Annotated in this window: 56 protein-coding genes and 1 pseudogene (1 of these 57 only partly in view); 28 read left to right on the top strand and 29 right to left on the bottom strand. The window is 68.7% G+C overall.

From position 1 onward, the window contains the following. The 3 genes in view from pgeF to lgt are tightly spaced (at most 26 nt apart) and all read right to left on the bottom strand, a layout consistent with a single transcriptional unit that may run on beyond the window. Nucleotides 1–612: the 5' portion of a peptidoglycan editing factor PgeF gene (gene pgeF / locus MKK50_RS01400; protein WP_499019857.1), read on the bottom strand. Its footprint begins 156 nt before the window's first position; only the first 612 of its 768 coding nucleotides appear in the window; it begins with the start codon at nt 610–612; its stop codon lies beyond the left edge, outside the window. Nucleotides 613–638: 26 nt separating this feature from the next. Beyond that, entirely contained in the window at nt 639–1724 is a 1086-nt protein-coding gene (locus tag MKK50_RS01395) for a class I SAM-dependent methyltransferase (RefSeq protein WP_499019856.1), read from the bottom strand. A 2-nt stretch (nt 1725–1726) separates the two neighbouring features. Next, nucleotides 1727–2617 carry a prolipoprotein diacylglyceryl transferase gene (lgt, locus tag MKK50_RS01390; RefSeq protein ID WP_499019855.1) on the bottom strand — a complete coding sequence of 297 codons (891 nt, stop codon included), beginning with the start codon at nt 2615–2617 and terminating at the stop codon, nt 1727–1729. A gap of 140 nt (nt 2618–2757) precedes the next feature. Between lgt and MKK50_RS01385 the strand changes: the two genes are divergently transcribed. The 3 genes from MKK50_RS01385 (at nt 2758) to MKK50_RS01375 (ending at nt 6441) form a co-directional block, all read left to right on the top strand. Next, nucleotides 2758–3438, top strand: a complete 681-nt coding sequence (locus tag MKK50_RS01385) for an MgtC/SapB family protein (protein WP_253371578.1) — start codon at nt 2758–2760, stop codon at nt 3436–3438. A 103-nt stretch (nt 3439–3541) separates the two neighbouring features. Next, on the top strand, nt 3542–5173 hold the full coding sequence (locus tag MKK50_RS01380) for an alpha-D-glucose phosphate-specific phosphoglucomutase (protein ID WP_499019853.1): 1632 nt from the start codon (nt 3542–3544) through the stop codon (nt 5171–5173). Next, nucleotides 5170–6441, top strand: a complete 1272-nt coding sequence (locus tag MKK50_RS01375) for a hypothetical protein (RefSeq protein WP_499019851.1) — start codon at nt 5170–5172, stop codon at nt 6439–6441. The genes MKK50_RS01380 and MKK50_RS01375 overlap by 4 nt, the downstream gene beginning before the upstream one ends. A 25-nt stretch (nt 6442–6466) precedes the next feature. Here MKK50_RS01375 and MKK50_RS01370 read toward each other — a convergent pair whose 3' ends face one another. The 6 genes from MKK50_RS01370 to MKK50_RS01345 form a co-directional block, all read right to left on the bottom strand. Then, nucleotides 6467–7372 carry a cell wall hydrolase gene (locus tag MKK50_RS01370; protein WP_499019848.1) on the bottom strand — a complete coding sequence of 302 codons (906 nt, stop codon included), beginning with the start codon at nt 7370–7372 and terminating at the stop codon, nt 6467–6469. A 106-nt stretch (nt 7373–7478) separates the two neighbouring features. Further along, on the bottom strand, nt 7479–7736 hold the full coding sequence (locus tag MKK50_RS01365; protein WP_499019846.1) for a hypothetical protein: 258 nt from the start codon (nt 7734–7736) through the stop codon (nt 7479–7481). A 188-nt stretch (nt 7737–7924) separates the two neighbouring features. Then, the gene (ppdK, locus tag MKK50_RS01360; protein ID WP_499019844.1) at nt 7925–10591 is read right to left on the bottom strand and encodes a pyruvate, phosphate dikinase; all 2667 of its coding nucleotides are present in this window, start codon (nt 10589–10591) and stop codon (nt 7925–7927) included. Between the two features lie 221 nt (nt 10592–10812). Next, nucleotides 10813–10965 carry a DUF3096 domain-containing protein gene (locus MKK50_RS01355; protein WP_003599447.1) on the bottom strand — a complete coding sequence of 51 codons (153 nt, stop codon included), beginning with the start codon at nt 10963–10965 and terminating at the stop codon, nt 10813–10815. A 116-nt stretch (nt 10966–11081) separates the two neighbouring features. Further along, the gene (locus MKK50_RS01350) at nt 11082–11732 is read right to left on the bottom strand and encodes a hypothetical protein (RefSeq protein ID WP_499019842.1); all 651 of its coding nucleotides are present in this window, start codon (nt 11730–11732) and stop codon (nt 11082–11084) included. Between the two features lie 130 nt (nt 11733–11862). Then, the gene (locus tag MKK50_RS01345) at nt 11863–12543 is read right to left on the bottom strand and encodes a L,D-transpeptidase (RefSeq protein WP_499019840.1); all 681 of its coding nucleotides are present in this window, start codon (nt 12541–12543) and stop codon (nt 11863–11865) included. Between the two features lie 189 nt (nt 12544–12732). Between MKK50_RS01345 and MKK50_RS01340 the strand changes: the two genes are divergently transcribed. Both MKK50_RS01340 and MKK50_RS01335 read left to right on the top strand, forming a co-directional pair. Then, the gene (locus MKK50_RS01340; RefSeq protein WP_499019837.1) at nt 12733–13182 is read left to right on the top strand and encodes a VOC family protein; all 450 of its coding nucleotides are present in this window, start codon (nt 12733–12735) and stop codon (nt 13180–13182) included. Between the two features lie 82 nt (nt 13183–13264). Then, the gene (locus tag MKK50_RS01335; protein WP_499019835.1) at nt 13265–13525 is read left to right on the top strand and encodes a hypothetical protein; all 261 of its coding nucleotides are present in this window, start codon (nt 13265–13267) and stop codon (nt 13523–13525) included. Nucleotides 13526–13582: 57 nt separating this feature from the next. Here the strand turns inward: MKK50_RS01335 and MKK50_RS01330 are convergent, their stop codons facing one another. Continuing rightward, a complete protein-coding gene (locus MKK50_RS01330) occupies nt 13583–14032 on the bottom strand; it encodes a Crp/Fnr family transcriptional regulator (RefSeq protein ID WP_253371560.1) in 450 nt (149 codons plus the stop codon). 594 nt (nt 14033–14626) lie between these two features. Here MKK50_RS01330 and MKK50_RS01325 point away from each other — a divergent pair. Beyond that, nucleotides 14627–14815, top strand: coding sequence for a con-10 family general stress protein (locus MKK50_RS01325; RefSeq protein WP_012254235.1), 189 nt, complete (start codon nt 14627–14629; stop codon nt 14813–14815). A gap of 124 nt (nt 14816–14939) precedes the next feature. Here the strand turns inward: MKK50_RS01325 and MKK50_RS01320 are convergent, their stop codons facing one another. Continuing rightward, a complete protein-coding gene (locus tag MKK50_RS01320; protein WP_499019866.1) occupies nt 14940–15413 on the bottom strand; it encodes a MarR family winged helix-turn-helix transcriptional regulator in 474 nt (157 codons plus the stop codon). Nucleotides 15414–15537: 124 nt separating this feature from the next. On the opposite strand from MKK50_RS01320, the gene MKK50_RS01315 reads away from it, so the two are divergent. Then, nucleotides 15538–16317, top strand: a complete 780-nt coding sequence (locus MKK50_RS01315; protein WP_499019833.1) for a DUF1499 domain-containing protein — start codon at nt 15538–15540, stop codon at nt 16315–16317. 120 nt (nt 16318–16437) lie between these two features. On the opposite strand, the gene MKK50_RS01310 is transcribed toward MKK50_RS01315, so the two are convergent. Further along, nucleotides 16438–17370, bottom strand: coding sequence for an MBL fold metallo-hydrolase (locus MKK50_RS01310; protein WP_499019831.1), 933 nt, complete (start codon nt 17368–17370; stop codon nt 16438–16440). 106 nt (nt 17371–17476) lie between these two features. Continuing rightward, nucleotides 17477–18490, bottom strand: a complete 1014-nt coding sequence (locus MKK50_RS01305; protein ID WP_499019829.1) for a DUF2865 domain-containing protein — start codon at nt 18488–18490, stop codon at nt 17477–17479. 749 nt (nt 18491–19239) lie between these two features. Between MKK50_RS01305 and MKK50_RS01300 the strand changes: the two genes are divergently transcribed. After that, the gene (locus tag MKK50_RS01300; protein ID WP_003599466.1) at nt 19240–19416 is read left to right on the top strand and encodes a DUF1328 domain-containing protein; all 177 of its coding nucleotides are present in this window, start codon (nt 19240–19242) and stop codon (nt 19414–19416) included. A gap of 79 nt (nt 19417–19495) precedes the next feature. Here MKK50_RS01300 and MKK50_RS01295 read toward each other — a convergent pair whose 3' ends face one another. Continuing rightward, nucleotides 19496–19717 carry a NepR family anti-sigma factor gene (locus tag MKK50_RS01295; RefSeq protein ID WP_499019828.1) on the bottom strand — a complete coding sequence of 74 codons (222 nt, stop codon included), beginning with the start codon at nt 19715–19717 and terminating at the stop codon, nt 19496–19498. Between the two features lie 179 nt (nt 19718–19896). Here MKK50_RS01295 and MKK50_RS01290 point away from each other — a divergent pair, with 179 nt between their 5' ends. Both MKK50_RS01290 and MKK50_RS01285 read left to right on the top strand, forming a co-directional pair. Next, nucleotides 19897–20700 (top strand): response regulator, encoded by an 804-nt coding sequence (locus MKK50_RS01290; RefSeq protein WP_060770309.1) that lies wholly within the window; start codon nt 19897–19899, stop codon nt 20698–20700. Between the two features lie 463 nt (nt 20701–21163). Continuing rightward, entirely contained in the window at nt 21164–21526 is a 363-nt protein-coding gene (locus MKK50_RS01285; RefSeq protein WP_253371548.1) for a hypothetical protein, read from the top strand. 91 nt (nt 21527–21617) lie between these two features. On the opposite strand, the gene MKK50_RS01280 is transcribed toward MKK50_RS01285, so the two are convergent. Next, nucleotides 21618–22157: a CxxCxxCC domain-containing protein gene (locus MKK50_RS01280; protein WP_499019825.1), complete on the bottom strand. Its 540-nt coding sequence runs from the start codon at nt 22155–22157 to the stop codon at nt 21618–21620. 122 nt (nt 22158–22279) lie between these two features. Here MKK50_RS01280 and MKK50_RS01275 point away from each other — a divergent pair, with 122 nt between their 5' ends. The 3 genes from MKK50_RS01275 to MKK50_RS01265 all read left to right on the top strand — a co-directional run bounded on the left by MKK50_RS01275 (nt 22280) and on the right by MKK50_RS01265 (nt 25160). Beyond that, nucleotides 22280–23671 (top strand): aminotransferase, encoded by a 1392-nt coding sequence (locus MKK50_RS01275; protein WP_253371544.1) that lies wholly within the window; start codon nt 22280–22282, stop codon nt 23669–23671. 321 nt (nt 23672–23992) lie between these two features. Beyond that, the gene (locus MKK50_RS01270; RefSeq protein ID WP_499019822.1) at nt 23993–24208 is read left to right on the top strand and encodes a hypothetical protein; all 216 of its coding nucleotides are present in this window, start codon (nt 23993–23995) and stop codon (nt 24206–24208) included. A 37-nt stretch (nt 24209–24245) separates the two neighbouring features. Further along, nucleotides 24246–25160, top strand: coding sequence for a metallophosphoesterase (locus MKK50_RS01265; RefSeq protein ID WP_499019819.1), 915 nt, complete (start codon nt 24246–24248; stop codon nt 25158–25160). A 16-nt stretch (nt 25161–25176) separates the two neighbouring features. Here the strand turns inward: MKK50_RS01265 and MKK50_RS01260 are convergent, their stop codons facing one another. The 6 genes from MKK50_RS01260 to MKK50_RS01235 form a co-directional block, all read right to left on the bottom strand. Further along, entirely contained in the window at nt 25177–25395 is a 219-nt protein-coding gene (locus MKK50_RS01260; RefSeq protein WP_003599481.1) for a hypothetical protein, read from the bottom strand. Between the two features lie 56 nt (nt 25396–25451). Then, nucleotides 25452–25889 carry a GNAT family N-acetyltransferase gene (locus MKK50_RS01255; RefSeq protein ID WP_499019817.1) on the bottom strand — a complete coding sequence of 146 codons (438 nt, stop codon included), beginning with the start codon at nt 25887–25889 and terminating at the stop codon, nt 25452–25454. Next, nucleotides 25886–26812, bottom strand: a complete 927-nt coding sequence (locus MKK50_RS01250) for a DNA-3-methyladenine glycosylase family protein (protein ID WP_499019815.1) — start codon at nt 26810–26812, stop codon at nt 25886–25888. The genes MKK50_RS01255 and MKK50_RS01250 overlap by 4 nt, the downstream gene beginning before the upstream one ends. Nucleotides 26813–26861: 49 nt before the next feature. Then, a complete protein-coding gene (locus MKK50_RS01245; protein ID WP_499019813.1) occupies nt 26862–27149 on the bottom strand; it encodes a hypothetical protein in 288 nt (95 codons plus the stop codon). 206 nt (nt 27150–27355) lie between these two features. Continuing rightward, nucleotides 27356–28510 (bottom strand): ribonuclease D, encoded by a 1155-nt coding sequence (gene rnd, locus MKK50_RS01240; protein WP_499019810.1) that lies wholly within the window; start codon nt 28508–28510, stop codon nt 27356–27358. Between the two features lie 95 nt (nt 28511–28605). Continuing rightward, nucleotides 28606–28995, bottom strand: coding sequence for a hypothetical protein (locus MKK50_RS01235; protein WP_499019865.1), 390 nt, complete (start codon nt 28993–28995; stop codon nt 28606–28608). A gap of 168 nt (nt 28996–29163) precedes the next feature. Between MKK50_RS01235 and MKK50_RS01230 the strand changes: the two genes are divergently transcribed. Continuing rightward, nucleotides 29164–30420 carry a D-alanyl-D-alanine carboxypeptidase family protein gene (locus tag MKK50_RS01230; protein WP_437178542.1) on the top strand — a complete coding sequence of 419 codons (1257 nt, stop codon included), beginning with the start codon at nt 29164–29166 and terminating at the stop codon, nt 30418–30420. Between the two features lie 36 nt (nt 30421–30456). Here the strand turns inward: MKK50_RS01230 and MKK50_RS01225 are convergent, their stop codons facing one another. Further along, nucleotides 30457–32358 carry an AsmA family protein gene (locus tag MKK50_RS01225; protein ID WP_499019808.1) on the bottom strand — a complete coding sequence of 634 codons (1902 nt, stop codon included), beginning with the start codon at nt 32356–32358 and terminating at the stop codon, nt 30457–30459. A gap of 369 nt (nt 32359–32727) precedes the next feature. Between MKK50_RS01225 and MKK50_RS01220 the strand changes: the two genes are divergently transcribed. The 6 genes and pseudogenes from MKK50_RS01220 to MKK50_RS01195 all read left to right on the top strand — a co-directional run bounded on the left by MKK50_RS01220 (nt 32728) and on the right by MKK50_RS01195 (nt 39160). Then, nucleotides 32728–33468, top strand: a complete 741-nt coding sequence (locus MKK50_RS01220; RefSeq protein WP_499019863.1) for a CoA transferase subunit A — start codon at nt 32728–32730, stop codon at nt 33466–33468. A 107-nt stretch (nt 33469–33575) separates the two neighbouring features. After that, on the top strand, nt 33576–34235 hold the full coding sequence (locus MKK50_RS01215) for a 3-oxoacid CoA-transferase subunit B (protein ID WP_499019806.1): 660 nt from the start codon (nt 33576–33578) through the stop codon (nt 34233–34235). 171 nt (nt 34236–34406) lie between these two features. Beyond that, the gene (locus MKK50_RS01210) at nt 34407–34814 is read left to right on the top strand and encodes a hypothetical protein (RefSeq protein WP_253371525.1); all 408 of its coding nucleotides are present in this window, start codon (nt 34407–34409) and stop codon (nt 34812–34814) included. A gap of 177 nt (nt 34815–34991) precedes the next feature. Continuing rightward, nucleotides 34992–35360, top strand: coding sequence for a hypothetical protein (locus MKK50_RS01205; protein WP_499019805.1), 369 nt, complete (start codon nt 34992–34994; stop codon nt 35358–35360). A gap of 39 nt (nt 35361–35399) precedes the next feature. Next, nucleotides 35400–36769: pseudogene (locus tag MKK50_RS01200) on the top strand (PepSY-associated TM helix domain-containing protein). A 60-nt stretch (nt 36770–36829) separates the two neighbouring features. Then, nucleotides 36830–39160, top strand: coding sequence for a TonB-dependent receptor family protein (locus MKK50_RS01195; RefSeq protein WP_499019804.1), 2331 nt, complete (start codon nt 36830–36832; stop codon nt 39158–39160). A gap of 68 nt (nt 39161–39228) precedes the next feature. On the opposite strand, the gene MKK50_RS01190 is transcribed toward MKK50_RS01195, so the two are convergent. Both MKK50_RS01190 and guaA read right to left on the bottom strand, forming a co-directional pair. Next, entirely contained in the window at nt 39229–40179 is a 951-nt protein-coding gene (locus MKK50_RS01190) for a DUF6925 family protein (RefSeq protein WP_499019803.1), read from the bottom strand. Between the two features lie 30 nt (nt 40180–40209). Continuing rightward, complete coding sequence (gene guaA, locus MKK50_RS01185; RefSeq protein ID WP_253371519.1) at nt 40210–41775, bottom strand: glutamine-hydrolyzing GMP synthase; 1566 nt, start codon at nt 41773–41775, stop codon at nt 40210–40212. 169 nt (nt 41776–41944) lie between these two features. On the opposite strand from guaA, the gene MKK50_RS01180 reads away from it, so the two are divergent. Continuing rightward, nucleotides 41945–42172: a hypothetical protein gene (locus tag MKK50_RS01180; protein WP_056195039.1), complete on the top strand. Its 228-nt coding sequence runs from the start codon at nt 41945–41947 to the stop codon at nt 42170–42172. Nucleotides 42173–42299: 127 nt separating this feature from the next. Here the strand turns inward: MKK50_RS01180 and MKK50_RS01175 are convergent, their stop codons facing one another. The 3 genes from MKK50_RS01175 to MKK50_RS01165 form a co-directional block, all read right to left on the bottom strand. Then, the gene (locus tag MKK50_RS01175) at nt 42300–42911 is read right to left on the bottom strand and encodes a phosphatase PAP2 family protein (protein WP_499019802.1); all 612 of its coding nucleotides are present in this window, start codon (nt 42909–42911) and stop codon (nt 42300–42302) included. 110 nt (nt 42912–43021) lie between these two features. Then, nucleotides 43022–44050 carry an alpha/beta hydrolase gene (locus tag MKK50_RS01170; protein ID WP_499019800.1) on the bottom strand — a complete coding sequence of 343 codons (1029 nt, stop codon included), beginning with the start codon at nt 44048–44050 and terminating at the stop codon, nt 43022–43024. 134 nt (nt 44051–44184) lie between these two features. After that, a complete protein-coding gene (locus tag MKK50_RS01165) occupies nt 44185–45534 on the bottom strand; it encodes an RsmB/NOP family class I SAM-dependent RNA methyltransferase (RefSeq protein WP_499019860.1) in 1350 nt (449 codons plus the stop codon). Nucleotides 45535–45629: 95 nt separating this feature from the next. On the opposite strand from MKK50_RS01165, the gene MKK50_RS01160 reads away from it, so the two are divergent. Then, on the top strand, nt 45630–45818 hold the full coding sequence (locus tag MKK50_RS01160; RefSeq protein WP_253371513.1) for a hypothetical protein: 189 nt from the start codon (nt 45630–45632) through the stop codon (nt 45816–45818). Between the two features lie 22 nt (nt 45819–45840). On the opposite strand, the gene panE is transcribed toward MKK50_RS01160, so the two are convergent. Next, complete coding sequence (panE, locus tag MKK50_RS01155; protein WP_499019799.1) at nt 45841–46779, bottom strand: 2-dehydropantoate 2-reductase; 939 nt, start codon at nt 46777–46779, stop codon at nt 45841–45843. 205 nt (nt 46780–46984) lie between these two features. On the opposite strand from panE, the gene MKK50_RS01150 reads away from it, so the two are divergent. Next, nucleotides 46985–47866, top strand: coding sequence for a hypothetical protein (locus MKK50_RS01150; RefSeq protein ID WP_499019796.1), 882 nt, complete (start codon nt 46985–46987; stop codon nt 47864–47866). A gap of 218 nt (nt 47867–48084) precedes the next feature. Next, nucleotides 48085–48930: a hypothetical protein gene (locus MKK50_RS01145; protein WP_499019794.1), complete on the top strand. Its 846-nt coding sequence runs from the start codon at nt 48085–48087 to the stop codon at nt 48928–48930. Nucleotides 48931–49440: 510 nt separating this feature from the next. On the opposite strand, the gene guaB is transcribed toward MKK50_RS01145, so the two are convergent. Further along, nucleotides 49441–50934, bottom strand: coding sequence for an IMP dehydrogenase (guaB, locus tag MKK50_RS01140; RefSeq protein ID WP_499019792.1), 1494 nt, complete (start codon nt 50932–50934; stop codon nt 49441–49443). A gap of 264 nt (nt 50935–51198) precedes the next feature. Here guaB and MKK50_RS01135 point away from each other — a divergent pair, with 264 nt between their 5' ends. The 4 genes from MKK50_RS01135 to MKK50_RS01120 form a co-directional block, all read left to right on the top strand. Then, on the top strand, nt 51199–52365 hold the full coding sequence (locus MKK50_RS01135) for an FtsW/RodA/SpoVE family cell cycle protein (RefSeq protein WP_253371503.1): 1167 nt from the start codon (nt 51199–51201) through the stop codon (nt 52363–52365). After that, entirely contained in the window at nt 52362–53474 is a 1113-nt protein-coding gene (murG, locus tag MKK50_RS01130) for an undecaprenyldiphospho-muramoylpentapeptide beta-N-acetylglucosaminyltransferase (RefSeq protein ID WP_253371501.1), read from the top strand. Before MKK50_RS01135 ends, murG begins: the two co-directional genes overlap by 4 nt. 140 nt (nt 53475–53614) lie before the next feature. Beyond that, nucleotides 53615–55021 (top strand): UDP-N-acetylmuramate--L-alanine ligase, encoded by a 1407-nt coding sequence (gene murC / locus MKK50_RS01125; protein ID WP_499019788.1) that lies wholly within the window; start codon nt 53615–53617, stop codon nt 55019–55021. 3 nt (nt 55022–55024) lie between these two features. After that, a partial coding sequence (locus tag MKK50_RS01120; protein WP_499019786.1) for an endonuclease domain-containing protein occupies nt 55025–55617 on the top strand: 593 nt, incomplete at its 3' end.

Here is a 55617-nt window from a genome sequence, read left to right as displayed (position 1 = left end):
AATGAAACCCGGCAGATCGAACTGCGCGTGGCCCGGCCGCCCTTCTTTGAAGAAGGCCTCGCAATCGGGCACCTCGGCCCGGAAGCGCTCAATGAAATCCAGACCGACCTCGTAGGAGGCTTGCGCGATCGTCGGCCCGAGCACAGCGACGATGCTCCGGCGTTCGGCGCCGAGCGCCTCCATGGCCGCGACCGTCGCTTCGACCACGCCCCCGAGCGCGCCCTTCCAGCCGGCATGGGCCGCGCCGACGACGCGATTTTCCGGGTCGGCGAACAGGATCGGTCCGCAATCGGCCGTGGCGATGCCGAGCGCGAGGCCGGGCACGCGCGTCACCATGGCGTCCGCCTTCGGGCGCTCGGCCAGGGGGAAGGGCACTTCGACGGTCACGACCTCAGCCGAATGCACTTGGTAGAGGCTGACGAGGTTCTCGCGCGGGAGCCCAAGCTGCAAGCACATCCGCGCCCGGTTCTCGGCGACCCTTGCCGGATCGTCGTTCGAGCCGATCCCGCCGTTCAGCGAGGCGTAGAGCCCTTCCGAGACGCCGCCCTGTCGGGTGAAGAAGGCGTGCCGGATGTAGGAGTGCGAGCTCAGCTCGGGCGCTTCGATGAACATGGTCTCGCAGACTTTCTCTGGAAGTCTCAGGAAGGGGGCGGGAGCGCCGGGAGCGGTCCGAGCGCGGGATGGCTGGCGCAGAGCACCTTGAACAGGGCGCCCATCCCGCGCGGGTCCGGGTCGGTCAGGCGAAGGGCGGCGGCGTCGATCGCCTGCGTCTGATCCGGCGTGGCGCGAGCCTTGAGCCGCTCGGCGCGCATCGCAAGGCCGAGCCCCAGCAAGAAATCGCGCTGCGTCACGAGGCCGTGCACGACGGCGCCTTCCGCGGCCGCCGCGCGAGCCAGCGCGCCGAAATCGACATGCAGCGTCAGGTCGGCCTCGCCGGGCCGGGCGAGCGGGTCGGCAAAGCGGTGGCCGGCAACCGCCTGGAAGGTGTCGCCGAAGCCGGGCTGGTCGTATCCGTAATCGATCGCGAGGAGAGCGCCGCCCCGCGCGACGAGACGGCGGCCGAGATCGCGCATCACGGCGAGCCCCTGGCTCGGCAGGGTCAGCACCGCGCCCGCCGGCGCCTGGGCCGTAAGACGCGGATCGGGCTCCGGGTCGAGGCCGAAGGCCAGGGCGTCGCCCTCCGGCGTCAGACCCACGCGGCGCTCGCACCATCCAAGCGCCGTTCGGACGAACTGGCGGGCGGGGAGGGCGTCGAAGAACTCGTTGGCGATGACGAGAAGCGGCGCATCCGGCAGACTCGCCACCGAGTCGTGGAAGGTCGGCGCTGCGTCGGCGAGCCGGTCCGCCTGGAGCCGGCGCAACACCGGGCTGGTCTCGACGAGATGCAGCTCGAAGTCGCTGCCGGCCGCGCGCAGGGCCCGCAGCGCGTCGGCCATCAGCGTGCCGCGGCCGGGCCCGAGTTCGACGAGGCAGGGACGCACGCCCGTCGCCGGCATCATCGCCAGCACCGCGGCGGCCCAGGCGCCGACCAGCTCGCCGAACATCTGGCTGATCTCCGGCGCGGTGACGAAGTCGCCGCCCCGGCCGAAGGGATCGCGCGTGGCGTAGTAGCCGTGCAGCGGATGCCCGAGGCAGAGCGCCATGTAGCGGTCGAGGCCGAGCGGTCCGCTCGCGTGGATCTCCCGCGCCAGGATCGCCAGCAGCGGCGTCGCCTCGGGGCTCACGTTCAGATCTGCCCCGCTTCGGCCTGGATCTCCGGCCCCGTCTTCCGAGGCCGCGTCACCCCGCGGGCAGCGAGGACGATGTAGACGAGCCCGACCAGCGCCATCGGCACGCAGAGCAGCATCCCCATGGTCACGCCGCCGCCGAGCGCGTTGACGTCCTGCCCGAACAGGAAGCCGAGTTGCCGGTCCGGCTCGCGGAAGAACTCGCAGAAGGTTCGCGCCAGCGCGTAGCCCAGGACGAAGATGCCGCCGAGCAGCCCCGGCTTGCGGAAGCCGAAGCGGCGCACGGCGAGCGCCATGACCACGAACAGCAGCAAGCCTTCCGTCGCGGCCTCAAAGATTTGGCTCGGATAGCGCGGCACGTCGCCCCCGGTGGGGAAGACGACGGCGTAGGGGAAGTCCGGCGCGGCGCGCCCCCAGAGTTCGCCGTTCACGAAGTTGGCGATGCGCCCGAAGAACAGGCCCACCGGCACCACCACTGCTGCGATGTCGAGCATGGTGTAGCCGTTGAGGCCGCGCGCCCGAGCGAAGAGCAGCAGCGCCAGGATCGCCCCGAGGAACCCGCCATGGAACGACATGCCGCCGTTGCGGATCGCCAGGATCTCCATCGGATGATCGAGATAGAGCGGCAGGTTGTAGAACAGCACGTAGCCGATCCGTCCGCCGAGCACGACGCCGAGCGCGACCCAGACGATCAGGTCGTCGATGTCGGCGAGCGTCGGGCGCCTGACCACGCCCCAGAGCGAATCCGCCGCGACCAGCCGGCGCGCATAGAACCAGCCGCCGACGAGCCCGGCGATGTAGGACAGGGCGTACCACTTGATCTCGACCGGTCCGATCGAGACTGCGACCGGATCGATGGCCGGGAAGGGGAGGGCAAGAAGCGGCGGCATCGACGGCCCACGAGCGGCTGACGGTTCTGGAATGCGCGCCGCATTGGACCCGTGCCGCCGGGGGCGTCAAGGCAGAGCCGTCGTTGCACGCCGGGAGAACTGGACGCACTCTCGGCCGCCCACGCGAATCGGGAGGAGCGATGCTCGGCAACGCGGAAATGGTGGCGCGCCTCGTGCTCGCGGGGGCCATGGGTAGCGTGATCGGCTTCGAACGGGAGCGGCTGCTTTGGGCCGCGGGCCTGCGCACGCACATGCTGGTCTGCGTCGGCGCCTGCCTCTTCATGATCGTCTCGGCCTTCGGCTTCTCCGACGTGCTGGGTCAGAAGAACGTCACCCTCGACCCCTCGCGCATCGCCGCGCAGGTCGTCTCCGGCATCGGCTTTCTCGGCGCAGGCACGATCCTCCTGCGCGGCGAGGTGGTGAAGGGGCTCACCACCGCTGCGAGCCTGTGGGCGGTGGCGGCCATCGGCCTCGCAGTCGGCGGCGGCCTCTACGTGGCGGGTATCGCGGCGACGATCCTCGTTGTCGGCATCCTCGCGGGCGTGAAGCCGATCGAGGAGAGCTGGCGCGACCGGTTGCGCACCCACACGCTTCATCTCACCGTGAAGGCCGGCAGCCTCTCGATCGATACGCTGCAGGACGCCACCGGCGAGCGGGCCTCGCGCGTGCGCCAGTTCGTGGTGCGCCCCGGCGGGGAAGAGGGGCTGGAGGAGGTGACGATCGCCTTCGTCCGGCTCTCGCAGACGAGCGTCGCGGCCATCGCGGAGCGCCTGCGTCAGAATCCGGCCGTGGTGACCGTCCGCCTCGGCTCCGACCGCTGATCGCCGCATCGGACGATACCGAAATCGGCATCGCAACCCTATACGAACCGGCAAACCGCGCTACGACGTGCGGAGTTTGTCCTTCGCGAGAATCGAGCGAACCATGGCGTCGAAGCGGGTTCCCACCAGCCCCTATCCGGACCAGAAGCCCGGCACCTCGGGCCTACGCAAGAAGGTGCCCGTCTTCCGGCAGCCGCACTACGTCCAGAACTTCGTCCAGGCGATCATCGACTGCATCCCCGACCGGAAGGGCGCGACCCTGGTGATCGGCGGCGACGGGCGCTTCTACAACGAGCAGGTGGTGCAGATCGCCCTCAAGATCGCCGCCGCCAACGGCTTCGGGCGGGTGCTGGTCGGGCAGAACGGCCTGCTCTCGACGCCGGCCGCGTCCTGCGTCATCCGCAAGCATGGGGCCGTCGGCGGCATCGTGCTGTCGGCGAGCCACAATCCCGGCGGGCCGGATGGCGATTTCGGCATCAAGTTCAACGGCAGCAACGGCGGCCCGGCGCCGGAAAGCGTCACCGCTGCAATCTTCGAGCGCACCAAGGCGATCGGCGATTACCGCATCTCCGATGCGCCCGACCTCGACCTCGGCCGGATCGGCACGAGCGAGACCGACGGGATGACGGTGGAGGTGGTCGATCCGGTCGCCGATTACGCCGAGTTGATGCGCACGCTGTTCGACTTCGAGGCGCTCGCCAAGATGTTCGCCTCCGGCTTCCGGATGCGCTTCGACGCGCTCTCGGCGGTGACGGGCCCCTACGCCAAGGCAATTCTGGAGGGGGCGCTGGGCGCGGCGCCGGGTACGGTCGTCAACGGCGAACCCAAGCCCGATTTCGGCGGTCACCATCCCGACCCGAACCCGGTTCACGCCCACGAACTGTTCGACCTGATGCACGGGCCCGACGCGCCGGATTTCGGCGCAGCCTCGGACGGCGACGGCGACCGCAACATGATCGTGGCGCCCGGCCTCTTCGTCACGCCGAGCGACAGCCTCGCCATCCTCGCCGCCCACGCCCACCGCGCACCGGGCTATGCCGGGGGCCTTGCCGGCGTCGCCCGCTCGATGCCGACGAGCCGCGCGGTAGACCGCGTCGCCGCCGCGCTCAAGATCGAGGCGTTCGAGACCCCGACCGGCTGGAAGTTCTTCGGCAACCTCTTGGATGCCGGCCGCATCACGCTCTGTGGCGAGGAGAGCGCCGGCACCGGCTCGAATCACGTGCGCGAGAAGGACGGGCTGTGGGCGGTTCTGCTCTGGCTCAACATCCTGGCCGCGACCGGCAAGCCGGCGCAGGAGCTGGTGCGGGCGCATTGGGCCGCGTTCGGCCGCGACTACTACACCCGCCACGATTACGAGGAGATCGATTCCGGCGCCGCCAACCGGCTGATGGACGGGCTTCGCGCGAAGATCGGCTCGCTGCCGGGTACCCGGATCGGCGGCTTCACGGTGAAGGCGGCGGACGATTTCCGCTACGTCGATCCGGTCGACGGTTCGGTGACGGAGGCGCAGGGCGTGCGCGTGACCTTCGCGGAGGATGCACGCATCGTCTACCGCCTCTCGGGCACCGGCACCGCCGGGGCGACCCTGCGCGTCTACCTCGAGCGCTACGAGGCCGCCCCCGATCGGCTTGAGCTGCCGGTCGCCGACGTGCTCGGGCCCGTGGTCGCGGTAGCGCGGGAGCTGGCGGACATCGCGGCAATCACCGGCCGCGCGGAGCCGAGCGTCGTGACGTGACGCGAAGAGGTCGCGCGCGCGGGGCGGGGCTCGGCCTCGCCCTGGTGCTTGCGGGAGGGCTGCCCGTCCGCGCCGCAGAGGTGGCGCTCGGGTCTTCCCGCTTCGAGCTGCCGGCCGTGTTCGAGGGCTGGCCCCGCCGGGAGGCCGGCGACGGCCTTGTGTTCGAGCGCGTCTTAGAGCCGACCACGCCGCGCGGGCGCAAGGGCGCCGCGATCCTGATCGTCGCCAAGCCGACACCGGCCTCGGGCCGATTCGACGATACGTTCGGCGCCTTCGTCCGCAGTCTCAAGCAGATCCCGCCCAGTGAGAAGCCGCTCACGTCGAGGACGGGCGAAACCCTCGACGGGCACCGCATCCGCGTCGAGCAGCGCTGCTGCCGCACGACCGACGGCCTCCGCATGGCGGCTTGGCATATCGGGATCGCCACCAAGTCGAGCGAGCATTTCCTGATGCTCCTCACGCTTCAGACCGAACGCGAGCAGGAAAAGCCGATCCGCGAGGGGTTCGAAGCGCTGGTGGCCTCCTACCGCCCGGCCAAGGACGACCGCGGCCTCGCGCTCTCGCCGGCCCGGGGGGATGGCGGCCTCGAGGGTCTCTACACGCGCACCAAGACGCAGCTCCGGCCCAACGCCTTCGGCGGGATGGACTTCACCGCGGATCAGGACACGCTGCTGTTCGACAAGGGTGGCCTCTACACCACGGAGCTTCCGCGCGCCGGCGACATGACCGCCCATTGCCGATCCGAGCCGAAGAGCTGCGGCACCTACGCGCTGAAGGGCGGCTGGTTCTCCGCCAACCGCATCGAGCGGGTCGAGGTTGAAGACGGGTTCGGGCGCGTCACGCGCTCCGGCGAAGCGTTCTCCCGCACGAAGGACGGGCTGACCCTCGGCGACCATACCTACTTCGCGGTGCCGCCCTTCGCCGACGGGCACCGGTTCGACGGCACGTGGAACCACACATTCGGATCGAGCGGCGCGATGGGCTCGGTCGGCGGCACGCACACCCTCGCCCTGACGCCCGACGGCCGCTTCACCCGCGAGGGCGGCGTCGGCTTCTCCTCCACCGGCAGTTCGATGGACGGCGGCACCGTCGTGGCCGGCCACAGTCGGCGGCCGGTGCGCAGCGGCCGCTACAGAGTTTCGGGTTACCGGCTGACCCTGACGGACGAGACCGGGGCCGAGGAGACGCTGAGCCTGTTCGCGCCCGACCGGGATTCGCACAAGCTGCTGGTGATCGGCGGCGCCAACTATCTTCGGAAGGGGCAGTGAGTGGAGACCCCAGCGTCGAACGGCATCACGTCTGGTTCGGCTTCAGCTGATAGAAGATGTGTCGCCCAATCATGTCCTTGCGCTTGAGCCGGCGCGACCAGCCGGGGCGCACGTAATCGGCGTGGTAGTGGGTCGCGCCGCCGACCTCGCTGACATAGGTGCGACCGTCGATGACCGCGCTCGCGACGCGGGTCGCGCTGCGCCAGGATTCCGCATCGGTGATGCGCAGCGACTTGCCCTCGCAGGCGAAGGAGAACTGGCAACCCATGAAGCGGTGGCGGTTCTGGTAGACGACGCCGCAGACCGAGGACGGGTAGAGCCCGCTCTTGACGCGGTTCAGAATGACTTGTGCGACGGCGGCCTGACCCTCCTCGGGCTCGCTGCGCGCCTCGAAATAGACGGCCTCGGCGAGGCAGCGCTGCTCGCGGTCCATCGCATTGGGATCGATCAGGTCGGCATAATGGGACTTGGCCTCCGGCGCCGTCATCTGCGGATCGAGGGCGGAGGGGCCGCGGTCGAGACGAGCCGAGAAGCCGGGAAGCGCGAGGTTCGCCGCGGCGACCTCGATCGGGGTCGCGTCGGCGGGCGCCGGCGTCACCGAGGATAGCGCGACGGCGCGGGGCGTGGCGGGGGTGGCGCCGTCCGAGTCGGCAAGCGCGGGGAGTCCGTCCTCTCCCGGCTCGGCTTCATGGGAGGTGCCGGGCGCCACCAGACCGGCATCGATGACGTCGGGGCTCCACGTCGTGGAGGCGACCAGCGCACTTGTCGCGGCAACATCCCGCTCGGACAGCCGCCCGGAGCGGAGCGTCGCGTCGGTGCCCGCGGTGGCGGTGAAGGAAACCAGCAGGCCGCTCGCCAGCATCCACGGCACCACGGCCGAGACGATCCAGCGGGGGCCAAGCCCCAGGCCTCGAATGCGCCTCGTACGCAACGCCGACACTCCACGTTCACGAGCGGCCGGAAGGCCTAGCTTAGACCAAGCCGGGGCGCCCGTTCCTCATGAGCGGAGTTTAATCGCGAACGTGGTTGCCGGACGGTTAAGGGTTCGGGCGGACGTGTTGCTGGATCAGGCCGTTGACGAGGATCGCGGCGTAGCCGCTGCTATTCTGGGCGGCGACGATCATCCGGCCCGCCTCGCGGTCGTTGCGGTCGGCCTCGAAGTAGACGAGCCCGGTCACACCGGCCGCCGCGGTCAACGCAGCGATGATCCAGAGATAGGCCGCCTGCATCGCCCGGTGACCGGGAACGATGGCGCGATGATCGAGGAGGGCAGAGGGGGAGTCGGGGTGCGACATGCCTGGAAGTCCCGCGAATGCCCTGGTCGGAAGACCAATCGGCGCTCTCCGCGCTATGGACTCCGGCTAGCAGGTAACGTGCCCGTGCGACACGGGTTCAGGCCGCTGTCCGCAAAATTATTGCGAAGCTTGCCCGACCTCCCGGAAGGCCCCCGCGGGTCATGCCCGCGGAGGCGTGGGTCGTTTTCTCAGGCGTCCTTGCCGAGGGCCGCCTGCGCCGCCGCGAGGCGGGCGATCGGCACGCGGAAGGGCGAGCAGGACACGTAGTCGAGTCCGACCTCCTGGCAGAAGGCGATCGAGGCCGGGTCACCGCCATGCTCGCCGCAGATGCCGAGCTTGAGCCCGGCGCGGGTCGCACGGCCGCGCTCGACGCCGATCCTCACCAATTCGCCGACGCCCTCCTGATCGATCGATACGAACGGATCGACCGCGAGAATGCCCTTCTGGGTGTAGGGCCCGAGGAAGGTTGCGGCATCGTCGCGAGAGATGCCGAGCGCCGTCTGGGTCAGGTCGTTGGTGCCGAAGGAGAAGAACTCCGCGGTCTCGGCGATCTCGCCGGCCTTGAGCGCGGCGCGGGGCAGCTCGATCATCGTGCCTACCTGATAGTCGAGCGTGGCACCCGTCTCCTCCGACACGGCCTTGGCCATGGCGTCGATGCGGGCCTTGACGATGTCGAACTCCATCCGCGTGAACACCAGCGGCACCATCACCTCCGATGTCACCGGGGCGCCGGTGTCTTTGGCGGCCTGAATCGCGGCCTCGAAGATCGCGCGGGCCTGCATCTCCGCGATCTCGGGGAAGGCGATGGCGAGGCGGCAGCCGCGGAAGCCGAGCATCGGGTTGTGCTCGGAGAGTTCGCGGATGCGGTTGCGGATCTTGTCCTCGCTGATGCCGGTGGCCGACATCACCTCGCGGATCTCCTCGTCCGTGTGCGGCAGGAACTCGTGCAGCGGCGGATCGAGCAGGCGGATCGTGACGGGCAGGCCCGACATGATCGTGAATAGCTCGACGAAGTCCTGCCGCTGGTAGGGGAGGATCTTGGCCAGCGCCGCGCGGCGGCCTTCGGTGTCGTCGGCGAGGATCATTTCGCGCACGGCGATGATCCGGTCACCCTCGAAGAACATGTGCTCCGTGCGGCACAGGCCGATGCCCTCGGCGCCGAACTTGCGGGCGGCGCGGGCGTCGGCTGGGGTGTCGGCGTTGGTGCGGACCTTCATGGTGCGGACGGCGTCCGCCCACTCCATCAGGGCGGCGAAATCGCCCGACAGCTCCGGCTGGAGCATCTTGACCTCGCCCTGGATCACCTGGCCGGTCGAGCCGTCGATGGTGATGACGTCGCCCGCCTTCAGGGTGACGCCGCCGACGGTGAGCGTCTGCGCCTTGTAGTCGATCCGGATCGAGCCGACGCCGGAGACGCAGGGCTTGCCCATGCCGCGGGCGACCACCGCCGCGTGGCTGGTCATGCCGCCGCGGGTGGTGAGGATGCCCTCGGCCGCGTGCATGCCGTGGATGTCCTCCGGCGAGGTCTCGATACGCACGAGGATGCAGCGGCGCTCGGCCTTCTTGGCGGTCTCGGCAGCTTCCGAGTTGAACACGATCTCGCCGACCGCCGCGCCGGGCGAAGCCGGCAGGCCGGTGGCGATGACCTTGCGCTCGGCATCCGGATCGATGGTCGGGTGCAGAAGCTGATCGAGTGCGCCGGGCTCGATGCGCTTGATCGCCTCTTTTTTCGAGATCAGGCCCTCGCCCGCGAGTTCCACGGCGATGCGCAGGGCCGCCTTGGCGGTGCGCTTGCCGTTGCGGGTCTGGAGCATCCAGAGCTTACCGCGCTCGATGGTGAACTCCATGTCCTGCATGTCGCGGTAATGCTTTTCGAGGATCCCGTAGATCCGCGTCAGCTCGGCGAAGCTCTCGGGCATCGCCTTTTCCATCGACGGCTTGTCGGACTTCGCCTCCAGCCTCGCCTTCTCGGTGATGTCCTGCGGCGTGCGGATACCCGCCACCACGTCCTCGCCCTGGGCGTTGATAAGGAACTCGCCGTAGAGCGCGCTCTCGCCGGTGGAGGGGTTGCGGGTGAAGGCGACGCCGGTGGCAGAGGTGTCGCCCATGTTGCCGAACACCATGGCCTGGACGTTCACCGCCGTGCCCCAGCTCTCGGGGATCTGGTTCAGCTCGCGGTACTTCTTGGCCCGCGGGATCATCCAGGAATCGAACACCGCGCCGATCGCGCCCCAGAGCTGGTCCTCCGCCCCTTGCGGGAAGTCGGAGCCGTGCTCGTCGCGGACGATCTTCTTGTAGACGCCGATCAGGTGCTTCCAGTCATCGGCCTTCAGGTCGGTGTCGAGGGTGAGGCCCTTCTGCTCCTTGTAGTGCTCCAGCGCCTCTTCGAAGGCGTGGTGCTCCACGCCGAGCACGACGTTCGAGTACATCGTGATGAAGCGGCGGTAGGAATCGTAGGCGAAGCGCTCGTCCTCGGCGTCCTTGGCCAGTGCCTCGACGGTGGCGTCGTTGAGGCCGAGATTGAGCACCGTGTCCATCATGCCCGGCATTGAGGCCCGCGCACCGGAGCGGACCGAGACGAGCAACGGCTTTTCGGCATCGCCGAAGCGGCGGCCGGTGAGCGTGCCGACCTTGTCCAGGGCTTCCTTCACCGCGTCGGTGAGCTCGGCCGGGTAGGTCTCGCCATGCTGGTAGTAGTAGGTGCAGACTTCGGTGGTGATGGTGAAGCCAGGGGGGACCGGAAGGCCGAGATTGGACATCTCGGCGAGGTTCGCGCCCTTGCCGCCGAGCAGGTTGCGCATCGACGCCTCGCCCTCGGCCTTGCCATCACCGAAGGAATAGACCCATTTCGTCATCAGGCTCTCCGCTGGACGGATGTAGCGACCTTAGCGCCGTTCACGCGGGCGTGGCGCATCTCATGCCGCAGTGCAAGGATTAGCTTCGTGTCGCTCCGCGGCCGGGAGTGACGATGTGAAGGCGCTGTCAGGAACGAAAGTACGCACCTCATACGACAGGGACCTTGCGCGCGCGTTCAGCGCGTTTCGTCCGAGCCGCTTCGAGCGTCACGGGGCGCGGTTCAAGAAAAATGACGCAGCACACCCAGGCCGATCAACCCAACGACGATTAGGTAGACCGCGACGATATAGTTCAGGAGCCGCGGCGCGATCAGGATGAGGATGCCCGCCAGGATCGCGATGATCGGCTGCAGGTTCGACACGGTGATGGTCATGCGCACACTCCACGGCCAAGCTTGGCCGCAATGGAAAAATGCTCCGGCCCCGGCTGCGGTTCCTCATTCGGGACGTCGAGCCGGGCGGTTTACGTCCGGGCAGCCCGTCCAGATCGTCAGTCCCTGTAGGCGTGACGCTCATAGAAGCGGACGTCGTCCCTCAGGATATGGTTGAGGCGCGATATCAACTGCGTGTCGCCGAGCATTTCCGATCTCTCGTCGTATCGCGGCGTCACGTTGATCTCGTGGTCGGGATTGATCGGCTGTTCCGCCAGCGCCGATAGGGAAGCGAAGAATACGTCCCGCCGATCATGACGGCCGATGAGGTCGAAGCACGACATATCGACACCGCCAAAATACGTTCTCGACATCAAATGCGAGTAGGTCGGAATACGCGCCATTTCCAAGACCGTCAGCTTATTCTTTTTGATATATTGAAGGAGAATACCACCGACATTATCGGGAACCGATTGGAAATAAAAATACGTCGACATCAATGCATCGACGGGATGGCGCAGCATCACGAATCGCCGCGCGTCAGGGATGCGCCGATATTTGTTGATGTGAAGATGACCGTAGACGCACTCGATGCCGGCCGGGATCGCAAAGTCGCGCGCGAAATAGCCGATCGGATCGAACGTCACCGGTGAGTCGACGCGGGGAGGCGCCTCGTCGTAATCGCGCAATAGACGCGCGCCATAGGTCTCCGTGAGGGCCATTCCCACGGATGAACCGCCCGCTTTCGGGTAATGCACGCCGATCAGCATCCAGCGGCTCCTTCCTGCTCGATCCTACGTCGCCGGATCGGCCATCCCCTGCCCGCGCCTGGCCACGCCTCATAGGGAGGCTGACCGTCAGGGGCAGGATCCGAGGTGACAGTTGGATGCGAGGGCGTCCTCAGGCGCGATACTTGCCGCTGCGCTTCACGATCACACGGGCGCCGACGGGGACGCGCTCGTAGAGATCAACGATATCCTCGTTGAGCATGCGCACACAGCCCGAGGACATCTGCTCGCCGATGCTCCACGGCTCGTTGGTGCCGTGGATGCGAAACAGCGTGTCGCGGTTGCCGTTGTAGAGGTAGAGCGCCCGCGCGCCGAGCGGGTTGTCGATGCCGCCCTTGCGCGAGCGCTCGATGCCCGGATTGAGCGAGACCATCGTCGTGGTTGGGCTCCAATCCGGCCACACGCCCTTGCGGCCGATGCGAGCGTCACCCTTCCAGGAGAAGCCGGCCTTGCCGACGCCGACGCCGTATTGGAGCGCCGTGCCGCCCTCCTGAACCAGGGCGAGATGACGCTTATCGATATCGACGACGATCGTGCCCGGCACCTCAGGACCGCTATAGGCAACTTCCTGACGGCGGTACTTCGGGTCGATACGCGACCGATCGACCAGCGGCACGTCGAACGGCTTGTCGGGCATCGTACCGATGTACCAGGCCGCATCGTCGTCGCCTCCGGCCATCCGGCCCGGCTTCGAGGATTGGCAGGCCGCCAGCGGAATGAGGCAAAACGCGGCGAGCAAGACTCGACGGGTGCTGGTGCGCGCCGTCTTATCAGCGGTTCGGGGGGCTGCCATCGCGGCTCCTGTCACCGCCGACGGGGGCGGGTTGGCGTTGCAGATCATCCGCCATGACTACCCGTCCTTGAGCAGATCGGGTGTGACTTCGAGGCCGCATCGGCGGAGGAACGTTGCCGTGAGGCCGTCTGGCCGCGGGCCCGGGCCGCGTTATCTGCCGCACAAGATCGCGTGAGGAGGCGACGTCCCATGCCCGAGACAAAGACCGAAACCGAACTCGTTGTAGAGGCAGGCGCCGACGTCGCATCACTGGCACCGGCGATCCACCTCGACCATTGCGTGATCCACGTCTCCGACTGGGAGCGCTCGACAGCCTTCTACCGGGACGTGTTGCGGGCCGAGGTGATCCCGATCGGCAAAGGGGTCGCGTTCCGGTTTGGCGGGGTGCAGCTCAATGTGCATGGCCCCGGTCAAATCGGGTCACCGCGGGCGCGCGAGCCGGTGATGCCCGGAGGCAGCGATCTGTGCTTCCGCTGGTCGGGCTCGATCGAGGACGCGATGGCGCATCTCACCGCCCACGGCGTAGCGGCCGAACTCGGGCCGGTGGAGCGCAACGGCGCGGCGGGGCAGGGCGTGAGCGTCTACTTCCGTGATCCGGACGGCTCGCTCATGGAGTTCATCACCTATCCGACACCGTAAATGCACCGCGGATGGCGCAACCGGCGATGACGGCCGATCGTTGACCGATGGTGAGGGGCGGCGAGGGACGATGGAGCGAGCGATGCGACGCCTGACGATCACGACGCTGGCTCTGTCCGCAGCGGTCCTACCAGCCGGTCCGGTCTGGGCCTTCGGCTCCGGTGGCGGGTCATCGGGCGAGGGCGACGGGTACCTGCGTCAGGAACTCCAGAATCCCGGCTATATCGAGCCGAGCCCCTATGCCTATCGCAACGGCTACCGGCCGAACGATCCGGGCGCCGAATACGAGGCGCGCCGACGGAGTTATCCGATCTACGGCCAGTGGGGCTGGAAGTATCGCTGAGCGCCCACGTCGCTCACTTTCAGAAAGCGGCGTCGGACGCTCAGGTCTTCGATTAGCTCAAGCGTTGCCGACACGCTCGGCCAGGCGCTGATTGGTCTGCTCCAGACGCAGGGCGAGTTCGCGCATGACGGCGATGCTGATCTGCGGAAACTGCGCGAGCAATTCGATGAAGACGTCGCGGTCGATCCGCAGCGCCGTCGTCGCAATGTCCGCGGTGACGGTCGCCGAGCGCGGCTGATCGGCCAGGATGCCCATCTCGCCGACGAGAGCGTTGGGGCCGAGCAGGGCGAGACGGACCGGGCCAAACGGGCCGTCGATCGACACCGCCGCCGATCCTTCGAGGATGAGATAGGCCGCGTCCGCTGCCTCACCGCGCGCGAAGAAGGCCTGTCCCGCCTCGAAATGCACCCGCTCGCTGGTGAAAGCGAGAAGCTTGAGGCGGGACGGTTCCACCTCGCGGAACAACGGCACCTGCCGCAGGGACATCACCTCGGTGTCGAGGGTCATGGACTCACTCCGATGCGTCCCCTGGGCGGCAGGCGGAAAGGGCCGCGGGTAGACGCACCTGCGAACCGTGTCAAAGTCGCGGTTCGCTTGCTTGCTGACGTCCCTGAAAATGAGATCCGACACGACCGCCTGATCGGCTCACGCGAACGGCAACATAATGCCGCAGATACCGATCAACGCCGGGTCGAGAGTCCGATCTCGCCGGGACCCGGCTTCTCGCGCTTCGCGCTCGCATTAGGCTGCGGCGAATCCGTGGGCTCCTCGTGCGTCTTCGGCGTCGGGCTGTCTTCCGGGGCCGGCATGGCTGGCAGCGGCGTCCTATTCGGCTCGGGGGCAACCGCGCCTCTCGAAGCCGGGGCAGCCTTGGCTGCAAGCGAAGGCTTTACCATATATCGGTTCGTCATCCCGGTTCCTCTCGGCTGTGGATGGCCTGTGGAGACGCGTTCACAAGTCCGCGCAGTTCGTTGGCGTGTGCGGCGCTAACGTGTGGATGAGACAGGGGTTTCCCCGGACCCGGCGCTCGATACAGCCAAGGAACAATCGATTGGGATGAAGGTTGAGAGGGGTGTGAAGAGTTAGCCTGAGGAGGCGTTGATGGCATCTGGTAATTCCACCTCGAAGCGAGGTTTTGCTTCCATGAATATCGAACGGCAGCGCGAGATCGCCAGTAAGGGCGGTCGTTCCGTCCCGGCGGATAAGCGGTCGTTCTCGCAGGATCGTGAACTGGCCTCTTCGGCTGGCCGCAAGGGTGGTCAATCGACCGGTCGCACGGGCGAGGCTTAATCCGGCTGAGGCGGTGACGGGCGCGAGTTTCGCGCCCGACCGCCCAGCCTTCTCAGAACAAGAAATATATTTCTATTCGACAGGCGCCGAGGGCGTCTGTTTTTTTGGAGCGACGAGCGGACTGTCAGAACGCGGCGTCCGAGCGGGCCAATTCACGCCATTTGACGACGAGATCTTCGAACATGCGGAGATCGGCTTCGTCGAGCCGGCCAAGGGTGCGTGCGACATAGTCAGCCTGCGCCGCGATCCCGCGGGCAGCCACTCGTGCGCCGGCCTCCGTGAGATGAAGTGCGTGGGAACGGCGATCACCGGGGATCGGGCGACGCTCTACGAGACCGGCCTCGACGAGGCGGTCGATGAGGCCGGAGACGTTGCCCTTCGTGACGTAGAGCCGGGCCGCCAGCTCCTGCTGCGTCAGCCCCTCACGCTCGCTCAACGTCGACAGCACATCGAATTGCGGGATCGACAGACCGAGTTCCCGCAACTCTGTGGCGACCGCAGCGGTCACCCGCCGGCTGAGGCGGATGAACCGAAACCAGACCCGGAGCGGATCGACGGGTTCGGTGTTCGATACGGGGCGGTCTTGACGCTCGGACATGTCCGTCCAGCTTGTAGCAGAGGGATGCATCCCGGACAGCCGAGTGGCGCGCCTCACCCCCAGCCTGTAGACTGCCGGGCGGGTTATCCTCGTCTTCTTCTCTTCCTCATTCGTCTCCGGGGCCATGCGCCGTCAGCTTCTCGATGAACCGGTGACCCGGGCCGGCCGCTACGCGCGAACGCTCGCCTTGTTCTCCTTGATCGTGACCGCCATGGCGGTACTGATCGTGCGCAGCCCTTCGGCGGAACCGTCAGCGGCCCTTGCCGTGCTGGGCGGCGGCGTCGCGCTCTCCGTCATCGCGGTGGCGCTGGCCCTGTTCGCGATGGCGCGGGTCTGGCGGGAGGGCGCTGGCGGGCTCGGCGCCGCCGTCGGCGGGCTGTTCGTTGCGAGCCTCGTTCTGGCCTATCCGGCCTATGCCGCGCTCAAGGGCGTGCGCTTGCCGGCACTGACCGATGTGACGACGGATACCGAGCGTCCGCCCGCCTTCTCGCGCTCGCGCCTTGCCTTCGCCGCCCGGGACGGCCGCTACCCGGCCGAACCCGGACCGGCGGCCCGAGAGGCGCAGCGAACGGCCTATCCGCAGATCGCACCGCTCACGCTCGACGTGGAGGCCGATGAAGCCTTCGAGCTGGCCCGCAAGGCGGCGGTGAACCGGAAGTGGCAGATCGTCGAGGCGATCCGGCCCGGCGGGCGGGTCGGCAACGGCCGCATCGAGGCGGTGGCCCATACCCGGATCCTGAACCTACCCGCCGACATCACCGTGCGGGTGCATCCGCGGGCAGACGGCGCGCGCATCGACGTGCGCTCGGCCTCCCGGATCGGCGACCGCGACTTCGGCGACAATGCCGACCGCATCCGCTCCTATCTGGACGAGGTCGCCAACCTCGCCATCGCCCTGAAATAACGACTCAAAGAATCGGGGCTCAGCGCATCATCCCGAAAGGTGGCCTCAGGCTTTCGGAAAAGATGATGCAACAACAAGGGACGAAAGCATTGTCCTGGATCCGATATCCAGGACAATGCTTCAGGCGGGGCGGAACGCTCCCCCGAGCAGGGGCGGGCCCTCGGTGACCGCGAGGCCCCGCTCCACCAGATCCTCGAGATGGGCAAAGACCGAGAGGGCCGCCGCACCCCGCAGATGCGGGGCGAGCCCCTGATAGACGGTGCAGACGATGGTTGCGATGTCGTGATCGCCCGCGGCCAGCCGAGCGCGGATCGCTGCCTCCCGCTGGCGGCGGTGAGCGGCGAGGCCGCGCACGAAGCGGCGCGGATCGCGCACGGGCCCGCCATGGCCCGGCCAGTACAGCGTCTCGCCCCGCTCCCGCAGCCGCTCCAGCGATTCCATGTAGGCCCGCATCGACCCGTCGGGCGGCGCAACGATCGAGGTCGACCACGCCATGACGTGATCGCCGGAGAACAGCACGTTCTCCTCCGGCAGAGCGAAGGCGAGGTGGTTCATGGTGTGGCCGGGCGTGGCGACGGCAGTCAGCGTCCAGCCCTCGCCGGCCAGGGTCTCGCCGTCCGCCAATTCCCGGTCGGGCCGATGGTCGCGGTCGGCGCTGGCATCGAGGATGGGCAGCTCGTTCTCAGCGAGTTGCCGTGCGGCCCGGTGCGGACCGCAGCCGATGATCGGTGCGCCGGTCTGCGCCTGCAGGAGACGCGCGCCGGGAGAATGGTCGCGGTGGGTGTGGGTGACAACGATGGCCGCTACCTCCTCGCCGTCGAGCGAGGCCAACAAACCCTCGACATGCCCGGCATCCGCCGGCCCCGGATCAATCACCGCGACCCGGCCGCGCCCGACGATGTAGGAGCAGGTTCCGCTCGCGGTGAACGGGCCGCCATTGGGGCAGATCCGCCGCCGCACGAGGGGGCTCAGCGCCTCCGTTTGCCCCGCGGCGGGCAGGGTGCTCTCGAAACCGGGGGAGGGGGCCTGCGCGTCCGCGGACGATTCACTCATAGACGACGGCTTCGATGCGACGAGGGTGACGCCCGCCTACGACAGCCCGGCGCTTTCGCCAACTCGTGGGGCGGAGTTCGTGGGGCGCGTTCGTGGGGCCGAGCGATCAATGTCCGAAGGGCGAGGGTGACACGACGCGAACCGCCCCGAACCCTTCGCCGCGCGAAACGACCGGCGCAAAACCGGAGGAAGCCCCGACGGTCGGCAGCATCAGGATCTGCGCCTCGGCGACCCGCAGGCGTCGCGAGCCGTTCCCCTTCGCCCGCAGAGCTTCACGGAACGCCGCGGTCGCCGCATCGCGACGCAGGGCGCCGACGCGATCCTCGATGGCGTTGCGATGCTGCCGGCTCAAGGCGGCGACGCGGTAATCGACGAGCGCCGGCCCCGTGCGCGAGAGGCCCGCGACGAGATCCGCTCCCTCCTCCGACGCGACGACGTCGCCCGGACGCAGCGTTCGGTCCTCGGCCAACGGCATCAACAGGCCCACGGCGCCCGGCGGCTGACAGGAGCAGTTCTCGACGCGGGTGCGGCGGTAGAGGTTGGCAGTTGAGGCGCGCAGATAGGGTCGGCCGTCGAGGGCAACGGACTGCTCGAGTTCGCCCCGCCCCGGCGCTAGGGTGAACAATTCGGTCGGTGCATTGGGACAGGCCGCGGCGCAAGCCGCCGCATGAACAGGGAGATCGGCCCGCGCACGCAGGCGGCCGAGGGGGAAGATGTACCCGTCGCACCGGCGCATGCAGACGGTCCGCGTTCCTGCGGCGAAGGAGGCCGGAGACTCCACCCTTGCTCGGGCGCGAATGGGCGTCGAACGCATATCGAGGCGCGGCGTTCGTTGCACGAAGCGATGTCCGGCAACGCGCCGCATGTCGGGGAGCGACGCGTAGCGCCGGGGTGCCCTCGGGGCCGGCTTGGCGATCGTTGCGGGCGCGGGGCTTGCCGCCCCGAAGATCGTCTCGAACAGCCCGTTGAGCAGGCCACGCTCCGCGGCACGCACCCTCGTCGTCGCGCTCATCACCCCAAAGCCGATCAGCAGACCTACGAGCGCGGTGGCGACTAGGCTGCGCCGCGGGCGCACTCGTGCTGCGGCGGCACCGCTCTTGGCCGCCTGTGTCTCGGCCACCCGTATCTCGGACACCCATGCGCCGGGTGCGCGCTTGCCGAACCCCATCGTTGCCGCCCCCGTCGATCCGGCGCGGTCGCCACGGAGACGAAACCGACCGGACGTTTCGCCCGAGATCCAGCTAGTCGGCCGCTCGAGGAGGGGACAATGTCGGCAAACCACGCAGGAATGGCTGCACCTGCGTTTTCACGGCGCGCCGAACCGCAAAGCATTGCGGCGCCGGCCTCTTTCGATCCGCCTGGCGAACGGCGCGGCACATCGGCAGGCATCGTATCTGTGGACGGCTCGATGCCATGAAAAAAGCGCTGCCCGGTGGGACAGCGCTTGGGACGACCACATTCGGGCCGAACGAAAACGGCCGCGTTAGCGGCGGCGAATCGACTTTACGCGAACGGGGATGGGCTGGAGAACCGGTTGGGGTGACAGCGCCGAAACGAGCCGTGCAGCGGCCTCCAGAACGGCTTTCGCTTGAGCGATACCGGGGACGAGGATCTTTTTCTGTGCGGGCACGCCAAAGGCCTCCTTCACATCATCAAGTCTGAGTGTCGTCTGATCGTCTAGGGGTAAGATGGTGACGAACGGTCGAATTTGCCAGTCGGTTCCAGGGGCGTAGCACGGTCGCAGGCCCACCGTAACAAAGTGTTCACAGCCTTGGAAACGTACAAGGAACCTGCGACGAAAACTTGGCGTTATTGCTTCCAAGAGGCCGCGGCACGGGCCGCGCCAGTTCTTTTGGAAGGAAGTTCGACATGCTCGGTTGGGCTGTTACGTTCCTGGTGGTTGCCCTCGTCGCGGCCCTGCTGGGCTTCGGCGGCATCGCCGGTACGGCCATGGAGGCCGCAAAGCTCGTCTTCTTCGTTGCGATCGTCCTGTTCGCGATCTCGGCCGTGATCGGCCTGATGCGCGGTCGTTCGCCGACCTTGTAGCCGTTTGCGACCATGACAAACGAGCCGCACCCGGCAGCGGGGGCGGCTCGCACCGTTCAAGATGTATAGAGATATCGGCTCAAGCGCTCGCCGAATCCTCCGGATTGGGTACATCGTCTTCCAGGCGCGCGATCAGATCCCGAAAACGATCCGGGATCGGCTGCTGAACGACGGAGTCGTAAAGGGTGCGTAGGTGGGATCCGATGCGCCTTTGCGTCTGGTCATTCAAACCATTTTCGCTACGCCCTCGAGTGGACCGGTCCCTGGAAGGGAACGCGCCGGCCGGCTCGTCCTCGTTCATGCTTTCAAGATCCCCTTGGCGCCACATCTGCCGCGATTGTCTTGCAGCTTGACATGAGTCATGGCTGCAGCAGCAACGCCGACATGCGGCTGGGGTTCCGCATAGGCCAGGAACGGACGTCGAGCCCCCGCGTTAGGGGCGCAGCGACAAACGAAGAGCGAAGAGGCTCAGGGGAACTCATGTCCACAGCACAACTGGTCGTGCAGCACCTTCCGTATCTGCGCCGTTATGCGCGCGCGCTCACGGGCAGTCAGGTGGCGGGCGATGCCTACGTCGCGGCCACCCTCGAAACGCTGGTCAACGAGCCCGAGACCCTCGGCCGCAGCACGAACGTCAAGGCCGACCTCTTTCGCGTCTTCACGCGGATTTGGAACTCGCTCTCCGTGAACGGCCACAGCGATCAGGTGCAGCACGACCTGCCGGCCGAGGTTCGACTGGGCCAGATCACGCCGCTGCCCCGGCAGGCGTTCCTCCTCTCGTGCCTCGAAGGCTTCTCGGAGGAAGATGCGGGCGTGATCCTCGACGTGGACGTCTCCAAGGTGCGCGACCTCGTGGACGAGGCGGGCCGCGAGCTCGCCGCCGACATGGCCACGGAGATCCTCATCATCGAGGACGAGCCGCTGATCGCCATGGATCTGGAAGCCCTGGTCGAAGGCCTCGGTCACAACGTCATCGGCGTGGCGCGCACCCGCACCGAAGCGGTCAAGATCGCCTCCGAGAGCAAGCGCCCCGGCCTGATCCTGGCCGACATCCAGCTCGCCGACGGCTCGTCGGGCCTGGATGCGGTCAACGATCTACTGAAGACCTTCGAGGTGCCGGTGATCTTCATCACGGCCTACCCTGAGCGCTTCCTCACCGGCGAGCGCCCCGAGCCGGCCTTCCTCATCGCCAAGCCGTTCCAACCTGCAAACGTGTCGGCCGTCATCAGCCAGGCGCTGTTCTTCCAGCAGAGCGCGCGCCGCCGCGAGGCGCACAGCGCCTGAACCTGAGCTTCAGAACGGAAACCGAGGGCGCCGACCAGCAAGGCCGGCGCCTTTTTTCGTGCGCGACGAGAACGTCTTGACGACCATCACTGGCTGGCAGAGTGCCCGCTGTGCATGCGCACGAAAAAACGGGCCGGACCATTGTCCGACCCGTGAAGAGGTTCCGGCCGATGCACAAGGGGAATGCGGGGAGGACCAGAGTGGCCGGGTGATTCTTTAACGGATTACCATCAGCCGGGTTCCGGACCCGGCGCCGAACCCATCACATTTTTCATCCACAGGTGCTTTTATATCACGGCCATCCGGCGACCGCCGCCTCCACCCGCCCGCCGCGTTGCGACAGCGTGCGCGCCCATCAAGCCTAGAATACTGATTTGATCCGAAGCGGGACAGTGAAGGAACCGGAGATCTGCAAGCAGCGTTGTGCTGACAACCTGTCAAGCTCCCATCGGAGATCGCAAAGATGCTTCGGACCGGCTTCGCCCTCGGTGTGAGTGTTCCCGCTGCGATCATGACCTTGTTGCTGCTGCCGGTGGTTCGGCAGGAGGCCGATGCGATGGGGGCTCCGACGGCTCCGCGCGTCGCTTACGAGGCGCCGGCCACGCCGCTGCCGGGTATGCGCCCCTATTCCACCGCCCTTACCCCGATCCATGTGGCGACAGCGCCCCGCCCGTCCACGCGTTCGGAGTCGCTGCCGGCCCGCTCGGCTCAGGAAGAGTTGCCGGCCAAGCCCCGTCGCCTGACGCGGGAGGGCTGCGAGGCTCCGCTCAGCTCGCTCGTCGGGCCGGAAGCGCGCCGCATGGTCCCCGGACGTTGCATGACCTGATACGTCCGAGCGGATTGGATAGGCCGGCCCGAGCCGCACCGGCATCGAGCTTCGGGGGCTGTAGGGTCGAATGCTTTAGCGAAGGCTCGTATCAAGCCGGCTGCGAAACTTTCTCGACATCGGCGGTCATTCCCGCCGGTCCCATCCGCTCCCGGCCGACCAGACGGTCGCCGGGCTCGAAGCTGCCGAGGGCTACGTCCCGATCCGGCAGGACGACCGTCGTCATCCTGTTGACGTGGACGAGCACGTAGCGCCGCAGCGGCAGTGACGCCGCAGCCCAGCGCCGCAACTGGTCGTGATAGGGCGCGCGCTTCCAAGCCCCCGCCTGACCGGGATCGACCTGAACGTTGAGGAAGCGGGTCACGGGGTCGAGGCTGAGCACCATCTTGGCCCGATCCGGACGCCATTCCGGGCCGATCCAGACCTCCGTCATCCAGAGACAATGGAAGGCCCGGCAATGGTCGGGCCGGTCCTCATGGATGCCGCAGCCGCCGCCGGAGCGGACATGCCGGCACCACCGCCCCGCCGGACTCTCGACCGCGGGCACCTCGTAGACCTTGCAGCACAAGGTGCAGGGGCCGCAGGCGCGGCCCGGAGCGGGCACGGCGACGATGGTGGCCGGATCGAGCATCGCGAGCGGATCGGTTGTGTTGATCGATGAGGCGAACGGCGCCTTCCTGCGGGAGATTGCGGCCGTTAGTGTGGCGGGGTTGCCGGCGCGCCCCGTCGGCGAAGACTTCCGGCTGCTGCATCATGCTGTCGAACATCGCCGCCCGCGACGTCGAGACCCTGATCCACCCCTACACCAACCTGTCCACCTTCCGGGAGACGGGCCCGCTGGTGCTGGAGCGAGGCCACGGCGTCTGGGTCTACGACACGGACGGGCGCCCCTATCTCGAAGGCATGGCCGGGCTGTGGTGCACGGCCCTGGGCTACGGCAACGAGGAGTTGGTCGAGGCAGCCGCCGATCAGATGGGCAGACTGCCCTTCGCCCACCTTTTCTCGGGCCGCAGCCACGATCCGGCGATCGAGCTGGCCGAGACGCTGAAAGAGCTGATGCCGGTCCCGACTTCGAAGATCTTCTTCACGTCTTCCGGGTCGGAAGCCAACGACGCGCAGGTCAAGCTTCTCTGGTACATGAACAACGCGCTGGGGCGCCCGCGCAAGAAGAAGATCATCGCCCGTAAAAAGGGCTATCACGGCGTCACCGTCGCGACCGCCTCGCTCACCGGCCTTCCCGCCAACCACGCCGATTGGGACCTGCCGATCGACGGCTTTCTCCACGCCGCCTGCCCGCACCATTACCGCGGCGCCGAAGCCGGCGAGACCGAGGAAGCGTATTCGCAGCGCCTCGCGGCGGAACTCGAAGCGCAGATCCTTGCCGAGGACCCTGACACCGTCGCCGCCTTCTTCGCCGAACCGGTGATGGGGGCGGGCGGGGCCATCGTGCCGCCGGCCGGCTACTTCCCGGCGATCCAGGCGGTGCTCGACCGCTACGACGTGCGCCTCGTCGCCGACGAGGTGATCTGCGGCTTCGGCCGGCTCGGGACGTGGTTCGGCAGCGAGGCGCTCGGCATGCGCCCGAACACCCTCTCCTTCGCCAAGGCCTTGACCTCGGGCTACCTGCCGCTCGGCGGCATCAGCATCGACGAGCCGCTCTACCGGGCGATGCTCGACGAGAGCGTCAAGCTCGGCGGCTTCGGCCACGGGACTACCTATTCCGGGCATCCCGTCGCCTGCGCCGTGGCCAATCGCGCGCTGCACATCTACCGGCGCGACCGCATCGTCGAGCGGGCCGGGGAGCGTGCGCCGCATTTCCAGGCGGCTCTGGCCCGGCTGGCCGACCATCCCCTCGTCGGCGAGGCGCGGGGCATGGGGCTGATCGGCGGCATCGAGATCGTGGCCGACAAGCCTTCGAAGCGGCAGTTCGAGCCGAAGGCGGCGGTGGCGGCGCGCTGCGTCGCCTTCGCGCAGGACGAGGGTCTGATCGTGCGCTTCCTGGCCGGCGACCGCATCGCTGTCTGCCCGCCTCTGGTGATCGAGCCCGACGAGATCGACACCTTGTTCGAACGCCTGAGCCGCGCCCTGGATCGCACCGCGGCCTGGATCGCGCAGGAAGGCCTGCAACCCATGCCGGCCCGATGAGAAGCGCATCCGGACGGCGGATCAAGTCACCGGCTCTTCCGGTGTAAATCCACGGAGGGCGTTGCAAGATGGGCCCCGCTGCAATGCACTATCGCGTGGCCGAAAAGCGACCATAGGCCGTGCCCGATTTGTCGCCTTGCGCGAAATTCAGGCTCATCCGCCGTCTTAAGCTTCCGTTCATGTCGTTGGGTCGATCACAGAAGGGACGGCATCTTCGCAATCTCGCCACGAGCGGGGTGTTGAAGGGTCGTCCTCGCCATGGTCGCGAGGCAGACGATCGAGCCACTGCGGTCGCCCCGACGCGCAAACAGGACAGGACCCATGTACGCCCCCAGCCGAACCCCGACCTTCGCGGCAGAGCCGGGCATCGCCCCCCCGGTGACCGTGGCCGGGGATCGCGAGAATTTCCGCCCCGTCGCCCTGCCGGCGCTCGCCGCCGCGGTCCATGTCGGCAGCGCTGCCATGAAAGCGGCCCGCGCCAAGGCCGAGGCCCGGAAGGCCGTTCGCTTCGTACACGAGGATGAGCCTGTCGATTGAGGCTTGACGCTGCCGCCGCGCCATCGGCTCTGGCGGCATGCTCATTCTTCCGACTCGCAGGCAGGTTCTCGGCGGATTCGGCGCCTCGGCGCTGACGCTCGGCTCCGGGGGCGCCTACGCCTTCATCGTCGAACCACGGTTCCGGCTCGCGCTGACCCGCTACGGCCTGACGCCGCCGGGGTGGGACCCCGGCCACCGGCTGCGCATCGCGGTGCTCGCCGACATCCATGTCTGCGAGCCTTACATGCCGCTCGACCGGGTGGCCGAGATCGTGGCGGCGACGAACGCGCTCGCCCCCGACCTGATCCTCCTGCTCGGCGATTATCCCGCCGGCCGGAAGGTGACGTGGCACCGGGTGCCGCTCTCCGATTTCGCGCGGCTCGCCGAGGGTCTGCGCGCACCACTCGGCACCTACGCCGTCCTCGGCAATCATGATTGGTGGGACGATCCCGAGGCGATGCGTGCGGGCAAGGGGCCCGTCGAGATCCGGCGGCTGCTCGAAGCGCGCGGCATCCCGGTTCTGGAGAACGACGCGGTTCGTCTGACGCATTACGGCCGGCCGTTCTGGCTCGCTGGGCTCGCGGATCAGGAGCCGTTCCTCCCGCTCGGCAGCCGCCGGAGCCTCGCCGACCTTCCGGGCACTCTGGCCAAGGTGACGGATACGGCGCCGGTGATCTTGATGGCGCACGAGCCCGACATCTTCGTGAAAATGCCCGCCCGCGTCTCCCTCACGCTGTCGGGCCATACCCATGGCGGCCAGATCCGCGTGCTGGGCTACTCGCCGGTGCTGCCCTCCCGCTACGGCCAGCGCTTCGCCTACGGCCATGTGGTCGAGGACGGGCGCCACCTCATCATCTCCGGCGGCCTCGGCGTCAGCGGGGTCGGCATCCGCTTCGGGGTGCCGCCGGAAATCGTCCTGATCGAACTCGGCGGCGAACCGCCCGCGGCCTGAAGAAATCCGCGCCCGCTCAGCCCTTCCGACGCGGCGCCGCGCCGACATGCAGGAAGCTGCGCTCGCCGGTCGCGGCTTCCGCGACGTGCTGGATGGTGTCGAGTAGCTGGGCGATCGGCCGCGGACCGGCATGGGGCGCCAGCGCGTCCGGTGCGACCCGGCGGGCGACGGTGCGCCCGGCCACGAGCTGCGCCTCGCTGAGGACATCGAAAGTACGGCCGACTCGTCGGTTCATCGCTCTCTCCGCTGAGCCCAACCGTGACGCCATCATGGTAAACGAGGCGTTAACGCTTACAGCACGAGGCGGTAGCGGCAGAAGTCGTCGGCCGCGACAAAGCGCTCGTAGAGTCGCCGGGCCTCCGCGTTCCCGGTTCGCGTGTGCCAGTAGAGCCGCGACCAGCCCCGTGCCTTGCCTCGATCGACGAGGTCGGCGATCAGCGCCCGGCCGATCCCGCCGCCGCGCGCCTCGAGCGCGACGAACAGATCCTCCAGGTAGCAGACCGGCGCGGTGGTCCATGTCGCCTCGTGCAGGACGTTGACCGTCATGCCGACGAGCGTCCGGTCCCGCTCCGCCAGCCGTGCGAACACGGGCGAGGCCGGATCGAGGATGCGAGCCCATGTCGCGGCGGTGACCGCCTCTGGCAGCGTCTCAGCGTAGAAGGCGAGGTAGCCGGCCCAGAGCCGGCGCCACCCGGCCTCATCTTCGACGGCGGGATCACGGATCATCATGGCATCCTCCGTGCAGCATCCTCGGCCCAGAGATGGATCGCCGCGTAAGCGCGCCAGGGCCGCCAGGCCGCCGCGCGGTCGAGAAGTGCCGGCCGGCTCGGACGCCCGGCGCCGGTATCGAGGGCGCGCATCAGCCCCACATCTCCCGCCGGGAAGGCATCGGCCTGCGCCAGGGCGCGCATGGCGACGTAATGCGCGGTCCAATCACCGATGCCGGGCAGGGCCTTCAGCCGCGCGACTGTTTCATCGAGTCCGCCCCCGGGTGCGAACAGATCCGGCGTGGCGAGCATCGCCGCGGCCAGCCCCTGGATCGCCCGGCCGCGGGCGCGGGGCATGTTGAGCACGAGTGAGATCTCGGCGTTTACGAGCTGCTCCGGCGTCGGGAACAGGTGGGTGAGACCGGGCTCATCCCCCCACGTCTTTCCGTCGAGGGGCGTGCCGAAACCCGCGACGAGGCGGCCGGCGAGACGGGTCGCGGCGGCGACCGAGACCTGCTGCCCGAGGATCGCCCGGACCGCCAATTCGAACCCGTCGAAGGCACCCGGCATCCGCAGACCGGGCCGACGCGCCACGAGGGCGGCGGTGAAGGGATCGAGCCCGAGGCCGGCACCGATCGCCCGCGGGTTGGCGTCGAGATCGAACATCGCCCGCACCCGCGCGAGGATTTTTTGGTGTTCGCAATCCGAGCCGAGGCCGCGGATGCGGACCGACAGAGCGCTCGCCTCGGGCGTGACGGAGAGGATGCCGTGGCGCCCGTCGAGGACGAAGGTGCGGGCATAGCGGCCGGGCGTCACGGTTTCGACACCGGGGCTGGCATGGTCGGCGAAGAAGCGTTCGAGATGCGCCCAATCATAGGGTTGGGGGCAGGCCAGCGTGAATGCGGCCCCGTCCTCTCGGGTTGCAGGCGTAGGGGTGCGCGTCATGGAACGGTGGGGAGCGTGGCGGTGAGTCGGCCCCACTGTTGAGCCGACGTCAGTCCAGCGCAACCGGTTCGGTGCTCTCGAACTCCGCGGTGTCGCCGACGAGGTCGGTGAGAGAGACAGGCAAGCTCCGGGAATCCTTCAGGTGCAAGGTCGCATCCGGCGTGATCCAGAGCGGGCGCAGGGCCGCGTGCCGGCCGGTGAGGCTGCCATGGGCGACCACGATGCCGTCACGGCGCTCGATGACGATCTTGTAGCGGACCGCGACCGGCTCGATCCCCTGAGCGGACAGGGTACCGCGGCCACTCAGAACCTGAAGGACTTCGTTCGGCTCGAACATGGGAGGGGTCAGCGGCCGGGAATGAGAGGCAAAATGGTTTGCCACTTAATCCCGGACTACGGCACCTGCGTTCCGACGCCAAGGTGCCGCGATGACAGTTCCCCGCTCTTCCCAGCCAACGCGAGCCGTGGCAGCGGGCTCGGCGCGGAACGGAGCTGTTCGCCACGGCCGAGCCGTCAGGGCATCGCCCGCCGGACGGGGAAGGCTTACGGCAGTTCGCGCACGGTGACCCGGCCGCGCTCGACCGAGAGCGCCATGCGGCCGTGCTTGAGCGCCAGGGCCTTGTCGCCGAACAGGGAGCGGCGCCAGCCCTGGAGCACGGCCACGTCCGCCGCGTCGTCCTCGGCGAGTGCTTCGAGGTCATCGACGGTGGCGATGATCTTGGGTGCCACGCCCTCGGCCTCGGCCACCGCCTTGAGCAGCACCTTGAGCAGATCGATCAGGGCGCCGTTGCCGCCGCCGCGGGCGCGGCTGCGCTCGGGAACGGCGATCTGCGACGGGTCGCGGGCGAAGCCCCGCTCGACCGCGGCGAGAATCTCGGTGCCGGTGCGCGAGCGCTCGAATCCGGCGGGGATGGTGCGCAGACGGCCCAGGGCCTCGACGCTGCGGGGGCCGGCGGTGGCGATGTCGATCACCGCCTCGTCCTTGAGGATGCGCCCGCGGGGCACGTTGCGGCTCTGCGCCTCCGCCTCGCGCCACGCGGCGACTTCCATCAGCACCGCGATCTCTCGCGGCTTGCGCATCCGCCCCGAGAGCCGGCGCCACGCCTGGGCGGGCTCGGCCTGATAGGTCTCCGGCGAGGTGAGGACCGCCATCTCCTCGTCCAGCCAGAGGCCACGGTCGGTGCTCACCAACTCGGCGGCGAGCACCTGATAGATCGTCACGAGATGGGTGACGTCCGACAGGGCATAGGCGAGTTGCGCCTCGGACAGGGGACGCCGCGACCAGTCGGTGAAGCGGGAGGATTTGTCGATGCGCGCCTTGGCAACATCGTTGACCAGTTGCTCGTAGGAAACCGAGTCGCCGTAGCCGCAGACCATGGCCGCGACCTGCGTGTCGAAGAACGGGTGCGGCAAGAGCCCGCCGAGCAGCCAGATGATCTCAAGATCCTGCCGGGCCGAGTGGAATACCTTCACGGTGCTCTCGTCGGCCATCAGGTCGAAGAACGGCTTGAGATCGAGACCTTTCGCCAGTGGATCGACGAGGCAGGCAAATCCGTCGGGCCCGGCCATCTGGATCAGGCAGAGCTTCGGATAATAGGTCGTCTCGCGCATGAACTCCGTATCGACGGTCACGAACGGCTGCGCGGCGAGTTGGGTGCAGGCGTCGGACAGAGCCTGCGTTGCGGAGATCAGTTCCATAGAACCGGCTATACCGAAGGACGTGCGTCACCGCGAGCCGATGAGGGGCCTCTTGTCCCCACGCGATTGCGCTTCGCGACGAAAACTTCGCTCATTCACGCAGCCCGGCGGGGGATGCGCGCGCTCCGGGCCCTGCGCTGCGCCTCGGCGCGGACGAGCAGCCAATCAAGGATACCGGTTTCGATCCGCGTGCCGGTGGCAGGCTCGGTGAGACGGCGAATGCGGTCGGCCCGCAAGCCGCGATAAAGCCCGTGCGCCCGGTCGGTGCCGCCGAGCAGGGTGCGGCCGGGGCCGAGCTTCAACTCACGCGCATCGAGCGTGCGGGTCGTCCAGGCGCCGCGGGCGTCCTCGTAGACGACCTCGAAACGGCCTTCGAGCGGCAGCGTGCGCCACGCGCCCTGCATCTCACTGTCCGAAGCCGGCGCAGGCGCACAACGGGAGCGGGAGGACGGCGCATCCGTGGGGTGAAAGCGTCGATATTTCATGGACTTGATATGGGATTTGCCATGGTTTTCCACAAGCATATGCATGCCCCTTCGGCGCGCTCATGACGCGCTGCGGGATCGAACTTTGCCTTCGATATCGAATTGTATCCGGGCTAAGGTCACGCTTGATCGGCGCGGGCGGCAAACGGGATCGTGGGAGAGGCCAGGATGAGTGAGAGACGGTTCCGAGCGGCGCGCTGGGCGCTCGCGGGAATGCTGGCCGCGGTCGTCAGTGCCTTTCTTCATCCGGCGCCCGCGCGCGCCCAAAGCTTCCAGACGGCGGCCGCGCACGCGATCCTGATCGATGCCGAGTCCGGCTCGGTGCTGTTCGAGAAGGCCGCCGACGAGCCGTTCTCCCCGGCGAGCATGGCTAAGCTGATGACGGCGGAAATCGTGTTCCGCGCCATCAAGGAGGGGCGTCTCTCCATGGACACCGAGTTCACGGTGACCGAGGACGCGTGGCGCCGCGGCGGAGCCGGGGGCGGCGGCTCGTCAATGTTCGCGCAGGTCAACAGCCGCATCAAGCTCTCCGACCTGCTGCGCGGCCTGATCGTGCAGTCGGGCAACGACGCGGCGATCACCATCGCCGAGAACATGGCTGGCACCGAGGACGCCTTCGCCGGGATGATGAACCAGCGCGCCAAGGAGATCGGGCTGACGCGCTCGACCTTCCGCAACGCGACCGGCTACTCGGCCCCCGACCAGAAGGTGACGGCCCGCGACATGGCGCGGATCGGCCAGCACCTCATCGACACCTACCCCGAGTTCTACAAGATCTATTCCGAGCGCGAGTTCACCTGGAACAAGATCAAGCAGCAAAACCGCAACCCGCTCCTGACCCTCGATATCGGCGCCGACGGCCTGAAGACCGGCTATCTCGAAGAATCGGGCTACGCGCTCACCGGCTCCGCGGTGCAGAACGGCCAGCGGCTCATCATGGTGGTCTCGGGCCTCAAGACCGCGCGCGACCGCGCGGCGGAAGCCCGCAAGATGATGGAATGGGGGTTCCGTGCCTTCGAGCCGCGGCAGGTCTTCAACGCGAACGAGACGATCGCGGACGTCTCTGTCTTCGGCGGCGAGAAGGGCTCGCTGCCGGTCGTGGCCAACAAGCCGGTGCGCCTGCTGTTGCCGCGCGGCACCTCGGACCGGGTGACCGCCAAGGTGGTCTACCAGGGGCCGCTCGTCGCGCCGGTGGCGCAGGGCCGCGAGGTCGGCCGCCTGCGCGTCACCCGCGGCGACACCCTCGCCCTGGAGCAGCCGGTCTACGCCGGGGAGACGGTGGAGGCCGGCACCCTGTCGCAGCGGGCCCTCGACGCGGCGCTGGAAGTCGGCACCGACCTCGTCCGCCGCGCCTTCGAGAAGGCCAAGGGTGGCAACGGCGCCGGCAGCACGTCCACGGCCGGTACGGCGAGCGGCAACTCCTGAGACCGACGCCTTGACCGGACGCCGCCGGTCCGGATGTCAGGGGGCGGTGTTCGAGGGCACGTAGGCGCGGATGCCGAGCGGCAGATCGGCGCCGGGCCTCTGGAAGGAATCGGGGGCGGCAGGCGGGCGTGCCTCGTCCCCGGCCGGACGCGGCGCGGCGCTGGCCCGGACGCTCACGGCATCCCAGGGACCACCGATCTCGAACAGCGTGGCGGGGGTTGACGCCCCGTCGGCAGAGGCGGTCGCCCGCGACAGGATTTCGGCCCGCGCCTGGAAGCGGCGGTCGGCAAGGGCGACACGCCCGTTCAGGGACGCACCGAGGGTGCGGGAGGCAAGCCGGCCCTCGACGATCTCTCCGACGCCATCGGCGAACAGCAGGGTCACGGCGGCGTGTTCGAAGGGCGTCCGGCCGTTGCGCCGGGCCAGGGCCCCCGGCGCCACCGCGCCGCCGCGGTGGACCACATCGGCGAGATCGAGGCCGGACAGGGCGCCGTCCGCGCTCTCCAGCGCAACCCGGCCCGACACGGAACGGGCCAGGGCATCGACGTCGTGGCCGGCTCCCTCCAGCGCGAGACTGCCCCGCGTCGCCCCGAGCACCCAGCGGGACTGGCCGAGATCGTCCAGCAAGGCGCCAAGATCGAGCCCGTCGAAACTGCCCTGCGCCTTCACGCGGGTCAGGGCCGCGTCGCTCCCATCGGCCGCAAGCGAAACCCGACCCTTGACCATGCCGCCCCGCACGTTGGCGCGGCCGAGCGACGCCTCGATGCCGTCCTCACGCACGAGAACGCTGGAGGCGAGATCCGTCATTTGCACCGGCCCGATCCGGGCATTGCCGGCGGAGATCCGCAGATCGAGGTCACCCCCGGTGAAGGGGCGCAAGGCGAGGGACCGGCCGCGCCAAGCTGCATCGTCGGTCCCACGATCGAAGCCTGTCAGGCGCAGAAGCCCAGCGAGCAACGGCGAGAGGTTGAGGTTCTCAGCGGCGAGCGTGGCCTGTACCGCGTTGCGCTGCGGGCCGAAGGTGGCCGAGCCGGCCCCCTCCAGCACGTTCCCGTCGCTGCGCACGGTGACGCTCGGAAACTGGATCTGGCCGGAGGCCGCCTCGAAGCTGCCCTCCACGGCGAAATCCTCGACGAAGGGCGACAGGGCGAGACCTCCGCCGGTCAGGGCCAGAGTCTTGTGAAGGGATCGCGTCTGGAGGCTGCCAGTGCCCGAGGCCTTGAGGCCGTCGCGCAGGCTGCCGCTGCCTTCGGCGCTCAGCGAACCCGTCGGCCATGTCAGGGCGGCGGTGAACGGACTCTCGCCCCCGGAGAAGAGCGCGTAGGGCCGCAGACCCGTGAGCGTGATCCGGGCGCTGCCATCGCCCCAGCGCAGCCCCCCATTCACCGCGAGGCTCTCGCTCCAGGCCGGCCAGGAGATCGTGAGATCGACGTCGCGGGCCGTCTGCAGCGTTCCGTCCCGCGGGTCGCGGCCCTTGAGCGCGCAGCGGGCGAGGATGATCCGTCGGGGCCGGTCACCGTCCTCGCCGGCGATGCTGTGGGTCAGGCGCTCGGCCGCCGCGGACCAGCGGGTATCCCCCGCTTCCTGCGGCAGCACCAGTTCCGAACCGTCGAGCGTCAGGGAATCGACCTCGACCCGGCCGGTGAGCAGGGCAGCGAGACCAAGCTGAAGCGACAGATTCCCGCCCGCAGCCAGCACCGGCCCGGCGGCATCGCCCTCGGTCAGGCGGATATCTTCGAACACGATCCGGGGGAGGGGCAGCAGCACGACCTCCGTGCGTCCCCGGGCACTGAGCGCCACGCCCCAGCCCTGTTGCAGGCCCCGGCTGACGAAGCGGGCCGCGCCGGGTGCCTCGATCGACCACGGCAGACAGGCAGACACCAACCCCGCAGCAACAAGTCCGAGTGCGAGGGTGGAAAAGGTGCGGCGCAGCGACATTGCACTCCGTGGGCAGGCGACGCGGATCGGATTCGGCCGAACCGCATCGGCGTGGCGAGCCGTGCGTTCCGAGTCCTTAGCCGGTTCCGGTCCTTCTGTCTCGCGACCGGGGGAAAGCCGGCCCGCAACGCGGTGGACGGCGCGGGCCGCCTCTTCGATGAGAGTCGGCCTCGCGCACCGGGCGAACGGTTACGGCGCAGGGTTTTTGCATTGCGCACAAATGCGTCGCCGGTTTGACGGAGCCCGCTTCGCGTTGCACACCCGGTCGCCATCGATCGGGAGCGCGGCCGGCCGCCGATTCTCTGACATTGTATCGTGGCCAACGAATCTTGGCCCGCCCTGGCGGAAGACGAGGAAGGGACGCTGTCGATGAAGAAGGTCTACCCGGATCCGAAGGCGGCGCTCGCCGGCCTCCTGCGCGACGGCATGACGATCATGGCCGGCGGCTTCGGCCTGTGCGGCATCCCAGACGAGTTGATCGACGCGATCCAGGCCTCCGGCGTGCAGAACCTGACCATCGTCTCGAACAATGCCGGCATCGACGGCGTGGGTCTCGGCAAGCTGCTCGACACCCGTCAGGTCAAGAAGATGATCTCGTCCTATGTCGGCGAGAACAAGGAATTCGCCCGCCAGTATCTCGGCGGCGAACTCGAGATCGAGTTCAACCCGCAGGGGACGCTGGCCGAGCGCATCCGCGCCGGCGGCGCCGGCATCCCGGCCTTCTTCACCAAGACCGGTGTCGGCACCAAGGTCGCCGAGGGCAAGGAAGTGCGCGAGTTCGACGGCGAGCGCTATGTGATGGAGCGCGGGCTGTTCGCGGATCTGGCGATCGTCCACGCCTGGAAGGGCGACACCGAGGGCAACCTCGTCTACCGGAAGACGGCGCGCAACTTCAATCCGATGATGGCCACCGCCGCGGAGGTGACGGTCGCGCAGGTCGAGCATCTCGTCGAGCCGGGCGAGATCGACCCCGACCACATCCACACGCCGGGCATCTTCATCGGCCGCATCCTCCACGTGCCGGCGCGCGAGAAGCGCATCGAGCAGCGCACCGTGCGCAAGCGCAAGGAGCCCCAGGCAGCAGCGGCGGCCGGCGGCGGCCAGATCTGATTCGACCATCGGCCGAGAGGCTATGAGCGCGACGGCGCGTCGCCGCCCCTGCGGCGGCTGGCGCATCGTCACCCCGAAAATGCGCCAACCGAGGGAACGTCAAGACAATGGCCTGGACCCGTGAGCAGATGGCGGAGCGTGCCGCCCGGGAGCTGGAAGACGGCTTCTACGTGAACCTCGGCATCGGCATTCCGACGCTGGTGTCGAACTACATCCCCGAGGGCATGTCGGTGCAGTTGCAGTCCGAGAACGGCATGCTCGGCATGGGGCCGTTCCCCTACGAGGGCGAGGAGGATCCCGACCTCATCAATGCCGGCAAGCAGACCATCACCGCGCTGCCGACCACGAGCTACTTCTCCTCGGCCGACTCGTTCGGAATGATCCGCGGCGGGCATATCGACCTGTCGATCCTCGGCGCGATGCAGGTGGCGCAGAACGGCGACCTCGCCAACTGGATGATCCCCGGCAAGATGGTGAAGGGGATGGGCGGGGCGATGGACCTCGTGGCCGGCGTCAAGAAGGTGGTCGTGGTGATGGAGCACGTCGCCAAGGGCAAGGACGGCTCGGAAGCACCCAAGCTCCTGAAGGCCTGCGACCTGCCGCTGACCGGCACGCAGGTGGTCGACATGGTCATCACCGATCTCGGCGTCTTCACCATCGACAAGAAGGGCGATGGCGGGATGACCCTGGTCGAACTCGCCGACGGTGTCACCGAGGACGAGATTCGCGCCAAGACCGAAGGGGACTTCGCCATCGCCCTGAACTGAGACGCGAGGGCCGACAGGGGAGGCGGCCCGTTTCGGGACGCCTTCCACGCCCCCCGGCCGGGCATGGCTAAGCAGGCATTAATCGGGATCGTCGAAAGCTTCGCATCGACCGGACGGCGCCGTGAGAGCGCGCCGGTCGGGGAGCTTTCCGCGATACGAAGGTACCTGTGTATGCGTAGCGTTCCGGGAACGGACAACGTCATTCCCTTCCGTCGGCCTGCGGCCGCGCGGCAGGGCGCCATCAACGCGGCATTCGGAGCGGGCGAGCCTCCCCGCAGCCGGTCGAGGAGCGACCAGCGCAACCTGATGGATGCGGTCTATGCCACGGGCAGCCTGCGGGTTCCGGCGGACGACCGCGAGACCAAGCTCATCGCCTCGCGCCTGCAGGTCTACGGCTTCCTGACGATCGAGGAGATGGGCGAGGACGGTGGCTTGCGCCGTCTGCGGCCGTCCGAGGCGATCCGCGCCCGTTCCGAGCGGCCCTGGCGCCTGTCGAAGGCGAGCTACGGCGCGAGCCTCGCCGTGACGATTCCGTCCGTCGATGACTTCCTGTTCGAGCCGGCCGGCATGCCAGCCTGATTCCAGCGTCGCGAGACGCGCGTCGTCCGCGCGTCCGCGTTGACCGGCCACGCCAGCACCGCCGCGAGCATCGTGCCGGATATCAGATCCGGCACGATGCTCGCGGCTCCTGTTTTGCATCATCTTTTTCCCAAAGCCGGTAGCCACCTTTCGGGATGATGCTCTAGAAGCGTGGCCATGCGCGAGCGCCCGCACCGATCCGTGCACGGCCGGGCGATCATCGGAGTGATCGCGCTCTACGCGCTTGTCCTCCAGGCTTTCCTCACGGTTCTCGCGCCCGCCCTGCCGCGCTTTGAGGGCGGCGTCCTCTGCGCGGAACATCTAACCGCCTCCGGCACGCCGGCCGACGAAGAGCAGGCCTGCGGTCATCACGCCTGCTGCACGCAGGTCCAGGCGGTCCATCTCCTGCCGCTAGCGCAAGCCGCCTCCACCCTCGCGGTCTGGCCGCCGCGCGCCGCCCCCGTGCCGTGGTACGCCGCGGGGACGATCCAAGCCCGCGCACCGCCCGACCAGGGCACCAGTCCCCGAGGTCCACCCACCGCCTGAGCCGATCGCCCCGATCCCTCAGACGCGGATTTCGAACCCATGCCTCCCACCCTGTCGGGCACCGCCGGCTTCACCGCCGCGCCGGCCCTGCGCGCTTGGCGCGATGCGGTCTACCGTGCCGTATGGCGCTGGCACTTCTATGCCGGCCTGCTCTGCCTGCCCTTCCTGATCCTGCTCTCGGCCACCGGTGCGCTCTACCTGTTCAAGGCCGAGATCAACGCGACCGTCTTCGCCCACCGCACGGTGGTCGCGCCCTCGGGCCGTGCCCCGCTCGGGCCCGACCGCTTGATCTTCAACGCCATGCAGGCGGTGCCGGACGGCAATCCGCTCTCCTACACCGAGCCCGCCAGCCCAGCCGCCTCGGCCCTCGTGACCCTGGCCGAGGGTGGGGCCAAGATTCTCGTCTACCTCGACCCATATACCGGCGACGTGCTCGATCGGGTCGCCGCGGATCGCGAGTTCTTCGGGATCGTGCGCGGCCTGCACAGCCCACCCTGTTCGGGACGGCGGCGAACGCCCTCATCGAGATCGTGGCCGGGTTCGCGATCATCCTCGTGGTGAGCGGCGCCTATCTCTGGTGGCCGCAAGGGCAGGGACGCGCCGTAAGCCTGCGCGAGACGCCGCGCCGCCGGGTCTGGTGGCGCGATCTTCACGCGGCCACCGGCCTGTTCGCCGGGGCGGGCCTGCTGTTTCTCGCGCTCACCGGTCTGCCCTGGTCGATCTGGTGGGGGCAGGAATTGCGGGCGTGGTCGAACCGGGCCGGGCTCGGCCAGCCGACCCAGCTCTGGACCGGCAAGGCCGTCTCCACCGTGCCGATGGGCGCGCGGCTGGACAGTGCCGGCTGGGCGCTCGAAGACGCGCCGATGCCGCGATCGGCCCCCTCCGGAGCACCGTCCCTCGGAATCGACCGCGCGGTCGAGACCTTTCGCGACATGGCTCTGCCCGTCGGCTTCGAACTGGCGCTGCCTTTGACGGAGACCGGCGTCTACGCCGCCTCCGCCTATCCGCGCGACGTCACGGGTCAGCGCATGGTCTCCCTGGACCGGTACAGCGGACAGCCGATCATCGATGTGCGCTTCGCCGATCTCGGTCCCGTAGCACGGGCGATCCAGTACGGCATCGGCATCCACAAGGGTGAGTTCTGGGGACGGGCGAACCAGTTCGCCATGCTCGCCTTCTGCCTCGGCACGATCCTGCTCTCGGTCACCGCCGCGGTGATGTGGTGGAAGCGACGCCCAGCCGGACGCCTCGGCACGCCACCCTGGCCGCGGGACAGGCGCGTCGTCGCCACCATCACCGTGCTGATGCTCGGCCTCGGCGCCCTGTTCCCGCTGACCGGCCTCGCGATCCTGACCCTGATCGGCCTCGACCTCGCCGTCCAAGGCCTGCGCCCCGCCGCGCGCACCTGACGCCCGCCCGTCGCGGGTCGCCGCGGCCCGCCCCGATCTCACAATGCTACGAGCCGTCCCATGCGTTCCCACCCCGCCGCGCGCCGTGCCGCCTGGCTCTTCGCCGCTGCGCCGCTCACCCTGTCGGGGGCGGCCCCAGCCCAGACCATCGGTGATGCCGTCACACTGGAGGAACTCGCCGTCACGGGCGAGGGTACGCCGCAGCGCCGAGCGGCGGCCGGGTCCGGTGCGCCGGGCTTCGGAGTCTCCGGCCCGCCGGGTGCCGCCCCCCTCGCCATCGAGCGTCCGGCCGGGCAGGTCGTCACCGCGGTCGGGCGCGAGGGGACGATCGCCAACCGCCCCGCCACCTCCATCGGCACGGTGCTGCTCGACAGCCCCGGCGTGACCCTGCGCCAGGGCAATGGCGGGCGCGACGTGGTGATCTCGATCCGTGGCAACAACGCCCGCGCCACCGGCGTCACCCGCAACATGGTGGTGCTGGAGGACGGCTTCCCCGTCACCCAGCCCGACGGCGCCTCGCGCTTCGATCTGGTCGATCCCCGCGCCTATTCGCGCATCGACGTGTTCCGCGGGCCGCAATCGGCGCTGTTCGGCAATTTCGCCACCGGCGGTGCGCTCGCCTTCCGCACCCGCACCGGCCGCGAGATCGACGGCTACGAGGTCGGCATCGATGCCGGGAGCTTCGGCTACCTCAGCCACTATTTCAGCGTCGGCGGCGTGAGCGGCCCGTTCGAGATCAGCCTGTTCGCCAGCGATGTGCGCGCCAACGGCTATCAGGACCATTCTTCCTACGACACCCAGACGATCAACCTGCTCGCGAGCTACACGCCGAGCCCCGACAACCGCTTCACCCTCAAGGTCATCAACAACGAGGTCACGGCCAACATCCCCGCCCGGGCCTCGCTCGACCAGTTCCGGATCAACCCGTACCAGCGCGGCTGCGACGCGGCGGCGACGGCGGCACCCGGCTGCACCACCTTCGGCCTCCTGGCGAACGGGGCCTTCGGCCCGCGGGTGCCGGTGACGGCGAGCGAGGGCGCGTTCCGCCGCAACGACCGGCGCACCATCGTCGCCGGGCGCTGGGAGCACGACATCGACGCGCAGACCGCGTGGCGGGTGCAGGTCGGCTTCGACGAGCGCAACTACAACCAGCCGTTCTACACGACCTCGGGACGCGGCAGCCTGCCGTCTTACTTCGTGCAGACCGACCTGACCCGCCGCGGCGAGCTGTTCGGCCTGCCGGCCGTCGGCAGCGTGGCGCTCGCCTACAGCGCGGTCGACATCGCGGCGTCCGTCTACAACCGTGCGCCCTATGGCGGCGCCCGCCTCGGCGCCCTGATCGGGTTGCAGGAGGCGCTGCAATCGAATCTCGGCGGCCGGGCCCGTCTCGAACTCGAACTCGCACCGCAATGGACGGCGGTGGCCGGCATCGGCGCGGAGGAATCGAGCATCGTCGGGCGCAACCGCACCTTCGCGACGACGGCTGCCGACACGCTATCGACTCTGGCGCAGGCCGACCGCCGCTTCCTCAACGTCGCGCCGGAACTCGCCCTGGTCTACCGGCCGGATCCGGATTGGGCCCTGCGCGGCCGGGTGGCCACCGGCTACGCGACGCCGTCCTTCTCGAGCATGTTCGTGAACGCCACCGGCCTGCCCGGCAACAACACCGAGCTGAAGACGCAGGAGAATCTCGGGTTCGATCTCGGCACCGACTTCATGCCCTTCGAAGGGATGCGGCTCAGCCTCACCGGCTTCTACGAGTTCTTCCACAATGAGTTCGTCACGCAGTCGCCGGGGGCGGGCCTGCTGAACTACACCTTCAACGCGCCGGCCTCCGAGCATCGCGGTATCGAGGTCGGGGTCGATTGGACCTTCGCTCCGGGCTGGCGCGGCGTGCTCGCCTACACCTTCGACGATCAGGTCTACACCGATTACGTCGAGCAGATCAGCGCCGGCGCGCTTACCACCCGCTTCGACCGGGCCGGCAACCGAATTCCCGGCGTGCCGGCGCATCAGCTCCTCGCACGGATCGGCTACGACGTGCCGGCCGGCGCCTTGGCCGGGCTCGGCGGCTTCGCCGAGGTGGTGGCGCAGGACGGCTACTTCATCGACAACGCCAATTTCCTGAAGGTGCCGGGCTTGGCGATCCTGAACCTCAACATCCACTACGCAGCGCTGCTGCCGAACAACTACGCCCGACGGATCGACCTGTACGGCGAACTCCGCAACGTCTTCGACACGACCTATGTCGGCTCGGCCAACCCGCTGGCGAACACGCTTAACGCGGCGACCGGCGCCCAGAACGGCCGCGCCGCCCTCGCCGGCACGACGGGCTCGATCTTCGCCGGGCCGCCGCGCACCTTCGTGGCGGGAATGAAGCTGTCGTTCTGAGGACGATCGTTTGCCCTGTGGCCTCGGCCGGCCCTCTCCGCGCATGGCGGAGAAGGCAGGCTCCGGCATCAAGCACGCTCGGCGGCGTCCTCGCCGCGGAGGAGACGAGCTTGCATCTCGGCAGCGCGGCGGGCCGATCGGGCGTGTCTCGGTGAGACGGCTTTCGACGGCGTCATCCCGCGCTTGACCGACAGGAGATCGGGATCGCCCCAGCGCTCCAGCAAGGCCTGGAAACCCGCGTGACGGGCAGGGTCGAAGGGAATACGGCGGCCCAACGCGTCCTTGTAGGAATGTGGCGGGTGCATTCCGCCGCAGGGCACGAAGCCGTCGGGGATCGGCGTCGTTGCCGCATGGGTGCGTCCGGCCCGCAGCAATTCGGGCAGAACATGCGTGTGCGGCCCCTCGGGACTCGTCTCGCCGGGGCCGGGGATCGGCGCATAGACTTCGATCCGGCCGATCCGCGTGCAGAAGATCCGGTGCGGGCTCATCACCACGAGGCGCGGGCCGACCGGGTTGCCGGGAGCGAAGACCGGCCGGCCGACGCCGGCACGTAGGCAGGCGACGGCCTCGGGGTCGCTCGTGCGCACGCAGGCATCGACCGCCAGCAGCCCGAGTCCCAGATCGAACAGGATCGCCGCCCGTTCCTCCGCGCGCGCCGCCTCCCTGTCGGGGCCGAGTTCGGTGACGACGCTCCGCCCGCTCATGGCGCACGCGGTTTCGGGCAGGCACAACGCCACGGCATGGTTGTAGCCGTCGGCGAAGCCGGTCTCGTAGGCAACAGGCCTGAGATCGGCGGCCGGCATCAGGGCGATGGCGCCGCGGGCGGTGGCGAGACCCATCCGCGCGTCGGAGAGCGGACACACCGGCTCGCCGGCATCGCGCATGAACTCGGCGATGGCACCGAAGCTGCCGAGGCTCCAGGCGACATCAGCGTCGGCCAGCGCGCCGCGCAGCAGCGCTTCGACGTCAGCGGCCTCTGCCCATGGTGTCAGGCGCGCACCCGGAAGACCGGACTCCATCGTGTGCGGGTCGATCGGGCGGATCCGGGATCACTCCCACTCGATCGTGCCGGGCGGCTTCGAGGTGATGTCGTAGGTCACCCGGTTGATGCCCTTCACCTCGTTGATGATCCGCGTGGCGACGCGGCCGAGGAAGGCCATGTCGAAGGGGTAGAAGTCAGCGGTCATGCCATCGACCGAAGTCACGGCGCGTAGCGCGCAGACGTGGTCGTAGGTACGCCCGTCGCCCATCACGCCCACCGTCTTCACCGGCAGGATCACCGCGAAGGCCTGCCAGATGGTGTCGTAGAGACCGGCCTGCCGGATCTCGTCGAGATAGATCGCGTCGGCCTTGCGCAGGGCTTCCAGCTTCTCGCGCGTAATCATCCCCGGGCAGCGAATGGCAAGGCCCGGTCCGGGGAAGGGGTGGCGGCCGACGAAGCTCTCGGGCAGGCCGAGTTCCTTGCCCAACAGGCGAACCTCGTCCTTGAACAGCTCCCGCAGGGGCTCCACCAGCTTCATGTTCATCCGCTCGGGCAGGCCGCCGACATTGTGGTGGCTCTTGATCGTCACGGAGGGACCGCCGGAGAAGGACACGCTCTCGATCACGTCCGGATAGAGCGTGCCTTGGGCAAGGAACGCGGCGCCGCCGATCTTGCCGGCCTCGGCCTCGAACACGTCGATGAACAGCCGGCCGATCGTTTTGCGCTTCACCTCGGGGTCATCGACGCCCTCGAGCGCGCCGATGAACAGATCCTGCGCCTGAACGTGGACGAGGGGGATGTTGTAGTGGTCGCGGAACAGGCGGACGACCTCGTCGCCCTCGCCGAGGCGCATCAGGCCGTGATCGACGAAGACGCAGGTGAGCTGATCGCCGATCGCCTCGTGGATCAGCACCGCCGCGACCGAGGAATCGACGCCGCCGGATAGGCCGCAGATCACCTTTTCCTTGCCGACCTGCTCGCGGATCTTGGCGATCGCCTCCTCGCGGTAGGTGCCCATGGTCCAGTCGCCGGAGCAGCCGGCGATGTCGCGCACGAAGTTGCGGATCAGCAGCGCGCCGTGGGGCGTGTGATGCACCTCCGGATGGAACTGGACGGCGTAGTAATGGCGACCTTCGTCCGCTACCGCGGCGAAGGGCGCGTTGCGCGACATCGCGATGGTGGCAAAGCCCTCCGGCAGCTTCGTCACCCGGTCGCCGTGGCTCATCCAGACCGGGTACTTCTCGCCCGCGTGCCACACGCCCCGGAACAGCGGCGAGTCCGACACGATCTCGACCTCGGCACGGCCGAATTCGGCATGGTGGCCGCCCTCGACCTCACCGCCGAGCTGGGCCGCCATGGTCTGCTGGCCGTAGCAGATGCCGAAGACCGGCACGCCGGATTCGAAAATCTTCTGCGGCGCGCGCGGCGACAGGTCCGTCGTGACCGACTCGGGGCCACCGGAGAGGATCACCCCCTTGGGCCGGTGCGCATCGAAGGCGGCCTCGGCCTTCGTGAACGGCACGATCTCGCAATAGACACCCTCCTCGCGGACGCGGCGGGCGATGAGCTGCGTCACCTGGGAGCCGAAATCGACGATCAGGATCTTGTCGTGGTGGGAGGTGTCGATGGTCATGCTGCCTCGGGCCTTCTGCGATACCGGTTAGACGAGGCTTTGGGGCGGCGCAACGCGCGCGGAGTCTGGAGGCATAGGCAGCAGTCCTCAGGTCGCTGCCGTTAATCTCACGTTCACGCTTTCGGGGCGACACGGCACGCCCCTCGAAACGGACAGGAGCCATCCGACCATGAGAGCAGCCCTCTTCGGAATCGCCGTCACGATCGCAGGTTTCGGCGCCGCCGCGCCGGCCCAGGCCCTCCCCCTTTCCGGCGCCGCTCCGCTGACGGACGGACTTTTCCAGCAGGCGCAGTACAGCCGGCGCGTCGTCCGCGGTCCGCGCTGCAAGACCGTTGTCACCAAGCGTCGTGGCCGGTTCGGCCGCGTGGTCATCACGCGCGAGCGCCGCTGCTTCTGATCACGGCGCCTCACTCAGAGCGACGAGCGGCCCCCGGAAACGGGGGCCGTTTTTGTTCGGCGTGCCCGCTATCGCGCGGAGCCGATCTTCGGGCGCCGTCCGCACCGGAAGGGAAGCCGCGGTCCCGTCAGCCGTGTCGCCGGGCTTCATCCGTGAAGGGGCGGTGGCTGACCGCTTCGGCTGCGATACCGATCACGGCGCCGGCCAGGACATCGGCGGGAAAATGCGCGCCGCGGACGACCTGTGTGGTCGCGATGGCGGCAGCGGCGCAGTAGACCGGGGCCGCGAGGCCGGGATAGGCACGCGCTACCGATCGAGCCACAGCAACGCTCAGAGCTGCGTGCCCAGAGGGGAAGGACTGCCAGGGGCCATCGCCGGTCCCAGGCCGACCGCGCGAATAGAGCCCCTCGTCCATGAACACGTTGGGACGGGTGCGGTGGACCGTCCGCTTGATCGTCGTCTTCACGAGGCTCGCCACAATGCCCGCCGTGAGCATGTTCTGTCCCGCACGCGCGAGACGGCGGTCGCGGGCGACCATGCCAAGGGCAAGAGCCGTGGCCGATAGAGCGAAAAGAGCCTGCCAACTGCCGATTTCGCTGGCCGATCCCATGGCTTGCACAGCCGGATGATCCTTCGCCCGCGCGAGCGAGACCCCGGATGCGACGTCGGCCTCCTCGATGCCCGCGGCCACTCGCGTGGCGCGGGCGTGGATCGAACGTCTCGGTGTATTCGCAAGCATGGCCCTAAACGCCCAGGACCGACAATCGTTCGCGGCACCGGACGCGTCTGGGAGCGGGCATCCGAGGCGCCGCCGACCGGTGTCCGTTCGGAAGCGGTCGCCGCCCGTCGCTACGACTTCAGCAGACCGTGTCCGCGCATCCAAGCCATGAACAGGGCGGGCCATGCCGCGGCGGGACTGCCCGGCACGCCGAGTCCGAAGCCGTGGCCGCCGCGCTCGAAAAGGTGCATCTCGGCGGGCACCTTCGCCGCCCGCAGAGCGGCATACATCAGGAGCGGATGGTCGGTCACCGCGATGCGGTCGTCGGAGGCCTGGACCATGAAGACCGGCGGCGTGCGCTCGTTGACCTGAACCTCCACCGAGTAGGCCCGCCGCCGCGCATCGGGCGGGTCGTCGCCGACGAGCACCCGACGGCTCGACATGGTCCGGTCGAACGGCGCGCGCATGGTGACGATCGGGTAGATCAAACCGGCGAAGGAGGGGCGGGCGCTGAGGCCGTCCGCCTCGTCGGTATCGTCGTAGAGATCCTGCTCGGCATCGGTCGCGGTCACGCCCATCAGGTGGCCGCCCGCGGAGAAGCCGAGCACGCCGATCCGGTCGGGGTCGAGGCCGTACTCCTCGGCCCGCCAGCGCACGAGGCGCATGGCCCGTTGCGCGTCCTGGCGCGGTGCGTCGGGGCCGTCGCGCCATTCCTCGCTCGGCAGTCGGTAGACCAGCACGAAGGCAGTGATGCCGGCGCGCGCCAGCCATTGCCCGACCGGCAGGCCCTCGTTGCCGATATCGATGCGCAGATAGCCGCCGCCCGCCGCGATCAGGATGCCGGCACCGTTCGGGCGCTGGGGGCGGATCACGAGAAGGCAGGGTCGCACCACGCCGGTGATGACGCCGGTCAGGGTCTCGTCGAACCGGTATTCCGAGCGGAACGGCCCGCCGCCGCCCGGAGGCAGGTCCGGCCATAGATCGATGATTTCGAGGTCGGAGCCGGGCGCGGATTTCGGTAGCGGCTGGACGACGTCGCCGGTCTGCGGACGCACCGGAAGACGCACGGCCGGGGGAACCTCCGCCCCCTGCGCCCGCGCCTCGGCTCCGGTCAGCACCGCAGCCGTCCCCGCGAGCAGGGCTCGCCGGTGCAACGTCATGGTCTCGGCCTCGCTGTCATCGAAACTCCCGCCGCAGCAATGCGCGGGAATCCCGTCCGTGGCGGCTGCCCCGGCCTGTCCCCCGCGCGGTTCCGGGGACAACGGGATCAGCGCGCAACCGATCCGGCCCCGGATCAGCTTTTACGTGTCATTGTCGCGACATAGAAACCATCGGTACCTGTGAGCGCCGGGCTCATCTGGATGCCGCGGGCCGTCTTGCGGACCCGCTCATCAAGACCGGGAACGGAGGTGAGATCGGTCGCCACCGGCCGGATCGCCCGGCTGCGCTGGAGCAATCCGTCCACGGCGGCGTCGTTCTCCTCCGGCAGGAGCGAGCAGGTGACGTAGACGAGGGTTCCACCGGGGCGCAGCAGACGGGCCGCCCGGTCGAGCACCTCGGCCTGCTCGGCGATCCGGCCAGCGAGGCTGCCCGGCCGCAGGCGCCACTTGGCGTCCGGGTTGCGGCGCCACGTGCCGGTGCCGGTGCAGGGGGCATCGACCAGAACCCGATCGACCGTGCCGTCGAGAGGCGCCAGCACGTCGGAGCGCGCCTTGCCGGTCCGCGGCGTGCGCACCTCGACCTGCGCTCCCGAGCGGCGCAGGCGCTCGTGTATCGGGGCGAGACGGCGCGGGTCGGCATCGGTGGCGATGATGTGGGCGGCGTTGCCGGTGATGGCGGCAAGCGCCAGCGACTTGCCGCCCCCGCCCGCGCAGAGATCGACGACGGTCTCGCCCGGCTTTGCCCCGGCGAGCAGGCTCGCGATCTGCGAACCCTCGTCCTGGATCTCGAATCCGCCTTCCAGGAAGAGCGGATCGACATGGAGCGCCGGGCCGCGCCCGTCCTCGCCGAGCGGGATGCGCAGGCCCAGCGCCGAGAGCGGCGTCATCTCGGGCGAGAGGTCAGCCAAAGCCGCGAAGGCCTCCTCGCGGCTCTGCTTCAGGGTGTTGGCGCGGATATCGAGTGGTGCCCGGCGGCCGAGCGCCCGCAGTTCGGGCAGCAGTGCATCGCCGAGCAGCGCGGTCAGCGAGGGCAGCACGAAGGCCGGCGCATCGCCCGCGACCTCGGGGGGCGCATCGGCGAGGCTTCCCTCCGTCAGCCGCTTGCGCTCGTCCTCGGTCAGGGGAGGGGGGGCGAAGCGCGCCCCGTCGAACAGCGAGGCGATGCTGGTCTCGGCGAGGCCGCGCTGGAGGCGCAGCATGCCGATCACGATGGCCCGACCGTTCTCCGCTCCCATGATCCAGGCGGCGGAGGCCCGGCGCCGCAACCCGTCATAGACGAGGCTCGCGATCGCCGCCCGGTCGCCCGAACCGGCGAAGCGGTGGGCAAGCCCCCAATCCTTGAGGGCGTCGGCGGCCGGGCGGCGGCGCTCGGCGATGTCGTCGAGGATCTCGATGGCGGCGGAGAGGCGGGCGGAGGGGGTCAGGATCGGCTCCGGAAACGTTTCGTTAAACTTGCCGTGGTGCGGCCACGCTTGGACCCGCAGCCCGACACGATAAGGCCGAGCTTCCGGCACTTTGGACGTTCAGAACGGCACGATGGCCCTGTCCGTCAAGGACAAGTGAGGAAAGGACCCTTGTAATGCCGTCCGTGAACCTGAGTTTGAAGCCTCTGATGTGCGCGGGCCTGCTCGCGCTCACGCTTGCCGCCTGCTCCACCGCGCCGGCTGCGCCCAGCCTCGACCCGGTGCCGCCGCCCGCCCGCCGGCCCGACGCCAAGACGCAGCTCGAATACGGCAACCCGCCCCCGCCGCCGCCCGGCCGCTACTGACGAACGGCGCGGGCGGGGCGGATCAGGCCGCCTCGCGGGTGCGCCGGTGCTCGTAGGCCTTGAGATGCGTCAGCACCCGGGCGAGCACCGGCGTCTCCACGCCCTTGGACTGCCCGCGCGCGATCAGGTCGCCGATGATCTGGTCGGCCTCGATGCGGGCGCCGCCCTCGATGTCACGCAGCATCGAGGCGGTCATCGCCGAACCTTCCGCCGTCAGCATCTTGCGGGCGCCGGCGAAGACCTTCTCGCGGGCGGCGTTTCCGTTGGCGGCAGCCACCGCCTGGCACTCGTCGTGCAGCGCTTCGATGAAGGCCCGGCCGCCGGGCGCCGCGACGATGTCGCCGAGCGCCGAGCGCATGAGGGTCGTCGATCCCGCGAGCGTCGCGAGGAAGACCCACTTCTCCCACATCTCCAGCAGGATCTTGTCGCTGGCCCGCGGCTGGAACCGCACGCCCTCCATCTGCGCCTCGATGCGTCCGATCCGCTCGGAGCGCGACCCGTCGCGTTCGCCGTAGGTGAGGGTGTGCAGATCGGTCATCTGCCGGATCTCGCCGTCACCCGTTAGCGTCGCGACGATGGCGCAGCTTCCCCCCAGCACCCGGTCGGCGCCGAACGCCTGATCGAGCACGTCGAGGTGACGTAAGCCGTTGAGAATCGGCAGCACCGCCGTGTCGGCTCCGATGGCGGGCGCCACGTCCGCGACCACCGAGTCGAGGTCATAGGCCTTGGCCGAGAGGAGGACGAGGTCGAACGACCCGGCCCCGGCGAGCGCGTCCGCCGTCACGGTCTTCGGCGCGTCGATCCGGATGTCGCCGACCGGGCTGCGGACCGAGAGGCCCCGCGCCGCCAGCTTTTCTGCGCGCGCCGGGCGCACCAGAAACGTCACGTCCCGCCCGGCTTCCACGAGCCGCGCCCCGAAATAGCCGCCCGTCGCGCCAGCTCCGACCACGAGAATCCGCATCGTCCTCCCTTTCCTGCTGATTCCTCACATAGGCCGAAGCGGCGCCGCCCGCACCCCGCCGGAGGTGGGATGCGGGAGCGATTTTCGAGACGGCGGCGTGCCGCGCGCCACGATGGAATCGTAACGTTCCGGCCGCTAAGCTTGAATCCACCAGACGGCCCCTGCATTCCGCACCGGCGATTGCTGGCTTCCGCGGATTTCACCCATGCGCACCCTTTCAACCCTCGCCGTTCTGGCGGCCGGACTACTTCCCGCCCTCGTCGCACAGCCCGTTTCGGCCGCGGAACGTCAGCCTTTCGAAGTCGTGAAGGGGTGGGAAGTCGAGCGGACGGTCGGCGATACCAGTGCTAATCCTTGCATCATGACCCATGCCTACGAGGACAAGGACGACAACAACGCTGCCAATGCGGTCGTCTTCGCTCTCCGGGGCTCCTCCGCCGCGCTTGTGCTGGTCTATCAGGGCTGGGACTTCGATAAGGAGGAATCGGTCAAGGTGCCGCTCTTCCTCGACAAGAAGCCGATCAAGGTGAAGACGACCTGGATCGGCGACGGGAAGACCCTGCGCACCCAGCTGCCCGACAGCGTCGTTCCCGATCTGCTCGCGGCCAAGACCGTGATCCTGCGCTTCGAGGACAGCGACGCGGATTTCCGGATCCCGGATTTCGCGGCGGGCTACGAGTCCCTGCGGCGCTGCGATGCCACGCCGGCCAAGTCCGCCGCGGTTGCCGCCCCAGCTGCCCCCGTCGAACCGCCTGCGCCGTCGCAGCAGCGAATCGCGGCCTACGTGATCGGGCTGTCGGTGCAGCGCGTGCTGAAGGACTGTGACGTCTCCACCACCGGCAAGCAGCGCGCCGGCGTGGAAGCCAGGATGGCCGCGCTCCAGCCCGAAATGGCACCGATCGAAGCGCAGGTGCGCAGCGAATTGAAGCGCAACGGCGAGTCCTGCCCGGCGGCTGACAGGCAGGCGGACTTCCAGGAGATCCTGCGGAAGTTCGTCGAGCTGAGCCCCGAAGACTTGGTCGCCGCCCTGGAGAAGCAGCCTGCTCCGGAAAAGAGCCCGAACGCCCCCGCCGATCCGAAGCTGTGAGGCCCTGCGACCTCGAATACGGTGCGGGGCTCAGAATGAGGGAGGGCCGAACCCGCTTCTCGGGAGAGGCTCTTCTTCACCCCTACCCATAAAACGCTGTGAGGGACGCCCGCTTCGAGGCTGGTTGCGCCGACGGGCTGCGGCTAGGCTTACTCGGCCGACTGGCCATCCTGCATTCCGCGGGCGGCGAGGGCCGGCCGTCCCCGCGGAGATGTCGCGTGCGCCTCTCACCCGTCACGGCAGCGATGCTGGCGACGCTCCTCGGCGGCCCGCTTGCCGCGGCGGACCGTACGCTGGTCGAGACCGTGCGCGGCTGGACGGTGGAGCGCCGTGGCGGTGAAACCAGCTCGTCCATCTGCCGGACGACCCACACCGAGACGAATGCACAGGGCGAACTCACCGGCCTCGTGATCGTCGCGATCGATCAGGGCGGGCTCACGCTCGCGGTCGCCGACCGGAACTGGGACTTCGCGGCCGGCGAGAGGTTCAGCGTGCCGCTTCTGCTCGACGGGAAGCCCGCCGGCGCGACGCTGATCTGGACCGGTGATGGCCAGATCCTACGCACGGCGCTTCCGGAGACGATCGTGCCGGCCCTGCTGGAAGCGCGGGCGCTGTCCCTGCGCTTCGCGGATGGCGACAGGGCGCTTATGGCTCCCGATCTCGCCGCCGCTCTCGCCGTTCTGCGACGCTGCGCGACCATCGCTCCGAACCGGCCGACGGTCGCGGCCGAACCACCGCTGCCGCCTCGCGCACGGATGGCCACCTATACGGTGGGACTCGCCCTGCAGGGGGTGCTGCGGACCTGCGACGTGACGGCGACCGATGCGCAACGCTCCGCCGTCGATACGAAGATGGCGGCACTCCAGCCCGAAATGGCGCCCTACGAGGCGGCGATGCGGGCGCAAGTCACGAAGTCCCGCGGCTTCACCTGCCCCACCGCCGACAAGGATGCGGAGTTTCAGGAGGCGCTGCGCCAGTTCATTACTTTAAGTCCGGACGAGTTCGCGACGGTGATCGACCAGCAAGCGGAAGCTCCCCCGGCCACCTCGGCCGTCAAACCGTAGCGTATTGTCGAAGCGATTTCGCGCGGTTCAAACCACGCCATCGAGCGTGTAGATCCGGTTGTGAGAAGCTTTTCTTGCACCGGCCGAACTCGCCGCTCGAATTTCGGAGCGCCGGCGGACCATCGCGTCCGATGCATTCTTCCCAAAAATTTCTCTTCGCGGCCACCTCGAGGCCCACGGAGACTTTTTAGGGTCGAGCTTGATCTAAATTAAACCGTCAAACACTGGATTGCCATACGCTTGTCTTCTTGCGGAGACTGACCATGCGGCGCATCCATTCTGCGTACCCGGCGGCAGCACAGGATCGCGCGGTCGCAGCCACGCTCTGCGTTCTGGTCTTCCTGGAATGTCTGACCCTGATCGCGAGCGTCATCTGGCTGTGAGCGTCTCTCACAAAACGCCCGATGCGCCGCCGTGCCCGGAACGGGGACGATCGGTGATCGGGCGTCTCTTGAGGCAATCTGAATCCGGCACCGCGAGATTCCCGAAAGGAACCTCGCGGCCCCGTCGTCAGGCGCGGCTCGGATAGTTCGGGCTTTCGCGGGTGATCGTCACGTCGTGGACGTGGCTCTCGCGCAAGCCCGCATTGGTGATGCGCACGAACTGCGCCCGCTCCTGGAACTCCGGCACCGTCGGGGCGCCGACATAGCCCATCGCAGCCCGCAGACCGCCGGCGAGCTGGTGCAGCACCGCCGCGACCGGGCCCTTGTAGGGCACCTGCCCCTCGATGCCCTCCGGCACGAGCTTGTGGGTGTCGTTGACCTCGGCTTGGAAGTAGCGGTCGGCCGAGCCGCGCGCCATCGCGCCGACCGAGCCCATGCCGCGGTAGCTCTTGTAGGAGCGGCCCTGGTAGAGGAACACCTCACCCGGCGCCTCGTCGGTGCCCGCCAGCAGCGAGCCCAGCATCGCCACCGAGGCACCCGCCGCGATCGCCTTGGCGAGATCACCCGAGAACTTGATGCCGCCGTCGGCGATCACCGGCACGTCGGCGCCATGCGCCGCCTCGACCGCCTCCATCAGCGCCGTGAGCTGCGGCACGCCGACACCGGCGACGATGCGGGTGGTGCAGATCGAGCCCGGTCCGATGCCGACCTTGATCGCGTCGGCGCCCGCATCGATCAGGGCGCGGGCGCCCTCGGCGGTGGCGACGTTGCCGGCGATGATCTGCACGGCGTTGGAGAGCTGCTTCACCCGCGCCACGCTGTCGAGCACCTTGCGGGAATGGCCATGGGCGGTGTCGACCACGACCACGTCGCAGCCCGCATCGATCAGGCGCTCGGCCCGCTCGAAGCCGGCATCGCCCGTGGTGGTCGCCGCCGCGACCCGCAGCCGGCCCTGCTCGTCCTTGACGGCGTTGGGGTAGGTGACCTGCTTCTCGATGTCCTTGACGGTGATGAGGCCGATGCAGCGGTAGTGGTCATCGACCACGAGCAGCTTCTCGATGCGGAATTGGTGCAGCAGGCGCTTGGCCTCGTCCTGCGTCACGCCCTCCCGCACGGTGATGAGCCGGTCGCGGGTCATCAGTTCGGCCACGGGCTGGCCGGCATTGGTCGCGAAGCGCACGTCGCGGTTCGTGAGGATGCCGACGAGCTTGCCGCGCGAGCCGTTGGGGCCGCGCTCGACCACCGGGATGCCGGAGATCCGGTTTTTCTTCATCACCTCGAACGCGTCGGCGAGCGTCTCGTCGGGGTGGATGGTGATCGGGTTGAGCACCATGCCCGACTCGTACTTCTTGACGAGGCGAACCTGCTCGGCCTGTTCGGCCGGCTCGAGATTGCGGTGGATGACGCCGAGGCCGCCGTTCTGGGCCATGGCGATGGCCATGGGCGCCTCGGTGACGGTGTCCATCGCCGAGGCGATGATCGGCATGTTCAGCCGGATCGTGCGGGTGAGGCGGCTGGCGATGTCGACATCGCCCGGCATCACCGAAGAGGCGGCGGGGCGCAGCAGCACGTCGTCGAAGGTCAGGCCCTCGATGATCGAGTCAGCGCTGATACGGGCCATGGAAACCAACTCCGAGAGACGAGTGTTGCGCCGGGCCGGAAGGGTCCGGCCAGCGGGATCGGGTTGGCAGGGGCCAGTATCATGGGCGCCCGGCGCACGCAAAGCCGGCGCGTCCTTAGGCGGTGCATGGCTGACCGGCAATCCGCAACGCCCGGCAAATCTCGTCGCGGACGGCAAGACACCGTTAACCCTTACGTTCCACCATCCGGGCTGGCCGTCCGCGTCTCTTCGCGGGACCGGCCGGCTGGAGACGAGCCCCTCGCCATGATGTCGCGCGCCGAACGCAGCCCCCTCGCGGATTGGTGGTGGACGGTCGATCGCGGCCTGCTTGCGGGCCTCGGCTGCCTGATGGTGGCCGGCCTCGTCTTCCTGATGGGCGGCGGCCCGCCGGTGGCCGAGCGCATCGGCCTGCCGACCTTCTACTTCCTTAACCGGCAGGCGATGTATCTCGCCCCCACCATCCTGCTCATCATCGCCGTGTCGTTCCTGTCGGTGCGCCACATCCGGCGCTTCGCCCTGGTGACGTGGCTGCTCGGCGTGGTGCTGTGCGTCGCGGCCGGCAAGTTCGGCCCCGAGATCAAGGGCGCGCATCGCTGGATCCAGTTCGGCTCCTTCGGCCTCCAGCCCTCCGAATTCGTGAAGCCCGCCTTCGTGGTCGTCACCGCCTGGGCCTTCTCGGAGGGCGCCAACCGCCGCGACATGCCCGGCGTTATCTTCGCGTTCCTGCTGCTGCCGATGACCATCGTGCCGCTGATCCTTCAGCCCGATTTCGGCCAGACCATGCTGATCACGATGGTGTGGTGCACGCTGTTCTTCGTCGCCGGGCTGCACTGGTTCTGGGTGGCGGGCCTCGGCTTTGCCGGCATGATCGGCGTGTTCACCGCCTACACCTTCCTCCATCACGTCCGCGAACGCATCAACCGCTTCATGGACCCGGAATCCGGCGACAGCTTCCAAGAGGTCTGGTCGCGCGAATCGTTCAATTCCGGCGGTTGGTTCGGCACCGGTCCCGGCGAGGGCGTGGCCAAGCGCCACCTGCCCGACGCGCATACCGACTTCATCTTTTCGGTCACCGGCGAGGAATTCGGCGTACTGGTCTGCCTCGGCCTCGTCGCACTGTTCGCCTACATCGTCATCCGCGGGCTGAAGCTCGCGCGCCGCACCGACGACACCTTCACGAGGCTCGCCATCACCGGTCTGACCACGCTCTTCGGCCTCCAGGCCTGCATCAACATGGCGGTGAACACGCAGCTCATGCCGGCCAAGGGCATGACCCTGCCGTTCGTGTCCTATGGTGGCTCCTCGCTGATCTCGCTGGCGCTCGGCATGGGCTTCCTCGTGGCGCTCACCCGCAAGCGCCCCCGCACCACGGCGGTCAACCAGCGTCCGCCCGGCACCATGCCGTCGGCCGTTCCGGGACTGATGCAGTGACCGTCTTCACGCCGCTTGTCCTCGTTTGTGCCGGTGGAACCGGTGGCCACCTGTTCCCGGCCCAGAGCCTCGCCTACGCCCTGAAGGATCGTGGGATTCGCGTCGCACTCGCCACCGATGCTCGCGTCGATTCGATCGCGGGCGATTTCCCGGCGGAAGAGATCGTCACCATCGCCTCGGCCACGCCCTCGGGCCGCTCGGTGCTGCGCCGGGCCGGTGCCGTGGTCACGCTCGGCCGGGGCTTCGGTCAGGCGGCCCGCGCCGTGCGGCGGCTCAATCCGGCGGCGGTCGTCGGCTTCGGCGGCTACCCGACCGTGCCGCCGATGCTAGCGGCGCAGTTGCTGCGGGTGCCGACCATCCTGCACGAGCAGAACGCGGTGATGGGTCGGGCCAACGGCTTCCTCGCCAAGGGCGCGCGGGTCATCGCCACCGGTTTCAAGGAGGTGCGCGGGGTCCCCGAGAAGGCGACGGCGCGCCGCGTCCATACCGGCAACCCGATCCGCCCGGCGGTGTTGGCCGTCGCCGAGACTCCCTATCCGGGCCTCGATGAAGGCTCTCCCCTGCGCCTCCTCGTGTTCGGCGGCAGCCAGGGCGCCCGCGTGATGAGCGAGGTCGTCCCGGCGGCAATCGAAAAGTTGCCGCAGGACCTTCGCGCCCGGCTCCACCTCGTGCAGCAGGCCCGGCCCGAGGATCTGACCGCGACGCAGAACCGCTACCTCGCCATGGGGCTCGGCGGCATCGAGGCGGCGCCGTTCTTCAAGGATCTGCCCGGCCGCATGGCCGCCGCCCATCTCGTGGTGGCCCGCTCCGGCGCCTCGACGGTCTCCGAACTCGCCGCCATCGGCCGGCCCGCCATCCTCGTGCCGCTGCCCGGCGCGCTGGATCAGGATCAGGCGGCCAATGCCGCGACGCTGGCCCAGATCGGCGCCGCGCTCTCGATTCCGCAGACCGCCTTCACCCCCGACAGGCTCGCCGCCGAGCTGGTGGACCTGTTCGAGGCGCCGCGGAAATTGACCCAGGCCGCCGCTGCGGCCAAAACCGCCCGCATCCTCGACGCGGCCGACCGCCTCGCCGCACTCGTCGCCGAGACGGCCGCGGCCGCAACTTGAAATCTGCGGCCAGCCCAAGAGGCTTGCCGCGTCCGGCGGACGACCGCCGCCCCGCTGTTGCGGGGGCGAACTGCGATGATCGCAGTTCGAAACGTGATGACCGGGGCCCCCTGGCGCCCTGAGCCCAGAAGGTTCGTGACATGAAGCTGCCCGAAAAGCTCGGCCCCATCCACTTCATCGGCATCGGCGGCATCGGCATGTCCGGCATCGCCGAGGTCATGGCCAATCTCGGCTACACGGTGCAGGGCTCGGACGCGAACGACAACGCCAACGTCCGGCGGCTCTCCGAGAACGGCATCCGCACCTTCGTCGGCCACCGGGCCGAGAACGTCGAGAACGCAGCCCTCGTCGTGGTCTCCACCGCGATCCGCCGCGACAACCCGGAGCTGATCGAGGCCCGCGAGCGCCGCCTGCCGGTGGTGCGCCGCGCCGAGATGCTGGCCGAGCTGATGCGCTTCAAGTCCTGCGTCGCGGTGGCCGGCACCCACGGCAAGACCACGACGACCTCGCTGGTCGCCACCCTGCTCGACGCCGGCAACCTCGACCCCACCGTCATCAACGGCGGCATCATCAACGCCTACGGCACCAATGCCCGCATGGGAGCCGGCGACTGGATGGTGGTGGAGGCCGACGAATCCGACGGCACCTTCCTCAAGCTGCCGGCCGATGTCGCCATCGTCACCAACATCGACCCCGAGCATCTGGACCATTTCGGCTCGTTCGAGGCGATCAAGGACGCGTTCCGGCGCTTCATCGACAACATCCCGTTCTACGGCTTTGCGGTGATGTGCATCGATCACCCGATCGTGCAGGATCTGGTCGGGCATATCGAGGACCGGCGCATCATCACCTACGGCGAGAACCCGCAGGCCGATGTGCGCCTCATCGACATCGACCTGAAGGGCGGCCAGAGCCGCTTCCGGGTCATGATCCGCGACCGCCGCCCCGGCTTCCGCATGGAGATCGAGGATCTCGTCCTGCCGATGCCCGGCCGTCACAACGCACTCAACGCCACCGCGGCGCTGGCGGTGGCCCACGAACTCGGGGTGCCGGCGGACGCGATCCGCAAGGCGCTGGCCGGCTTCGGCGGTGTCAAGCGCCGCTTCACCCGCACGGGCGAGTGGAACGGCGCGACGATCTTCGACGATTACGGCCACCACCCGGTCGAGATCCAGGCTGTGCTGCGCGCGGCCCGCGCCTCGACCGACGGCCGGGTCATCGCCATCGTGCAGCCCCACCGCTACACCCGGCTTCAGTCGCTGTTCGAGGATTTCTGCACCTGCTTCAACGACGCCGACACGGTGATCGTCGCCCCCGTCTACGCGGCGGGCGAGGCACCGATCGAGGGCATCGACCGCGACTCGCTGATCGCCGGCCTGAAGGCCCGCGGCCACCGCGACGCCGTCGCCCTCGAGCGCCCGGAGGATCTGGCCCGGCTCGTGGCCGGCCGCGCCGGCGCCAACGACTACGTGGTGTGCCTCGGCGCCGGCACGATCACCCAGTGGGCCTATGCGCTGCCGGGCGAGCTGGCGGCGCTGCAGGGGTGAGATGTGCGCTCCGCGGACGACGAGCGGAGACAGTTTCGCAAACGGCTTCGGCATGACCAGACCGAGGCCGAGCGCCGTCTCTGGCTTCGTCTCCGCGACCGTCGTCTCGCCGGGTTCAAGTTCGTCCGGCAAGAGAGCATCGGCCGTTATGTGGCGGATTTCTGCTGCCGTGAGGCGAGGCTGATTGTCGAGTTGGACGGTAGCCAGCACGCGGACTGCGCCTATGACGCCGAGCGGGATGCGTGGCTGGTCGCGCGTGGCTACCGCGTTCTCCGTTTTTGGAACGCGGAGGTTTCGAACAACGTCATCGGCGTATTAGACACAATCCTTGCCGCGCTTCCTCCCTCTCCCCGCACGCGGGGAGAAGGTCGCGACGACCCTGTCGTCGGCGCGACGAGCCCGCAGGGCGACGGTGAGGGGGCCTCGACGCGCGAGCCTCCTTCGGATCCGCCCCCTCACCCCCGGCTGCCGCCTCGCTTCGGCGACGACGAGGTCGCCGAAGCCCTCTCCCCGCGTGCGGGGAGAGGGGGGAGACTCTGGATGACCGCCTTTCCCGATCTGATCGACAAGATCCGCGCCGCCGCGCCCGACCTCCG

Origin of the sequence: Methylobacterium sp. J-043, from assembly GCF_022829505.1 — a bacterium.
Classification (GTDB): Bacteria; Pseudomonadota; Alphaproteobacteria; order Rhizobiales; family Beijerinckiaceae; genus Methylobacterium; species Methylobacterium extorquens_A.
The sequence above is the reverse complement of the archived record's forward strand: the minus strand, read 5'-3'. Positions and strand labels throughout refer to the sequence as shown.

Coding starts and splice junctions, on each gene's coding strand:
- MKK50_RS01340 (WP_499019837.1), top strand. CDS start 12,733: ATGCCCGAGACAAAGACCGAAACCGAACTCGTTGTAGAGGCAGGCGCC.
- MKK50_RS01190 (WP_499019803.1), bottom strand. CDS start 40,179: ATGGAGTCCGGTCTTCCGGGTGCGCGCCTGACACCATGGGCAGAGGCC.
- MKK50_RS01230 (WP_437178542.1), top strand. CDS start 29,164: ATGAGTGAGAGACGGTTCCGAGCGGCGCGCTGGGCGCTCGCGGGAATG.
- MKK50_RS01280 (WP_499019825.1), bottom strand. CDS start 22,157: ATGCTCGATCCGGCCACCATCGTCGCCGTGCCCGCTCCGGGCCGCGCC.
- MKK50_RS01220 (WP_499019863.1), top strand. CDS start 32,728: ATGAAGAAGGTCTACCCGGATCCGAAGGCGGCGCTCGCCGGCCTCCTG.
- MKK50_RS01300 (WP_003599466.1), top strand. CDS start 19,240: ATGCTCGGTTGGGCTGTTACGTTCCTGGTGGTTGCCCTCGTCGCGGCC.
- MKK50_RS01225 (WP_499019808.1), bottom strand. CDS start 32,358: ATGTCGCTGCGCCGCACCTTTTCCACCCTCGCACTCGGACTTGTTGCT.
- MKK50_RS01195 (WP_499019804.1), top strand. CDS start 36,830: ATGCGTTCCCACCCCGCCGCGCGCCGTGCCGCCTGGCTCTTCGCCGCT.
- MKK50_RS01235 (WP_499019865.1), bottom strand. CDS start 28,995: ATGAAATATCGACGCTTTCACCCCACGGATGCGCCGTCCTCCCGCTCC.
- rnd (WP_499019810.1), bottom strand. CDS start 28,510: ATGGAACTGATCTCCGCAACGCAGGCTCTGTCCGACGCCTGCACCCAA.
- murC (WP_499019788.1), top strand. CDS start 53,615: ATGAAGCTGCCCGAAAAGCTCGGCCCCATCCACTTCATCGGCATCGGC.
- MKK50_RS01315 (WP_499019833.1), top strand. CDS start 15,538: ATGCGCCGTCAGCTTCTCGATGAACCGGTGACCCGGGCCGGCCGCTAC.
- MKK50_RS01150 (WP_499019796.1), top strand. CDS start 46,985: ATGCGCACCCTTTCAACCCTCGCCGTTCTGGCGGCCGGACTACTTCCC.
- MKK50_RS01350 (WP_499019842.1), bottom strand. CDS start 11,732: ATGCTGATCGGCGTGCATTACCCGAAAGCGGGCGGTTCATCCGTGGGA.
- panE (WP_499019799.1), bottom strand. CDS start 46,779: ATGCGGATTCTCGTGGTCGGAGCTGGCGCGACGGGCGGCTATTTCGGG.
- MKK50_RS01135 (WP_253371503.1), top strand. CDS start 51,199: ATGATGTCGCGCGCCGAACGCAGCCCCCTCGCGGATTGGTGGTGGACG.
- MKK50_RS01160 (WP_253371513.1), top strand. CDS start 45,630: ATGCCGTCCGTGAACCTGAGTTTGAAGCCTCTGATGTGCGCGGGCCTG.
- MKK50_RS01335 (WP_499019835.1), top strand. CDS start 13,265: ATGCGACGCCTGACGATCACGACGCTGGCTCTGTCCGCAGCGGTCCTA.
- MKK50_RS01290 (WP_060770309.1), top strand. CDS start 19,897: ATGTCCACAGCACAACTGGTCGTGCAGCACCTTCCGTATCTGCGCCGT.
- MKK50_RS01250 (WP_499019815.1), bottom strand. CDS start 26,812: ATGACGCGCACCCCTACGCCTGCAACCCGAGAGGACGGGGCCGCATTC.
- MKK50_RS01255 (WP_499019817.1), bottom strand. CDS start 25,889: ATGATGATCCGTGATCCCGCCGTCGAAGATGAGGCCGGGTGGCGCCGG.
- MKK50_RS01265 (WP_499019819.1), top strand. CDS start 24,246: ATGCTCATTCTTCCGACTCGCAGGCAGGTTCTCGGCGGATTCGGCGCC.
- MKK50_RS01365 (WP_499019846.1), bottom strand. CDS start 7,736: ATGTCGCACCCCGACTCCCCCTCTGCCCTCCTCGATCATCGCGCCATC.
- MKK50_RS01170 (WP_499019800.1), bottom strand. CDS start 44,050: ATGACGTTGCACCGGCGAGCCCTGCTCGCGGGGACGGCTGCGGTGCTG.
- MKK50_RS01175 (WP_499019802.1), bottom strand. CDS start 42,911: ATGCTTGCGAATACACCGAGACGTTCGATCCACGCCCGCGCCACGCGA.
- MKK50_RS01275 (WP_253371544.1), top strand. CDS start 22,280: ATGCTGTCGAACATCGCCGCCCGCGACGTCGAGACCCTGATCCACCCC.
- MKK50_RS01210 (WP_253371525.1), top strand. CDS start 34,407: ATGCGTAGCGTTCCGGGAACGGACAACGTCATTCCCTTCCGTCGGCCT.
- MKK50_RS01260 (WP_003599481.1), bottom strand. CDS start 25,395: ATGAACCGACGAGTCGGCCGTACTTTCGATGTCCTCAGCGAGGCGCAG.
- MKK50_RS01355 (WP_003599447.1), bottom strand. CDS start 10,965: ATGACCATCACCGTGTCGAACCTGCAGCCGATCATCGCGATCCTGGCG.
- MKK50_RS01320 (WP_499019866.1), bottom strand. CDS start 15,413: ATGTCCGAGCGTCAAGACCGCCCCGTATCGAACACCGAACCCGTCGAT.
- MKK50_RS01245 (WP_499019813.1), bottom strand. CDS start 27,149: ATGTTCGAGCCGAACGAAGTCCTTCAGGTTCTGAGTGGCCGCGGTACC.
- MKK50_RS01330 (WP_253371560.1), bottom strand. CDS start 14,032: ATGACCCTCGACACCGAGGTGATGTCCCTGCGGCAGGTGCCGTTGTTC.
- MKK50_RS01215 (WP_499019806.1), top strand. CDS start 33,576: ATGGCCTGGACCCGTGAGCAGATGGCGGAGCGTGCCGCCCGGGAGCTG.
- lgt (WP_499019855.1), bottom strand. CDS start 2,617: ATGCCGCCGCTTCTTGCCCTCCCCTTCCCGGCCATCGATCCGGTCGCA.
- MKK50_RS01385 (WP_253371578.1), top strand. CDS start 2,758: ATGCTCGGCAACGCGGAAATGGTGGCGCGCCTCGTGCTCGCGGGGGCC.
- MKK50_RS01325 (WP_012254235.1), top strand. CDS start 14,627: ATGGCATCTGGTAATTCCACCTCGAAGCGAGGTTTTGCTTCCATGAAT.
- MKK50_RS01285 (WP_253371548.1), top strand. CDS start 21,164: ATGCTTCGGACCGGCTTCGCCCTCGGTGTGAGTGTTCCCGCTGCGATC.
- guaB (WP_499019792.1), bottom strand. CDS start 50,934: ATGGCCCGTATCAGCGCTGACTCGATCATCGAGGGCCTGACCTTCGAC.
- guaA (WP_253371519.1), bottom strand. CDS start 41,775: ATGACCATCGACACCTCCCACCACGACAAGATCCTGATCGTCGATTTC.
- MKK50_RS01270 (WP_499019822.1), top strand. CDS start 23,993: ATGTACGCCCCCAGCCGAACCCCGACCTTCGCGGCAGAGCCGGGCATC.
- MKK50_RS01205 (WP_499019805.1), top strand. CDS start 34,992: ATGCGCGAGCGCCCGCACCGATCCGTGCACGGCCGGGCGATCATCGGA.
- MKK50_RS01310 (WP_499019831.1), bottom strand. CDS start 17,370: ATGAGTGAATCGTCCGCGGACGCGCAGGCCCCCTCCCCCGGTTTCGAG.
- ppdK (WP_499019844.1), bottom strand. CDS start 10,591: ATGACGAAATGGGTCTATTCCTTCGGTGATGGCAAGGCCGAGGGCGAG.
- MKK50_RS01295 (WP_499019828.1), bottom strand. CDS start 19,717: ATGAACGAGGACGAGCCGGCCGGCGCGTTCCCTTCCAGGGACCGGTCC.
- MKK50_RS01380 (WP_499019853.1), top strand. CDS start 3,542: ATGGCGTCGAAGCGGGTTCCCACCAGCCCCTATCCGGACCAGAAGCCC.
- MKK50_RS01345 (WP_499019840.1), bottom strand. CDS start 12,543: ATGGCAGCCCCCCGAACCGCTGATAAGACGGCGCGCACCAGCACCCGT.
- MKK50_RS01180 (WP_056195039.1), top strand. CDS start 41,945: ATGAGAGCAGCCCTCTTCGGAATCGCCGTCACGATCGCAGGTTTCGGC.